General features: G+C 66.4%; 53 protein-coding genes, 1 tRNA gene and 2 riboswitches (1 of these 56 cut by a window edge). Of the genes, 35 read left to right on the forward strand and 19 right to left on the reverse strand.

From position 1 onward, the window contains the following. On the forward strand, positions 1 to 297 hold a 297-nt coding region (locus AB4Y79_RS09655), incomplete at its 5' end, for an L-serine ammonia-lyase, iron-sulfur-dependent, subunit alpha (protein ID WP_441860788.1). Between the two features lie 43 nt (positions 298 to 340). Here AB4Y79_RS09655 and AB4Y79_RS09660 read toward each other — a convergent pair. Then, on the reverse strand, positions 341 to 883 hold the full coding sequence (locus AB4Y79_RS09660; RefSeq protein WP_441860791.1) for a TspO/MBR family protein: 543 nt from the start codon (positions 881 to 883) through the stop codon (positions 341 to 343). Positions 884 to 1,003: 120 nt separating this feature from the next. Between AB4Y79_RS09660 and AB4Y79_RS09665 the strand changes: the two genes are divergently transcribed. From AB4Y79_RS09665 to AB4Y79_RS09675, 3 genes are all read left to right on the forward strand, one after another. Next, positions 1,004 to 2,137: a lipid II:glycine glycyltransferase FemX gene (locus tag AB4Y79_RS09665; protein WP_441860794.1), complete on the forward strand. Its 1,134-nt coding sequence runs from the start codon at positions 1,004 to 1,006 to the stop codon at positions 2,135 to 2,137. Positions 2,138 to 2,267: 130 nt separating this feature from the next. Further along, positions 2,268 to 3,584, forward strand: coding sequence for a peptidoglycan bridge formation glycyltransferase FemA/FemB family protein (locus tag AB4Y79_RS09670; protein ID WP_441860797.1), 1,317 nt, complete (start codon positions 2,268 to 2,270; stop codon positions 3,582 to 3,584). Positions 3,585 to 3,618: 34 nt separating this feature from the next. Then, entirely contained in the window at positions 3,619 to 5,106 is a 1,488-nt protein-coding gene (locus AB4Y79_RS09675) for a threonine/serine ThrE exporter family protein (protein WP_441860800.1), read from the forward strand. An 8-nt stretch (positions 5,107 to 5,114) separates the two neighbouring features. Here the strand turns inward: AB4Y79_RS09675 and AB4Y79_RS09680 are convergent, their stop codons facing one another. Together AB4Y79_RS09680 and AB4Y79_RS09685 are read right to left on the reverse strand one after the other, a co-directional pair. Beyond that, positions 5,115 to 5,954 (reverse strand): siderophore-interacting protein, encoded by an 840-nt coding sequence (locus tag AB4Y79_RS09680; RefSeq protein ID WP_441860803.1) that lies wholly within the window; start codon positions 5,952 to 5,954, stop codon positions 5,115 to 5,117. Positions 5,955 to 5,968: 14 nt separating this feature from the next. Continuing rightward, positions 5,969 to 6,739 (reverse strand): uracil-DNA glycosylase, encoded by a 771-nt coding sequence (locus tag AB4Y79_RS09685; protein WP_441860806.1) that lies wholly within the window; start codon positions 6,737 to 6,739, stop codon positions 5,969 to 5,971. Between the two features lie 129 nt (positions 6,740 to 6,868). On the opposite strand from AB4Y79_RS09685, the gene AB4Y79_RS09690 reads away from it, so the two are divergent. The 5 genes from AB4Y79_RS09690 to groL all read left to right on the forward strand — a co-directional run bounded on the left by AB4Y79_RS09690 (position 6,869) and on the right by groL (position 11,436). Continuing rightward, positions 6,869 to 7,198, forward strand: a complete 330-nt coding sequence (locus AB4Y79_RS09690; protein WP_441860808.1) for a DUF3263 domain-containing protein — start codon at positions 6,869 to 6,871, stop codon at positions 7,196 to 7,198. Positions 7,199 to 7,249: 51 nt separating this feature from the next. Next, positions 7,250 to 7,882 carry a LytR C-terminal domain-containing protein gene (locus AB4Y79_RS09695; protein ID WP_441860811.1) on the forward strand — a complete coding sequence of 211 codons (633 nt, stop codon included), beginning with the start codon at positions 7,250 to 7,252 and terminating at the stop codon, positions 7,880 to 7,882. 161 nt (positions 7,883 to 8,043) lie between these two features. After that, positions 8,044 to 8,250: a cold-shock protein gene (locus AB4Y79_RS09700; RefSeq protein ID WP_441860814.1), complete on the forward strand. Its 207-nt coding sequence runs from the start codon at positions 8,044 to 8,046 to the stop codon at positions 8,248 to 8,250. Then, positions 8,247 to 9,512 carry an ABC transporter substrate-binding protein gene (locus AB4Y79_RS09705; RefSeq protein ID WP_441860817.1) on the forward strand — a complete coding sequence of 422 codons (1,266 nt, stop codon included), beginning with the start codon at positions 8,247 to 8,249 and terminating at the stop codon, positions 9,510 to 9,512. Before AB4Y79_RS09700 ends, AB4Y79_RS09705 begins: the two co-directional genes overlap by 4 nt. Positions 9,513 to 9,801: 289 nt before the next feature. After that, positions 9,802 to 11,436 (forward strand): chaperonin GroEL, encoded by a 1,635-nt coding sequence (gene groL / locus AB4Y79_RS09710; protein WP_308932021.1) that lies wholly within the window; start codon positions 9,802 to 9,804, stop codon positions 11,434 to 11,436. An 81-nt stretch (positions 11,437 to 11,517) separates the two neighbouring features. Here the strand turns inward: groL and AB4Y79_RS09715 are convergent, their stop codons facing one another. Then, positions 11,518 to 12,828 carry an ABC transporter substrate-binding protein gene (locus AB4Y79_RS09715; RefSeq protein ID WP_441860820.1) on the reverse strand — a complete coding sequence of 437 codons (1,311 nt, stop codon included), beginning with the start codon at positions 12,826 to 12,828 and terminating at the stop codon, positions 11,518 to 11,520. A gap of 270 nt (positions 12,829 to 13,098) precedes the next feature. Between AB4Y79_RS09715 and AB4Y79_RS09720 the strand changes: the two genes are divergently transcribed. After that, positions 13,099 to 14,211 (forward strand): RNase H family protein, encoded by a 1,113-nt coding sequence (locus tag AB4Y79_RS09720; protein ID WP_441860823.1) that lies wholly within the window; start codon positions 13,099 to 13,101, stop codon positions 14,209 to 14,211. A gap of 4 nt (positions 14,212 to 14,215) precedes the next feature. Here AB4Y79_RS09720 and AB4Y79_RS09725 read toward each other — a convergent pair whose 3' ends face one another. The 7 genes from AB4Y79_RS09725 to AB4Y79_RS09755 all read right to left on the reverse strand — a co-directional run bounded on the left by AB4Y79_RS09725 (position 14,216) and on the right by AB4Y79_RS09755 (position 21,859). After that, positions 14,216 to 14,503, reverse strand: coding sequence for a WXG100 family type VII secretion target (locus tag AB4Y79_RS09725; RefSeq protein WP_308932018.1), 288 nt, complete (start codon positions 14,501 to 14,503; stop codon positions 14,216 to 14,218). 101 nt (positions 14,504 to 14,604) lie between these two features. Further along, positions 14,605 to 16,119, reverse strand: a complete 1,515-nt coding sequence (locus AB4Y79_RS09730; RefSeq protein ID WP_441860826.1) for a sensor histidine kinase — start codon at positions 16,117 to 16,119, stop codon at positions 14,605 to 14,607. Between the two features lie 2 nt (positions 16,120 to 16,121). Continuing rightward, entirely contained in the window at positions 16,122 to 16,832 is a 711-nt protein-coding gene (locus tag AB4Y79_RS09735) for a response regulator transcription factor (protein ID WP_441860829.1), read from the reverse strand. 73 nt (positions 16,833 to 16,905) lie between these two features. After that, a complete protein-coding gene (locus AB4Y79_RS09740; protein ID WP_441860832.1) occupies positions 16,906 to 17,406 on the reverse strand; it encodes a DUF427 domain-containing protein in 501 nt (166 codons plus the stop codon). Positions 17,407 to 17,477: 71 nt separating this feature from the next. Further along, positions 17,478 to 19,124 (reverse strand): DNA repair helicase XPB, encoded by a 1,647-nt coding sequence (locus AB4Y79_RS09745; RefSeq protein ID WP_441860834.1) that lies wholly within the window; start codon positions 19,122 to 19,124, stop codon positions 17,478 to 17,480. Positions 19,125 to 19,137: 13 nt separating this feature from the next. Further along, complete coding sequence (locus tag AB4Y79_RS09750) at positions 19,138 to 21,615, reverse strand: helicase-associated domain-containing protein (protein WP_441860837.1); 2,478 nt, start codon at positions 21,613 to 21,615, stop codon at positions 19,138 to 19,140. A 10-nt stretch (positions 21,616 to 21,625) separates the two neighbouring features. Next, positions 21,626 to 21,859 (reverse strand): hypothetical protein, encoded by a 234-nt coding sequence (locus tag AB4Y79_RS09755; RefSeq protein WP_308932013.1) that lies wholly within the window; start codon positions 21,857 to 21,859, stop codon positions 21,626 to 21,628. A gap of 218 nt (positions 21,860 to 22,077) precedes the next feature. On the opposite strand from AB4Y79_RS09755, the gene AB4Y79_RS09760 reads away from it, so the two are divergent. After that, on the forward strand, positions 22,078 to 22,461 hold the full coding sequence (locus AB4Y79_RS09760) for a cold-shock protein (protein WP_308932012.1): 384 nt from the start codon (positions 22,078 to 22,080) through the stop codon (positions 22,459 to 22,461). 6 nt (positions 22,462 to 22,467) lie between these two features. Beyond that, a complete protein-coding gene (locus AB4Y79_RS09765) occupies positions 22,468 to 22,971 on the forward strand; it encodes a DUF3027 domain-containing protein (RefSeq protein WP_441860842.1) in 504 nt (167 codons plus the stop codon). Between the two features lie 74 nt (positions 22,972 to 23,045). Here the strand turns inward: AB4Y79_RS09765 and serC are convergent, their stop codons facing one another. Further along, positions 23,046 to 24,176: a phosphoserine transaminase gene (gene serC / locus AB4Y79_RS09770; RefSeq protein WP_441860844.1), complete on the reverse strand. Its 1,131-nt coding sequence runs from the start codon at positions 24,174 to 24,176 to the stop codon at positions 23,046 to 23,048. Positions 24,177 to 24,447: 271 nt separating this feature from the next. Here serC and AB4Y79_RS09775 point away from each other — a divergent pair, with 271 nt between their 5' ends. From AB4Y79_RS09775 to AB4Y79_RS09815, 9 genes are all read left to right on the forward strand, one after another. Then, the gene (locus tag AB4Y79_RS09775; RefSeq protein ID WP_441860847.1) at positions 24,448 to 25,149 is read left to right on the forward strand and encodes a metal-dependent transcriptional regulator; all 702 of its coding nucleotides are present in this window, start codon (positions 24,448 to 24,450) and stop codon (positions 25,147 to 25,149) included. A 118-nt stretch (positions 25,150 to 25,267) separates the two neighbouring features. Continuing rightward, positions 25,268 to 25,498, forward strand: a riboswitch (cyclic di-AMP (ydaO/yuaA leader). Between the two features lie 12 nt (positions 25,499 to 25,510). After that, positions 25,511 to 26,332, forward strand: a complete 822-nt coding sequence (locus tag AB4Y79_RS09780) for a M23 family metallopeptidase (RefSeq protein WP_308932225.1) — start codon at positions 25,511 to 25,513, stop codon at positions 26,330 to 26,332. A gap of 128 nt (positions 26,333 to 26,460) precedes the next feature. Further along, a riboswitch (cyclic di-AMP (ydaO/yuaA leader) is annotated at positions 26,461 to 26,643 on the forward strand. A gap of 70 nt (positions 26,644 to 26,713) precedes the next feature. Continuing rightward, a complete protein-coding gene (locus AB4Y79_RS09785) occupies positions 26,714 to 27,391 on the forward strand; it encodes a C40 family peptidase (RefSeq protein ID WP_441861175.1) in 678 nt (225 codons plus the stop codon). Between the two features lie 161 nt (positions 27,392 to 27,552). After that, positions 27,553 to 28,320, forward strand: coding sequence for an NlpC/P60 family protein (locus tag AB4Y79_RS09790; protein WP_441860849.1), 768 nt, complete (start codon positions 27,553 to 27,555; stop codon positions 28,318 to 28,320). 265 nt (positions 28,321 to 28,585) lie between these two features. After that, positions 28,586 to 29,086 carry an HNH endonuclease gene (locus AB4Y79_RS09795; RefSeq protein ID WP_018762155.1) on the forward strand — a complete coding sequence of 167 codons (501 nt, stop codon included), beginning with the start codon at positions 28,586 to 28,588 and terminating at the stop codon, positions 29,084 to 29,086. Between the two features lie 43 nt (positions 29,087 to 29,129). Beyond that, complete coding sequence (locus tag AB4Y79_RS09800; protein ID WP_441860851.1) at positions 29,130 to 30,137, forward strand: NTP transferase domain-containing protein; 1,008 nt, start codon at positions 29,130 to 29,132, stop codon at positions 30,135 to 30,137. Further along, on the forward strand, positions 30,134 to 31,591 hold the full coding sequence (locus AB4Y79_RS09805) for a molybdopterin molybdotransferase MoeA (protein ID WP_441860853.1): 1,458 nt from the start codon (positions 30,134 to 30,136) through the stop codon (positions 31,589 to 31,591). Before AB4Y79_RS09800 ends, AB4Y79_RS09805 begins: the two co-directional genes overlap by 4 nt. Positions 31,592 to 31,641: 50 nt before the next feature. Continuing rightward, positions 31,642 to 32,520 (forward strand): formate dehydrogenase accessory sulfurtransferase FdhD, encoded by an 879-nt coding sequence (gene fdhD, locus AB4Y79_RS09810; RefSeq protein WP_441860855.1) that lies wholly within the window; start codon positions 31,642 to 31,644, stop codon positions 32,518 to 32,520. Positions 32,521 to 32,625: 105 nt separating this feature from the next. Then, positions 32,626 to 35,655 carry an alpha-mannosidase gene (locus tag AB4Y79_RS09815; protein ID WP_441860857.1) on the forward strand — a complete coding sequence of 1,010 codons (3,030 nt, stop codon included), beginning with the start codon at positions 32,626 to 32,628 and terminating at the stop codon, positions 35,653 to 35,655. 212 nt (positions 35,656 to 35,867) lie between these two features. On the opposite strand, the gene AB4Y79_RS09820 is transcribed toward AB4Y79_RS09815, so the two are convergent. After that, entirely contained in the window at positions 35,868 to 36,602 is a 735-nt protein-coding gene (locus AB4Y79_RS09820) for a hypothetical protein (protein ID WP_441861177.1), read from the reverse strand. Then, positions 36,599 to 37,330 (reverse strand): hypothetical protein, encoded by a 732-nt coding sequence (locus AB4Y79_RS09825; protein WP_441860859.1) that lies wholly within the window; start codon positions 37,328 to 37,330, stop codon positions 36,599 to 36,601. Before AB4Y79_RS09825 ends, AB4Y79_RS09820 begins: the two co-directional genes overlap by 4 nt. Before the next feature lie 252 nt (positions 37,331 to 37,582). On the opposite strand from AB4Y79_RS09825, the gene AB4Y79_RS09830 reads away from it, so the two are divergent. Together AB4Y79_RS09830 and AB4Y79_RS09835 are read left to right on the forward strand one after the other, a co-directional pair. Then, positions 37,583 to 39,250, forward strand: a complete 1,668-nt coding sequence (locus AB4Y79_RS09830) for an ABC-F family ATP-binding cassette domain-containing protein (RefSeq protein WP_441860862.1) — start codon at positions 37,583 to 37,585, stop codon at positions 39,248 to 39,250. Continuing rightward, complete coding sequence (locus AB4Y79_RS09835; RefSeq protein WP_441860863.1) at positions 39,247 to 41,160, forward strand: ABC transporter ATP-binding protein; 1,914 nt, start codon at positions 39,247 to 39,249, stop codon at positions 41,158 to 41,160. The genes AB4Y79_RS09830 and AB4Y79_RS09835 overlap by 4 nt, the downstream gene beginning before the upstream one ends. On the opposite strand, the gene AB4Y79_RS09840 is transcribed toward AB4Y79_RS09835, so the two are convergent. The 3 genes from AB4Y79_RS09840 to AB4Y79_RS09850 all read right to left on the reverse strand — a co-directional run bounded on the left by AB4Y79_RS09840 (position 41,157) and on the right by AB4Y79_RS09850 (position 42,132). Then, positions 41,157 to 41,576 (reverse strand): NUDIX hydrolase, encoded by a 420-nt coding sequence (locus tag AB4Y79_RS09840; protein WP_441860864.1) that lies wholly within the window; start codon positions 41,574 to 41,576, stop codon positions 41,157 to 41,159. The two genes, AB4Y79_RS09835 and AB4Y79_RS09840, sit on opposite strands and share 4 nt — an antisense overlap. Then, positions 41,573 to 42,058 (reverse strand): DUF6314 family protein, encoded by a 486-nt coding sequence (locus AB4Y79_RS09845; RefSeq protein WP_441860866.1) that lies wholly within the window; start codon positions 42,056 to 42,058, stop codon positions 41,573 to 41,575. The genes AB4Y79_RS09840 and AB4Y79_RS09845 overlap by 4 nt, the downstream gene beginning before the upstream one ends. Position 42,059: 1 nt before the next feature. Continuing rightward, positions 42,060 to 42,132 (reverse strand) — tRNA-Arg (locus AB4Y79_RS09850). Between the two features lie 82 nt (positions 42,133 to 42,214). Between AB4Y79_RS09850 and AB4Y79_RS09855 the strand changes: the two genes are divergently transcribed. Beyond that, positions 42,215 to 42,985, forward strand: a complete 771-nt coding sequence (locus AB4Y79_RS09855; RefSeq protein WP_441860868.1) for a DUF998 domain-containing protein — start codon at positions 42,215 to 42,217, stop codon at positions 42,983 to 42,985. Here the strand turns inward: AB4Y79_RS09855 and AB4Y79_RS09860 are convergent. Beyond that, complete coding sequence (locus AB4Y79_RS09860; RefSeq protein ID WP_441860870.1) at positions 42,982 to 43,608, reverse strand: hypothetical protein; 627 nt, start codon at positions 43,606 to 43,608, stop codon at positions 42,982 to 42,984. The genes AB4Y79_RS09855 and AB4Y79_RS09860 overlap by 4 nt on opposite strands. Before the next feature lie 32 nt (positions 43,609 to 43,640). On the opposite strand from AB4Y79_RS09860, the gene AB4Y79_RS09865 reads away from it, so the two are divergent. Both AB4Y79_RS09865 and pcrA read left to right on the forward strand, forming a co-directional pair. Then, the gene (locus AB4Y79_RS09865) at positions 43,641 to 44,471 is read left to right on the forward strand and encodes an inositol monophosphatase family protein (protein ID WP_441860872.1); all 831 of its coding nucleotides are present in this window, start codon (positions 43,641 to 43,643) and stop codon (positions 44,469 to 44,471) included. 84 nt (positions 44,472 to 44,555) lie between these two features. Continuing rightward, positions 44,556 to 47,042 carry a DNA helicase PcrA gene (pcrA, locus tag AB4Y79_RS09870; protein WP_441861179.1) on the forward strand — a complete coding sequence of 829 codons (2,487 nt, stop codon included), beginning with the start codon at positions 44,556 to 44,558 and terminating at the stop codon, positions 47,040 to 47,042. A gap of 46 nt (positions 47,043 to 47,088) precedes the next feature. Here pcrA and AB4Y79_RS09875 read toward each other — a convergent pair whose 3' ends face one another. Continuing rightward, the gene (locus AB4Y79_RS09875) at positions 47,089 to 47,670 is read right to left on the reverse strand and encodes a TetR/AcrR family transcriptional regulator (RefSeq protein WP_441860874.1); all 582 of its coding nucleotides are present in this window, start codon (positions 47,668 to 47,670) and stop codon (positions 47,089 to 47,091) included. A 121-nt stretch (positions 47,671 to 47,791) separates the two neighbouring features. Here AB4Y79_RS09875 and AB4Y79_RS09880 point away from each other — a divergent pair, with 121 nt between their 5' ends. The 9 genes from AB4Y79_RS09880 to AB4Y79_RS09920 all read left to right on the forward strand — a co-directional run. After that, positions 47,792 to 48,469 carry an NADPH-dependent F420 reductase gene (locus AB4Y79_RS09880; protein ID WP_441860876.1) on the forward strand — a complete coding sequence of 226 codons (678 nt, stop codon included), beginning with the start codon at positions 47,792 to 47,794 and terminating at the stop codon, positions 48,467 to 48,469. 92 nt (positions 48,470 to 48,561) lie between these two features. Next, positions 48,562 to 49,239, forward strand: coding sequence for a hypothetical protein (locus AB4Y79_RS09885; RefSeq protein ID WP_441861181.1), 678 nt, complete (start codon positions 48,562 to 48,564; stop codon positions 49,237 to 49,239). 223 nt (positions 49,240 to 49,462) lie between these two features. Next, the gene (sucC, locus tag AB4Y79_RS09890) at positions 49,463 to 50,632 is read left to right on the forward strand and encodes an ADP-forming succinate--CoA ligase subunit beta (RefSeq protein WP_308931990.1); all 1,170 of its coding nucleotides are present in this window, start codon (positions 49,463 to 49,465) and stop codon (positions 50,630 to 50,632) included. Between the two features lie 10 nt (positions 50,633 to 50,642). Beyond that, the gene (gene sucD / locus AB4Y79_RS09895) at positions 50,643 to 51,545 is read left to right on the forward strand and encodes a succinate--CoA ligase subunit alpha (protein WP_018762176.1); all 903 of its coding nucleotides are present in this window, start codon (positions 50,643 to 50,645) and stop codon (positions 51,543 to 51,545) included. Positions 51,546 to 51,722: 177 nt separating this feature from the next. Then, positions 51,723 to 52,454 carry a FadR/GntR family transcriptional regulator gene (locus AB4Y79_RS09900; protein WP_441860878.1) on the forward strand — a complete coding sequence of 244 codons (732 nt, stop codon included), beginning with the start codon at positions 51,723 to 51,725 and terminating at the stop codon, positions 52,452 to 52,454. Positions 52,455 to 52,694: 240 nt separating this feature from the next. Then, complete coding sequence (locus AB4Y79_RS09905) at positions 52,695 to 54,044, forward strand: MFS transporter (RefSeq protein ID WP_441860880.1); 1,350 nt, start codon at positions 52,695 to 52,697, stop codon at positions 54,042 to 54,044. A 9-nt stretch (positions 54,045 to 54,053) separates the two neighbouring features. Next, complete coding sequence (locus AB4Y79_RS09910; RefSeq protein ID WP_441860882.1) at positions 54,054 to 54,830, forward strand: SDR family NAD(P)-dependent oxidoreductase; 777 nt, start codon at positions 54,054 to 54,056, stop codon at positions 54,828 to 54,830. Positions 54,831 to 54,943: 113 nt separating this feature from the next. Then, the gene (locus tag AB4Y79_RS09915) at positions 54,944 to 55,633 is read left to right on the forward strand and encodes a GntR family transcriptional regulator (protein WP_441860884.1); all 690 of its coding nucleotides are present in this window, start codon (positions 54,944 to 54,946) and stop codon (positions 55,631 to 55,633) included. 132 nt (positions 55,634 to 55,765) lie between these two features. Next, positions 55,766 to 56,284, forward strand: partial view of a sugar phosphate isomerase/epimerase family protein gene (locus AB4Y79_RS09920; RefSeq protein WP_441860886.1) — the 5' portion only. 480 nt of this gene lie beyond the right edge of the window; only the first 519 of its 999 coding nucleotides appear in the window; its start codon is at positions 55,766 to 55,768; the stop codon falls past the right edge of the window.

Genomic DNA, 56,284 nt, shown 5'->3' on the forward strand with positions numbered 1-56,284 from the left:
GTGATGGGCGGGACCCCGGCGCAGGTGGAAAACGCCGCGGAAATCGCGATGGAACACAACCTGGGCCTGACGTGCGACCCGATCGGCGGGCTGGTCCAGGTCCCCTGCATCGAACGGAACGCGATCGCCGCCGCGAAAGCGATCAACGCAGCGAAAATGGCGCTCTGGGGCGACGGCACCCACCGCGTTTCCCTCGACGAAGTCATCATCACCATGCGCGAAACCGGCAAAGACATGTCCTCCAAATACAAAGAAACCGCCATGGGCGGCCTCGCCGTCAACGTCGTCGAATGCTGACCAACAGCGTCTCTTCCCGGGAGCGGGAACCGGCGCAAGCTCCCTAGTTGTGGACGGCAGCCCACCAGTTCAACGAAGCGGCAAACACCAGCCAGGAGATGTACGGCAGCAGGAGTAACCCGGCCGTTCGGCTGATGGGACCAAAATAGAGGACTGTCACCGTGACGGCGGCAATCAGGGCGAGGATGATGGCCATCCCGAGCCACAGTGCAGCGGTTCCCAAGGCAGGGTAGAGGGCAAAAAACGCCGGGGTCCAGGCAAGGTTGAGAAGCAGTTGGATCCCGTAGGCGGTGAGGGCGGCCCGGGTCCGTTCTGCCCGTTTGCGCCACACCAGCCAACCGGCAACAGCCATCGCCGCGTAAAGGATTCCCCAGACCGGGCCAAACACGCCATTGGGCGGGGACCACGGAGCCTTATCCGCCGTGGCGTACCACCCATTGACGTTGCTGGCCGAGGCGAGCCCGCCCAGCGCCGCCACCAGCAAGGACGCCACCAGGAACGCGGCAAGCCCGGCGATTTGAACCCCGGGACCGTAAGGCCGGCGGCTCTGCGCGGAAGTGGTGCCCTGTTCCCGGTCCGGCCTCATCCTCCAACCCTTGCCGAACCCGACCGGCCCCGTCAAGGCGCCGCTCCGTGGACAGTGGGCGCCATGCCGGGCATCGCCGGGAGAAGGCTGGAGTGGCTGAGGCTTTAGACTTGATGCTGCATGTCCGCACGCATCCAGACCCACCGAAACCGCGCACAAACCCGATTGGACACGGCCCCCTTGCGAGAATTCACCGCACGTTTTGCCACAGCCGAGGAAATTGAGAACTGGGACAAGCACGTCACGGCCAACCCCAACGGCGGCAACATGCTGCAGTCCGCCGCATACGCATCGGTCAAGAACGGAACCGGCTGGAAAGTCCGCTTCCTTGTCCTGGAAGCCCCGGGAAACTCCAGCTACAACCTGGTCCTTGAAAAGTCCTTTCCCGTCCTGGGACGGCTCTGGTACCTCATCAAGGGGCCCGACCTTGCCGCCGCCCCGGACCTGAAGGCTGCCCTCGAAGCCTGCGCGGCCTTTGTCCGCAGCCAGAGACTGAACGTCTTCACCATCAAGGTGGAACCGGACATCATCGACACCGCCGAGGCGCAGCAGGACCTCCAGGCAGCGGGCCTTCTGAAGGCCCCCAACATCCAGTCCAACGACTCCACGGCGCTGCTGGATATCTCCGGCAGCAGCGAGGAAGTGTTCAAGGCCATCTCCTCGCGCGCCCGCAACGCCATCCGGCGCGCCGAACGCGAGGGCTGCCAGGTGGTACGGCAGGAACAGGGCCCGGAAACCTACCGCGCCCTCTACGACCTCATGGCCGACACCGTCAACGCCAAAGGCTCCATGCCCCTGCGCAGCTACGACTACTACGCCCGGTTCTGGGACGAATTCTGCAACCGTGGCCAGGGAAACTTCTTCTTCGTCTACGAGGACGGAAAACCCAGCGTCGGAGCCTTCGTGATCAACTATGGTGCCAAGGCAACCTACAAGGACGGCGGCTCCTCCCAAAACCGCAAGCAGTACGGGGACTCACACCTGGTGCAGTGGGAAGCCATCCGCCGCATGCAGGAACTCGGCTGCACGGAATACGACTTCTGCGGCACCCCGCCGGCTGCCCGGATCAAGGACAAAACCCACAACCTCTACGGGATGGGCATGTTCAAGACCAGCTTCACCAAGACCGTCACCGACTTTGTGGGCTGCCACGACTACGTCCTGTCCCCGCTGCGCCACAAGATCTGGGTCAGCGGCGGCGAAAAGGTGCTTCGCCGGATTGAAACCGCCCGGACCGGGCAGCAGTTCTACTGACCGGCATCCCCGGGGGATGCAGCCCCTCGCAGCCCACGGCCGGACCATATGCCCCGTGCCGCCCGCCCCGAACACCGTCCGCCCAGCGCGTGCCCACCAGGCCGCGAAGAGTCCAGAAGAAGGTCACCCCTTGAATCCTGTTTCCGCCGCTACCGGACTTGAATACGCAATCCTCAGCGACGCCGAATTTGAGGCCTTCGCCGTCAAGCACCCGCAGAACAGCTTCCTGCAGTCCATCGACTTTGCCCGTTTCCAGCGCGCCCGCGGCCAGCAGGTGGAACTTTTCGGAGTCCGGCGCAGCGGCGAACTCGTCGCCGCCGGAAAACTCAACTACTCCACCACCAGGCTTGGCTACACCATCTGCGAATGCGCCAAGGGCCCCCTCATGGACTACGAGGACCGCAACCTGGTGAGCGGCGTCGTCGAACTTCTCCGCAAACAGGCCGCGAGCCGCAAAGCCGCTGAACTGCGGATCTCGCCGAACATCAGGTACATCGCCCGGGACGCCGACGGCGCCGAGCACCCCGACATCGAGGACAACCGGCCGCTCGTGGCGGACCTGGAACGCCTCGGGTTCCGGCACCAGGGCCTGGACATGAACTTCGTCAACGTGAACTGGATGTTCATCAAGAGCCTGGTGGGAATCCAGGACGCCGAAGAACTCATCATGGGCACCGGCTACCGGACCCGGAAGGCCATCCGCAAGGCCGAAAAGAACGGCGTCTTCCTGGAACAGGCGACGCTGGAAACCCTCGACGACTTCTACGGGGCGTTGAGCCGGGCCGGTGACGAAAAGGGATTCACCTACCGTGAGCGCGCCTACTACGAGCACCTGCTCCGGACCACCTCGGCCGAGTTCACCAAGCTCATGATGGCCAAGATCGACCTCCCGGCCTACCGGAAATCCATCACCGAACGCCTGGCCGCGGAGTCGGCCGCCGCCGCGGAGCTCAGGCGTGAAGTGGAGGAGACCGGAAGCAAGAAGAAGGCCAACCGGCTCAAGGTGGTCCAGGACCTCGTGGACAGCTACGAGCGGAGCCTCAAGGACATCGAGAGGTTCCCGGATTCCGTAGGGACCGCCACCGTGGCCGCCATCCACTTCGTCTGCTACGGCGATGAGGTGGTGTGCGTCATCGGTGGCACCGTCCAGGATTACATCTACTTCAACGGCGCAACCTCACTGTACTGGGGCATGATGCTGCACGCCCTGGAGAAGGAGTACCCGCGGTACAACTTCTACGGCACGTTCGGCATCTCCGGGCAGGATGATGAAGGCCACGGCGGCTACGAATTCAAGAAGGGGTTCGGCGGTGAAGTGGTCCAGCTGGTTGGCGACTTCACCATGCCGGTGCGGCCTGCCGTCTTCCACGCCAACCGGCTGGCGAGATCGGCGGCCGCCGCAGCCCGCACATTGCTTGGCAAGCTGCCGTTGAAGCGCGCAGCCTGACCGTCCATACACCGCGCACAGGGAGGTACCGGGCATGACTGACCGGCACGAACGGCCCGGGTCCAGGCCGAAGACTGACGGCCTGCCCAAGACTGAGCCGCTGACTCCTGCCCAGCTGCGGCAGGACGCAGCCGCCAGGAGGATGCTGCGCCGCCTGGTGCAGGGCGAGAACCCGCCCACCGCCCCGTTGAGCATCGTGGACCGGCTGGCCGGCAGCCCTTACGCCAACCCCACCATCCAGGTGGGCGGTGTTGATACGTCCGCGCGCAAGACCCTGGACTTTGCCCTCCATCTGGCAGAGACCATGTTCCGCTACGGAGCAGGCGCCCTGGAGGTGGAAACCAGCATCATCGCCGTAACCGCCGCCTTGGGCCTGAAGAACATCGAGGTGGACATCACCAACCAGTCCGTGGGCATCAACTACGCTCCCAAGGACCAGACGCCTATCGCCCTGCTCCGCGTGGTGCGCTCGTGGACCAACAACTACGCGGGCCTGGCCAAAGTGCACCAGCTGGTCACGGACATCGTGGCCGGGGGCGTGGGCCGCGACGAAGCGATCCGCCGGCTCAACGAGGCAATCACCAGCCCCAAGCCATATCCCCGCTGGATGGTCACGGTGGCGTTCGGCATCTTCGCCGCCGTGTTTGTCGGTGTGCTGGGCGGCGGTCCCGTGTCCTCGGCAGTTGCGTTCGTGGCCAATATCGGGGTCAGCCTGCTGGCCCGGCAGCTGGGGCGCTGGCGGGTTCCGGACTTCTTCACCACCGCCAGCTGCTCCTTCGTGGTCACCATGCTGGCGCTGCTGCTCTGGCAGTTCGGTCTCACCGCGTCGCCGTCCATCGTGGTGGTGGGCGGCATCCTGCTCCTGCTGCCCACCGGTCGGCTGGTCTCCTCCGTACAGGACGCCATCAACGGCTTCCCGGTCACTGCCGCGGGCCGGTTCCTGTCCACCCTGCTGACCTTCGGTGCGATTGTGGCCGGCATTGCCGTGGCCTTCGTGGTGGGGGAGTTGACCGGGTTGCAGCGGATCGACGTCACGCAGACCTTCCCGCCCGCCTACGATCTGTGGGTCCTCATCCTGTTCGTGGCCGCCGCGGTGATGGCCATCGGCATCACCGAGCAAACCACCTGGCAGCTCCTGCTGCCAACCGCAGGGGTGGGTGTGGCAGGCTACCTGGTGCTGTTGGGCGGCGGACTGCTGGGAATCGGCGACCGTTTCGCGCCCGCACTGGCGGCTGTTGTCATCGGCCTGCTGGCCCGGGTGGTGGCTTTGCGGATGGGCGCGCCGCAGCTTGTGGTCGCAGTGCCGGCGGCGCTGATCCTGCTGCCCGGCCTCACCATTTTCAGGTCCATGTATGTGCTCACCGTGGAGGAATCGGAAATCCTGAATGGGGCAGGCGGCATGCTCAGCGCCGGCGCCATTGTGCTGGGAACCGCCGGCGGAATCGTCCTGGGCGACGTACTGGCCCGGCCGTTGACCCGCAGCCTGGCCAGCAACGAGCGGCGCCGCGCCAGGCGACGTTAGCGGCCCAACTAGATTTGGCCCACCGGGAGTTTCTTCTCGGCCTGGAACACGTCCTCCACCCGGCCCTGGGCCCAGTACCCGGACAACGACACCTGCCGGCGCTCCAGGCCGCGCTGTTTGAACAAGACCTCCCGCAGGGACTTCATGTAGCCCCGTTCGCCGTGTGCAAAGACGTCCACGGTGCCGCCGGGCCATTCCGCGCCGGCCACGGCATCGACCAGCAACGTACTGGAGCCTGCGGGGACGTCGCCGCGGACCAACCAGCGGACATCCAGCCCGGCCGGAGCGTTCAGGGGCTGGACGTCGGCCTCTGACTCGACTTCCAGGAAGGCCAGCCCCACCGCGCCGGCAGGAAGCGCTTCGATGCACGCGGCGATGGCGGGCAGGGCCGCTTCATCGCCGGCAAAGAGGTACCAGTCCGCATCCGGGTTGGGGTTGTACGCTCCGCCGGGGCCAGTGAACGTGAGCACCTCACCTGGCTGCGCGTTGGCCGCCCACGGACCAGCCAGGCCTTCGTCGCCATGGACCACGAAGTCGATGGCCAGCTCCCGGGCTTCCTGATCCACCCAGCGCAGGGTATAGGTACGCGTGAACGGCCACTGCTCCCGCGGCATGGTTTCCCGGACTTCCCACAAATCCAAGGGCGACGGGTACTCAACCCCCGGCTGGGGGAAGACGATCTTCACGTACCGGTCCACGAAACCATTGTTGACGAAGTCGTCGAAGCCGTCTCCACCCGCCACGATCCGGACCATGTGCGGGCTCAGTTGCTCCTTGCGCAGCACGGTCAGGTTGACCTGTGGGCGGCTCTTCTTGGTTGCGCTGGTGGCGGCAGGGACAGTGCTCATAAGGCAAGCCTAAGCTAGGCCGACGGCGGGAGGTCCCAGGTTACGTCCCGCGCACCTTGTTCCCGGAGCAGTTGGTTCACGCGGCTGAACGGCTTGGAGCCAAAGAAGCCGCGGGAGGCGGACAGCGGGCTGGGATGGGGACTGCACACGGCCGGTGCGCCGGCCAGGAGCGGCCGGACGTTCTCCGCCTCCTTGCCCCACAGCACGGCCACCAGGGGCAGCCTGGAGCCGTCCGCGGTGCGGCGGCCGGCCACTGCGGTGACTGCCGCCGTCGTAATGTCTTCCCAGCCCTTGCCCCGGTGGGAGCCTGCGGACCCTGCCCTGACCGTGAGTACCCGGTTCAGGAGCAGGACGCCCTGTTCTGTCCAGGCTGACAGGTCGCCGTGGACGCGCGGCGGAATGCCGAGGTCCGATTCGAGTTCCCGGTAGATGTTCACCAGGCTGCGGGGGAGCGGCCGCGTGCGCGCGTCCACGGAAAAGGAGAGCCCGACGGCGTGCCCCGGGGTGGGGTACGGGTCCTGCCCCACGATGAGGACTTTCACATCGGCGAGCGGCTGGCGGAACGCGCGCAGGACGTTCGACGGCGGCGGCAGGATTTGGTGCCCGGCCGCTTCTTCGCCGGCCAGGAAAGCCAGCACCGACCGCAGCCTGCCGTCCACGCCCTGCAGCGCCGACGCCCAGTCCGGAGCCATGAGTTCCGCCAAGGGCAGCTGGGCCAGGTCGCTGAAGCGGGTGGTGTCCGCCGGGTCCTGCGGCAGGTCGAACAACGCCTCCGATTCAAACATCGTTCCATTCTTGCAGGAGGCGACTTCCGGCCGGGCAGGCGTGTCGACGGCCGGCTCGAATGACACTCCTGTTATTCGGCCGGTAGCATGGGGGTAAGACATTTACCGTAACCAGCGAAGGAGTGTGCCGTGGCGGAACCGGCCCGGGAACACCTGCCCGAGCAGGACCAACGGAAGCCCCTGCTGGTGGATTTCACGCTCCGTGATTCCCCGCTCACCGAGCGGGAACAGCAGATGCTGGCACTGGAACGGCAGTGGTGGAAGTACGCCGGGGCGAAGGAACAGGCCATCCGGGAGCTGTTCGACCTCTCGGCAACCCACTACTACCAGCTCCTCAACGCATTGATCGATCGCGAGGATGCCCTGGCCCACGATCCCATGCTGGTCAAGAGATTGCGTAGACTACGTACGACGCGCCACCGTGCACGCACCGCCCGCCGCCTGGGATCCGACGCTTAACACGACCCGGGCCGGGACCCTGGCAGCAATCAACAAGGATGTCCTTCCACCATGACCAAATACGCCCGCGATGAATTCGACAAGGTCCCCGAGGCCGCGTCGCGACAAGGTGTCCACCGGACGGCCTCGGCGCCGTCCCGGGTGCGGCTGTGGCCCATCCTCGCCGTGGGCGTGGCGGCACTGGCCATCGGCCTGGTGTCCTTCCTGATCCTTCCCAAGCTCGGCTTCAACGCCACGGCCACCGAGGCATCTGCCAGCGTGGAATCCACCGCATTGGCCGGGACCGGATCCACCAGTTCCGCCACGCAGGAAGCCGCGCCTTCCGCCAGCCCGGAACCGTCGGCCACCGCCGAAACGTCCCGCAGCAGCAATCCCGAGCCCGCAGCTTCCCCCAGCCAGCAGGCCGTCGTCGACCGCACGCAGGCAGTGGCCGTCTACAACGCGGCGGGTACCGCGGGACTGGCCAGCCGGGTGGGCGGGATAGTCCAGGCTGACGGCTGGCGGCTCGGACCGGTAGGCAACTGGTCAGGCGCATCGCAGAAATCGTCCGTGATCTATTACGCCGGTCCCCAGCAGTTGGCCAGCGCCCAGGAGCTCGCGGCACTGCTGAACATCCCCACCGTCGCCAGCAGCACCGAGTTCCAGGTGCCGCTCGTGGTGGTACTGGGCCCGGGATACCGGTAACCGGGCGGACTCAGTTACGCCTGCATAACGTTCGCCGCTCCGGGCCTGCCGCTGCCTTCGACGCGTGGCGGCCGTTGGCTAGAGTGAGTCCAGGCCACGGCCCGCCGGGCAGCACGCACAGCACCGGCCCATCCGGCCGCAACGGAAAAGAGTTGGTCACCATGGCACTGGGAACCGTCAAATGGTTCAACGCTGAAAAAGGCTACGGTTTCATCACTGTTGACGGCTCCAGTGATGACATCTTTGTCCATTGGTCTGCGATCCAGGGCGAAGGCTACCGGGCACTTGAGGAAGGCCAGCGGGTGCAGCTGGAGATCGGCGAAGGCGAAAAGGGCCCGCAGGCAGAAAACGTCCGGCCTGCGCAGTGACGCCGATCAACCGTCCTGCCGTCCGCGCCGCCCTGGCCGTCTCCCTGGCAGCCGTACTCGGCACCACAGCATGTTCCGGGACGGGCGGAAACGCCCGGCTGGAATCCGCCGAGGCATCCGGCGACGGCATCCTCCGGGTGGGTCTCATACTGGACAACACCGGTGACAGTGCTTTCCTCAATGCGCCCCAGCTCGCCGCCGCCAAGCTGGCCGTCCAGGACATCAACGCTGCAGGCGGCCACAAGGGCCGGCCCGTCGAACTGCTGCCTGTACATCCGGATCAGGAAACAGCCGGGCAGGCAAATGCCCTGTTAACCGCCAAGGCGGACGTGGTCATCGGACCCACCGACTCCAGCCACGCGGCGGCCGCCGTCGACATTCTCTCCCACGCACGGACGCCACTGATCTCACCGGCCAACACTGCCGCCGGCCTGACCGGAATGGCCAGCGGCGGCTACTACTTCCGCACCGCGGCCGCCGACGTCGCCCAGGGGCCGGTCCTGGCCAAACTTGCCAAGGACGCCGGCGCCGCCAGCATCAGCGTGCTGTACCAGGAAAGTTCCTACGGCAAGGACCTGCAGGCCGCCGTCACGGAAGCGGCCAAACAGTCCGGACTCACCGTCCTTCCCGGGGCCGGCTTCAGAACGGGGGGCGCCGGCACTGCCGCAAGCTCCGTCGCCAAAGCCAAGCCGGACGCCGTCGTCCTGATAGCCCGCGAGGGCGTCCAGAGCGCGTTGGCCGAGCTGAACAAGGCCGGCCTCAGCGGTTCGCGCATCATCATGAGCGACGGCGCCTTCGCCCGCTACGGGTCCGGGCTGGGTTCCAAGGCCCTGGACGGCGCCCGCGCCGTCGTCCCCGGGCAGTTGCCGTCCGCCGCTTTCCAGGCAAAACTCCTGGCGGTGGACCCTTCCCTGAAGGATGTCTCCTACGCTGCCGAAACCTATGACGCCGTCACACTGGCGGCGCTGGCAGCGGCCCGCGCCCAGGATGACGCCGGCCGCTCGATCGCCGCCAACCTGATCCCGGTATCCGGCGGGACGGCGGCACCCGGCTCCGGATCGGCCGCCGCGCCGTGCCTGACCTACAAGGCGTGCCTGGGCGGCCTGGCTGCCGGCCCCGACATCAATTACGACGGCGAGTCGGGCCCCATTGCCTTCGACGCCAACGGGGACATCACCACGGCTGACTTCTCCGTGTTCACCTACGGAGCTGACAACAACCCCACTCCCAGCGGGCGGGAGACCGCCGGACATTCGGGCTGATCGCCCTGGGCGAAGCCACCCCCGCCAGCTGCCCGTCCGGCGACTTTTCGCTTGCACTCTCACCGGGGGAGTGCTAATTATTGAGTTAGCACTCTGACGTACCGACTGCTAAGCAACGCCCGGTTCCGGCCGGCGGCGCAGAGCATCGGTCGAGGAGCGAAAGAAACACCTCACTTCAGTGAGATCCCCAGCCGGAGGCATACAGAGGCCGCTGTCGAAGGATCGTCCGTCGCGGGCACTGCAGCGAAGGTTCATTCTTAACGACTGTCCCGAAAGGACTACTGCCGTTATGGCCAAGATCATTGCATTTGATGAAGAGGCACGCCGCGGCCTTGAGCGTGGCCTGAACACCCTCGCCGACGCCGTTAAGGTCACCCTCGGCCCGCGTGGACGCAACGTCGTCCTCGAAAAGAAGTGGGGCGCCCCCACGATCACCAACGATGGTGTTTCCATCGCCAAGGAGATCGAGCTGGACGATCCCTACGAGAAGATCGGCGCCGAGCTGGTCAAGGAAGTTGCCAAGAAGACTGACGACGTCGCCGGCGACGGTACCACCACCGCAACCGTGCTGGCCCAGGCGCTGGTCAAGGAAGGCCTGCGCAACGTTGCCGCCGGCGCCGACCCGCTGTCCCTCAAGCGCGGCATCGAGAAGGCCGTCGAGGCCGTCACCCGCGAACTCCTGGCTTCCGCCAAGGAAATCGAAACCAAGGAAGAGATTGCGGCCACGGCCTCCATCTCCGCCGGTGACGACGAAATTGGTGCCCTCATCGCCGAAGCCCTGGACAAGGTTGGCAAGGAAGGCGTCATCACGGTCGAGGAGTCCAACACCTTCGGCCTGGAGCTTGAGCTCACCGAAGGCATGCGCTTCGACAAGGGCTACATCTCCGCCTACTTCGTCACGGACGCCGAGCGCCAGGAAACGGTCCTTGAAGACCCGTACATCCTGATCGTCAACTCGAAGATCTCCAACGTCAAGGAACTGGTTGCTGTCCTCGAAAAGGTCATGCAGTCCAACAAGCCGCTGCTGATCATCGCCGAAGACATCGAGGGCGAGGCCCTGGCCACCCTGATCGTCAACAAGATCCGCGGCACCTTCAAGTCCGTTGCCGTCAAGGCTCCGGGCTTCGGTGACCGCCGCAAGGCACAGTTGGCAGACATCGCCGTCCTCACAGGCGGCCAGGTCATCTCCGAGGAAGTCGGCCTCAAGCTCGAGACCGCAGGCCTCGAACTGCTGGGCCAGGCCCGCAAGGTTGTTGTCACCAAGGACGAGACCACCATCGTCGAAGGTGCCGGCGACGCCGACCAGATCGCCGGCCGCGTATCCCAGATCCGCGCCGAGATCGAGAACTCGGACTCCGACTACGACCGCGAGAAGCTGCAGGAACGCCTGGCCAAGCTGGCCGGCGGCGTTGCAGTCATCAAGGCCGGTGCCGCCACCGAGGTTGAGCTCAAGGAACGCAAGCACCGCATCGAGGACGCCGTCCGCAACGCCAAGGCTGCGGTTGAAGAAGGCATCGTCGCCGGTGGCGGCGTAGCCCTGATCCAGGCCGGTGCCAAAGCATTCGCCAACCTGCAGCTGTCCGGCGACGAAGCAACGGGCGCCAACATCGTCCGCGTTGCCATCGACGCTCCGCTGAAGCAGATCGCCTTCAACGCCGGCCTCGAGCCCGGCGTGGTTGTCGACAAGGTCCGCGGCCTGCCCGCAGGCCACGGCCTGAACGCAGCCACCGGCGAGTACGTCGACCTGCTGGCTGCCGGCGTCAACGACCCGGTCAAGGTGACCCGCTCTGCCCTGCAGAACGCGGCCTCCATCGCCGGCCTGTTCCTCACCACCGAAGCAGTTGTGGCAGACAAGCCCGAGAAGTCTTCTGCCCCTGCCGGTGGAGACGACATGGGCGGCATGGGTGGCATGGGCGGCTTCTAAGCCCCTCTGCCGGGACCTGTCCCGCTGACGTGAAATGCGGCCCCTTCCTTCGCGAGGGGGCCGCATTTTTTTGTCCGGGGGTTACTTCCTGGCGGAAGCCAGCATCCCTTCGACTTCCTTCTTGAAGGCGTCGGCGGCAGCCTGCGGTGTCAGGCGGTCGTACAGCACCTCGTCCGTGTAGCGCTTGATGACGTTCTGGACGCTTCCCGCACCCACCGGTGGAACCGGCGGCGCGCCCTTGATGTCCGGCGCTATGTCCTTGAGGAAGCCCACCACCGTGGTGTCCGCAGGCTTCAGCGCGGGAGTGATGGCGGAGACGATCCCGGCGTTGGTGGGCACGCCCCGGTCCGTCATCAGGATGCCGCCCGCCTCCGGGCTGTTGGTGAGGTAGTCGATGAATTCGGCGGCCTGTTGCGGGTGCTTGGAGCGGGACGAAGCGGACCAGAACATCGTGGGCTTGTAGTACATGCCGTTACCGGCTGATGCGCCGCTGATGCTGGGGGCCCGCAGCATCTTGATGTTGCTGCCCGTGGTGGACTCCAGCGAACCGAGCTGGTTGGTCCACCACCAGGCCATGGCCACCCGGTTGGTACCGAACAGGCTTTCCTCCAACCCTGCCCCCGCGTCCTCGGTGGCAACTGTGGCAGGCGGGCTGGCCTTTGAATCGCGTTGGTCTTTAAGCCGTTCCCAGAAGGAAGCGGCGGTCGCGGTCCCGAACCCGAGCGCGCCGTCACCCGTGTACAGGTCTTCTCCGTGCTGGCGCAGCCAGATAATCAGGTCCGCTTCGTTGCTGCCGTAGGCGGCGCCGTAACTCTTCCCGTCGCCCGCGGCGCTGATCTTCGCCGCGGTGTCGGCGAAATCCTTCCAGGTCCACGTCTTGTCGTCCGGAACCGGTACGCCTGCTGCCTCGAACACCTTGGTGTTGGCCATGATGACGTAGGCATTCTGGCCGGTGCTGAGACCGTATTGGGCACCGTCGTACTGGCCGGAGGCCAGGGCCTCCTTGTCCAGCTTCGAGGTGTCGATGCCGCTTTGTTTGGACAGGTCCATGAGGGCGCCGCGGCCGCCATACTCGGCGATGTACTTCTGGTCCATCTGGATGACGTCCGGCGCATCATTGGCAGCTGTCTTCGTTGCCAGTTTGTCCCAATAGCTGGCCCATTCGCCCGGCTCGGCCTTGATTTTGATATTCGGGTGCGACGCTTCAAAGGCGGCAATGACCTTCTGGGTCTGTGCGTTCAGGTACTCGTTGCCCCACCACGCGAACCGCAGGGTCACCGGGCCGTTGTCTCCCGAGCCGCCGGGGGTGCCGCAGCCCGTGGCCAGCAGGGAGAAGGCCAACGCAGCAGCACCGAGCTGGAAACTGCGCCGGCTTAAGACTGGACTCGTCATTGATGTTCCTTCCGAATTGGGAACCGCTGGGTCGCTCCCACTTCATTGCGGGAACCTGAACCAGTGGGAAAGCGTTTTCTCACGTTGATTCTGCGATAGTTTCGCGACTGGAAGGCGGGAGTCAAGAGTTTCGGTAAACGTTTTCCGAGATGCTGTTCCTAACCCGGGGACCACCTCGTCCGCTGTGGGGCGCAACGAACGGTGGACAGCTGCACGTGCCGTGCCGCGGGGGCGGCAGCCATTGTCGTTGGCTTCTGGCAGGATGGACCGGTGACGATTACTGCAGCGGCTGACGGTTCGGCCTTGGGAAACCCGGGTCCGGCGGGCTGGGCCTGGTACGTGGATGACAATTGTTGGCGGGCTGGCGGCTGGCCTCACGGGACCAATAACCAGGGGGAGCTGATGGCTGTCCTGGACCTCCTGCGGGCCACCGCGCATCTTCCGGAGGAAGACTTGCGCATCCTCTGCGACAGCCAATACGTCATCAATTCAATTACCAAATGGATGCCCGGATGGAAGCGAAAGGGATGGCGCAAAGCCGATGGGAAGCCCGTCCTGAACGTTGAACTGCTGAAGGAACTGGACCGCGAACTGGCAGGCCGGACGTATACCTTCGAATGGGTCAAGGGCCATGCCGGCCACAGCCTGAACGAGGCCGCCGATGAACGCGCCCGGGCCGCGGCAACGGCCTACCAGCAAGGCGTGGCCGCACGGTCGGGGCCAGGGTTCCCGGGGGCCCACCACCCGGGCGCGTCCGGGCGGAGCTTTGAGGCGCAGCAGCAGTCCGGCGCCGGCCTCCAGGCCGCCACCCTCGACATCCCCGCCCCGGACCGTTCATCTGCAGCCGCCGGCCGTTCAGCTGCAGATTCCGCCCGTTCGGAGACGCGCCCGGCAGCGGCCGGTCCAAGAGTCCCGGCAGCGGGAGCCGGCAAGCCGAAGGTGATGCCCGAACCGGTATCGGCCTATGACGAACTTGACCTGTTCAGTGAACTGGATACCGAAGCCCAGGAGGTTGCCGAGGCAGCGCAGCAGGCCGGGGCGGTCGCGCCCGAAGCCCTGGTGGAGCAACTCGAACGCGAACTGCTGGGCCCCCTGGTACGCGGCGACATTGGCCGGACCGCCGTCCTCCTCCACCCGGACTTCATGGAAATCGGCAGCTCGGGACGGATGTGGACCCGGGACGCCATGATGATGGCCCTCGAAGAGGATCCCGGTGAGCGGACCGACATCGAGGTTCTGGGCGCTGAACGCATCGGCGCCAACGCCGTCCTGCTGACATACCGGAACTTCGCCCGTTCCGGTACCACGCTGCGAAGCTCGTTATGGGTCCTTGACGGCGAACGGTGGCGGCTGCGGTTCCATCAAGGAACCCCCGAAGCCTGACCTGTCAGCTGAACCGCTGCGCGTTGCCCTGTTCTGCCTGCGCATACGTGGCCGCTGCGGAGGCCAGGGCCGTGTTGATGGAGGCCAGCGACGCCTCCACCCGGCCCTGGGTGATGGTCCATTCGGTGACGAGCGCCTGGAAGTTGGTGGCTGCGGAGCCGCGCCACGAACCCTGCAGCTCATCGAGGCCGCGCTTCATGGCCTGCACGTCGGAACTGATCCTGTCCACGGTGGCCTGCACGTTGGCGGATTTCAGCTGCAGTAGCTCGGTGTCGACGGAAATGATGCTCATGGCTATGCCTTTCGGTACGGCGGAGACGCCTCCGGCCCGGCGGTTCCGGGCTGCTGACACGAGCCTAGGAAGCCGCTCACGGTAGAGCCATGGCCTGAGGCCTATATGTGGATAACCGATCCGCCGCTGCCCGCGGCACGCTGGCCGGCACCGTCGTCCGCCGCTTCCTCTCCATCCGCCGTGTCAGTTGCGGGGCCTTCGTCGCGGTGCGGCAGGCTGACCACCAGCGTGGCCCCGCCGCCGTCGGTCTTCTCCACCCGCACCGAACCGCCGTGCGAACCAACGATGGCCGCCACGATGGCCAGGCCCAGGCCGCTGCCGCCCGTCTCCCGGGTCCGGGAGGTATCGGCACGGTAGAAGCGTTCGAAGACCTTGCCTGCGTCCTCTTCCGAAATGCCCGGGCCGTGGTCCCGTACCTCGATGATGGAGCGCGCCTCACCGTCCGTGCTGCGGACTCCCACCGCCAGTTCGATGGGGCTGCCCTCCGGGGTGTACCGCAACGCATTGCCCACGAGGTTGCCCACCACCTGGCGCAGCTTGGCCTCGTCGCCGAGAACCGGGGCAGGCCTGGCCGGGCCGCCGTCGAGGCCTGCCAGCGAGATGCTCCTGGAACGGTCGCTGGCTTGGGTGTCCACCATGGCGTCGTGGGCGATCAGCTGCAGGTCCACGGGCTTTTGCTGCAGCGGACGCTGCTCGTCCAGCCGGGCCAGCAGGAGCAGGTCCTCAACCATGGAACCCATGCGTTTGGCTTCGCTTTCGATCCGGCCCATGGCGGTGGCCACGTCCTCGTCCGTGGACAGGGCGCCGTGGCGGTAAAGCTCGGAGAAGCCGCGGATGGTCACCAGGGGTGTGCGCAGTTCGTGGGAGGCATCGGCGGCGAAGCGACGCATCCTGGCCTCCGACGCGGTCCGGGCCGCAAAGGCCGTCTCAATGTGTGCCAGCATGGCATTGAGCGAGCTGCTCAGCCGGCCCAGCTCGGTGGCCGGGTTCTCCACCTCAACACGCCGGGAGAGGTCCCCGGCGGCGATGGCGGCTGCCGTCTTCTCCACCCTGGCAAGCGGCCGGAAGGATCGGGACACTGTCCAGCTCGCGATGAGGGAGGCCAGCAGCAGCGTTAACAGGCCCACCCCGGTGACCACCAGGGTGGCGTGCTTGAGGACGTCGTCGACGCTCGCCAGGGGAAGGCCGATAACCACCACGGCAGTCGTTTGGCCGTTTTGGACGGTCACCGCCACCACCCGCCAGCTTTCGCCGTCCGTGCCGCGGACCTGGAACGGGGCAAGGTCCCGGGCCTGGGCCTGGTCCACGGTGATGGCACTGATGTCCGGGTGGTCGTCGGGGTCGCCGCCGAACGTGTACGGCTGCTCGCCCGGGGCGAACAGCATCAGCGAATAGTCGGTGGGAATGGGACTGGGCGCCTGCAACTGGGTGAACGAGCGCTGTTTCCGGGCAGAGTCGACGGCGGCGTTCAGTTTGTCGTCCACCTGCCCCTGGAGGTAGCTGTGCAGCAAGGTGAGGGTGACAGCTCCGGTCACCGTCAGGGCCACAATCAGCAGGGCCATGATCATGGCCACCAGCTGCGACCTGAGTGAGGCCGACTTCCACCGCTTCAGCAAGGTCAGCGCTTTTCAGCCGTCCGCAGCACGTAACCCACCCCGCGCTTGGTCTGGATCAGTGCCGGGGCTTCGGGATCGATGTCCACCTTCCGCCGGAGGTAGGAAATGTAGGACTCCACGATGGACGCATCGCCGTTGAAGTTGTACTCCCACACGTGGTCCAGGATCTGGGACTTGGACAGGACCCGGTTGGGATTGAGCATGAGGTAGCGCAGCAGCTTGAACTCGGTGGGGGACAGTTCAATGACGGTGCCGCCGCGCCGCACCTCGTGGGCGTCGTCGTCGAGCTCGAGGTCGTCAACACGGATGATCGCGTCGTCATCCAGCAGGGGCTGGGTCCGCCGCAGCACCGCCCGGATCCGGGCCACTACCTCGTCCAGGCTGAACGGCTTGGTGACGTAGTCGTCGCCGCCGACGGTCAGGCCGGTGACTTTGTCTTCGGTGTCGTCCTTCGCTGTCAGGAAAAGGACCGGGAAGTGCTTTCCGGCAGCGCGCAGGCGGCGGGTAACGGTGAACCCGTCCATATCAGGGAGCATGACATCCAATACGGCCAGGTCAGGCGCCTGGGTTTCCGCCGCAGCCAGGGCATCGCGTCCGTTGGCGGCGGAGACAACTTCAAAGCCTGCGAACCGGAGGGACGTGGAGAGAAGCTCGCGGATGTTGGGCTCATCATCGACGACGAGCAGCCTGGCTTCTGGACCGTTCTTGTTCATGCTCCCATCATGCTCCCAGTGTCTGGGAGTTGTCTGGATATTCGTTGTGAGCATGGTGGTGGTGAGCTCGCGTTCACCAGCCCATAGTTCCCGGTTCGCCTTTGAAGGGCCCGACTATCCGCTTGGTAATCCAGCCGCCGTAGAAGCGGCCGGGCTGGGGAAGCACGCGTTCGCCGTCCACTTCGCAGTAATCCATCCTGCCGGCGTAGACAGCTACCCAGCCGGCGAGCGCCTCGAACCCGGAGGACGGCTCAGGGTAGGACCATGCGGCCCCGTCGGCTTCCTGCCCGCCACCGCGGACGGTCAGGTATTCGGCCGAGCCTTTGAACTCACAAAAACTGCTGCCCGCGGCGGGCTCCAGAGCCCCCGGCACAAACGCCGCCCGCGGCAGGTAGTAGACCGGCGGGTGGCTGGTCTCCAGGACGCGAAGCGAATCCGTGGCGTCAACGATCAGCTCACCGCCCAGGACGATCCGTATCCGTTCGGTACTGGGTTCGAGCCGGGGCGGGCGGGGGTAGTCCCAGACCGATTCCTGGCCAGGGCCAGGTGTGACGGGAATGATGCGCGTGCTCATGCATCCAGTGTGCCCCCGATCCGGGCCCTGCGGCACCGACTGCCAACGGTACGGCGGCGAGACCACCGGGACTAACCGGCAGCCTCAACGTCCTTGGCGTCCATGATCCGGTAGGCGTACCCCTGCTCGGCCAGGAACCGCTGGCGCTTGGCCGCGAACTCCTGGTCCAGGGTGTCCCGGGCCACCAGCGAGTAGAACCGGGCCGCCCGGCCGTCCTTTTTGGGCCGCAGCAGACGCCCCAGCCGCTGCGCCTCCTCTTGCCGGGACCCGAAGGACCCCGAGACCTGGATGGCCACCGAGGCTTCGGGCAGGTCGATGGAGAAGTTGGCCACCTTGGATACCACCAGGGTTTGCAGCTCACCGGCGCGGAACGCATCAAAGAGCTTCTGGCGCACCTTGACGGAGGTGTCGCCCTTGATCACCGGTGCCTGAAGGCGCTCGCCGAGTTCGTCCAGCTGGTCGATGTACTGGCCGATCACCAGCAGCTGCTCACCGGCGTGGCGTGCCACCAGCTGCTCCACCACCTGCGTCTTTGACTCGGAGGTTGCGCACAGCCGGTACTTGTCGGCGTCATCGGCCATTGCATACGCAACCCGTTCGTCCTGCGGCAGGTCAACGCGCACCTCGACGCAGTCCGCCGGTGCGATGTAACCCTGGGCCTCAATGTCCTTCCACGGCGCGTCATAGCGTTTGGGCCCGATCAGGCTGAATACCTCGCCCTCGCGCCCGTCTTCACGGACCAGGGTGGCCGTCAGCCCAAGGCGGCGGCGCGCCTGGAGGTCTGCAGTCATCCTGAAGATCGGTGCCGGCAGGAGGTGGACCTCGTCGTAGATGATGAGCCCCCAGTCGTGGCCGTCCACCAGTTCCAGGTGCGGGTAGATGCCGCCGCGTTTGGTGGTGAGCACCTGGTAGGTGGCAATGGTTACGGGACGGACTTCCTTCATGGCGCCCGAGTACTCGCCCACCTCCTCTTCCGTGAGGGAGGTGCGCCTGATGAGTTCGTCCTTCCATTGCCTGGCGGCAACGGTGTTGGTGACCAGGATGAGCGTGGTGGTGGAGCCCGTGGCCATGGCCGCGGCCCCCACCAGCGTCTTGCCGGCACCGCAGGGCAGCACCACCACCCCGCTGCCACCTGCCCAGAAGTTTTCGCTGGCCAGGCGCTGGTAGGGGCGCAGCTGCCAGCCATCCTCGTTGAGCGATATCAGGTGCGGGGTGCCGTCCACGTAGCCGGCCAGGTCCTCCGCCGGCCAGCCGATCTTCAGCAGGAGCTGCTTGAGCTGGCCGCGCTGGGACGCGTGCACCACCACGGTTTCGCCGTCGATCCGCGGACCCAGCAGCGGGGCGATCTTCTTGGCCCTGATGACTTCCTCAAGCACGGGGTAGTCGTCCGTCCGCATCACCAGCCCGTGGCGCGGGTCCTTTTCCAGCCGCAGCCGGCCGTACCGGGACATGGTTTCCTCGACGTCGATCAGCAGCGAATGCGGAACCGGAAAACGCGAGTATTTCAGCAGGGCGTCCAGTACCTTTTCCGCGTCCAGCCCGGCGGCGCGTGCGTTCCACAGGCCCAGCGGGGTCAGCCGGTAGCTGTGCATGTGCTCTGGAGCCCGTTCCAGCTCGGCGAAGGGCGCGATGGCATGGCGCGCTTCGGTGGCCAGCTCGTGGTCCACCTCGAGGAGGATGGTTTTGTCGCTTTGGACGATCAGGGGTCCGTCGGTCACGCTGGGCAATCCTTTACTGCCGCAGTTCCTCGGCGGCTTCGATATCGATGATGCGGTGGACGGACAGGACCCGTTCGGTTTCCTTGGCGGGATCGAACACGCGGACCCGGCCCCCGCTGACAGATAGCGGAACAACCACTTCCATGCTGGCATTCCCCAGGCTGTCCACCACGTTCATGTGGATCCGCTGCTTCAGCCGGATGGCCCGCTGCAGCGCTTCCAGTCCCAGCTGCGTGGCGGCTTCGCTGCCCGCGGCCGGCCCCGGGGAGTGTCCGACGCCGTCACGCGCCTGCCGCAGGAGGTGCAGCTGGGCATCCACTTCCTCAGCCGCGGGCGCCAGCCGTGGGGCGGTGTAGACGGGGCGGAGGCTCTCCTGCGGAGAGCCGGCGCGACGAAGGTGGGCGGCGGGTTCGGCGCCGTCCACCGATGGCGAGAGGCCCAGGCTGCGGAGTGCGGCGGCAACGTCGCGCTGCGGGGCGGACGACGCCACGACCGTGGGGGCAAGCCTGACCAGCCCAAGCTGGGCCGCCTTCGGCCCGGCCAGGAGTTCGGCGAGCATCGCCTCATCGTCGCTTTGGATGAAGCTTGCGGCCTGCCCCACCCGCAGCCTGCCGTGCCGGGAGGCGGTGTCCTCCACCAGGTATTCCAGCGGTTGCGGCACTGCAGTTGCCGAGTGCTCACGCAGGAAGCGCAGCAGGGCGGGGGCGTCGTAGCCGTCGTCGAGCGCCCGCTTGATGGACTCCGCGGAGAACCGGTAGATGGTGGCCGGCCCTTGCCCTTCGGCGTCGGCCATGACCAGCAGCTTTTCCGTGAGCGCGGGGGCCAGGTAGCCCGGCGCGACGGCGGTAAGGTCCGCCTGCAGCAGCACGTGGTTCAAGGCTGCCGGCAAGTGCTCGCCCAGGATGGCAAGGGCGGCGTCGGGGTTCTCTTCGGCGAACGCGCTTCCCAGCTGGCTCAACGCGCCCGAGCCCACCAGGCCCAGCAGCTCGGCCTCAGCCAGGACGCCGCGGATCAGGGAACTGAACCGCCTGGCCATCCGCGGCTGCGACCACTCCGCCCGCTGGAGTACCGCGGCGGCATCGAGCACCGGAGCAGCGCCGTCCGGAGCGGATGCTTCGCAGGTGAGTTCATGCAGGATTTCCAGGATGCGTTTACGGACCACGGGGGCATCTGGCCGCTGCGCCCCCGCCGACAGCGCTGCGATGGTGATGCCGGATGCGGACCGGGTGGCCGGCGTGCCGGGCGATGTACTGACTGGCTGCCCCACCATCGACGGGACGCGCTCGCTGGCAAGCCAGGCGTTGACCAGCCACAGCCATTGTTCCTGCCTCGGCAGGATGAGCCACTCGAGCTGGGGCGGCTGCACCCAGGACGACGAGTCGACGTCGAGGCGGATCAGGCCGGCCAGGCCGCACAGCTCCAGCAGTCGTCCCACCGCGCCTTGGTCGATCCGCAGCTGTTCGGAAAGGCGGCGCATTTCGCGCACCCCCACCCCGCCGCTGCGCAGGGTGGCCAGCGGCTGTTCCCGGACGGCGTGCAGCAGTTCGGAGACAAGCCTGAGGGTTTCCGAAATAGCGCTCAGCGCGGCGTTCCGTCGTAACGCCGCGGTGGTACGGCCGAGCTCCGGGACCGGCGGTGCAAGGGTGAAGTCATCGATGATGGCGCCGCCGCGAAGCGCCAGCCCCACGCTGTGCGGCAACTCGACGTGCGCGGCGTCGAGCGGGACAAGCAGCCCGCGGGCAAGGAGCCAGTCCACCGGGCCGACGTCGGCCGGTTCCGTCAGGACCGATGCCTTCCGTTGCGCCTGGGGGACGGCACCCATGGCCCAGTTCCGGAACCTGGCGAGCAGCGCCGTCGTCCGTTCCGGGGCCGCGGCGAGAATGTCCTGCAGCGCGTCCGGGGATGATGTCCAGTGTTGGAGCGCCAGCGCCGCTTCCATGGGGGTGGTGGCACCGTGGATGGCGAAGCCACTGCGGTGCAGTTCGGCGACCAGCGGCACTGCCCGTTGGGCGAAAGCCGGTTGGAGCCGCACCAGTTCCGTGTAGCTGCGGCCCAGTCCGGCCGGGTAGATTCCCACCACGTCCTTGAGTGCGCCCGCCGGGAGGTAGAAGGATTGCCCGGAAGCTGCGGGCGGGGTGCCGTGCGGCGCTGCGGCCGGGTGCACCAGGGCAAGTTCCTGCAGGGTGCCAAGGATCTGTTGGACGGTGGCCAGGGACGAACCCCGGATCAGTTTTTGCAGGCCCTCCGCGGACGCGCTGTGGCCGGTGTCCGTGTTGGTGCACAGGTGCAGGGTTTCAAGCACCTGCATCTGGGGCCGGTTGAGCCGTTCAAGGGCGCGCTGGACGCTGACGCGCGAGCTTGCCCGGGCCGCAAGTGCCGCGAAGTCCGGAACGGAGGGGGAGATCAAGTCCGGCCGCGCGGCGAAGAGTGCCCGCAACGAGTCGTCGCTGCGTGCCTCCAGGTCCTTGCCGAGCGCTCGAATGAGGGACATCAGTCCAACGTTACCGCGGCTCCCGCCTTCCCGCCCGCCGCCGGGCGGCCACACCATCCAGGACCAGCAGGAGCATCAGGATGAAGGCCACCGGGAGGCCATACAGCGCGGAGTACGTGACCCAGGTGGGAGCGACGGACCCCGAGAAGGCAAGCGCCATGACCGTTCCCACAGCTACCAGGGAAAGCAGGGCAATAACAGCTGCGAGCACCATCAGGGGCCGCCGGAAACGCAAGGGTGTCATGGACGCAACGCTACAGCGGCCTCCGGCGTGCCGCTAAAGCGCTTGCGCCCGGGGCGGAACAGTACCGCCGGAAGCATGATTAGGGCATGCGGCAGGATAACCTTGAAGCATACAGACCAACACGGTTTGCTGGTGCTATGCCTTGAACCCGCACAACAATGCGGACGCGGTGGCATCCGGCCGTGTCTCATGACAGCAGAACGAAGAAGGTTGATTACGTGCCTACCGGCAAGGTCAAGTGGTATGACAAGGACAAAGGCTTTGGGTTCCTCGCGGGCGAGGACGGCCAGGAGGTCTTCCTGCCCAAGTCGTCGTTGCCCGAGGGTGTAACGGAGCTCAAAGCCGGCACCCGCGTGGAGTTTGGCGTGGCGGACGGCCGTAAGGGCGCGCAGGCCCTGGGCCTGCGGGTGCTTGATAAGACCCCGTCCATTGCCAAGGCAAAGCGTCCCAGCGCCAAGGACCTCGCGCCGTTGGTGCAGGACCTGGTGAGCGTCCTGGACAACCTGTCCGGGACCCTGTCCAAAGGCAAGTACCCGGACGGCAACAAGGGCAAGGCAATTGCGGCCGCCCTGCGCAAGGTTGCCGACGAGCTGGACGTTTAAGCGCCGATGAACCCCCAAGCTGAACAACCGGGCGTGGCCCCGCAGGAGCAGGCCGCCAAGGCTGCGCCAAAGCGCAAGGCCGGGGTGCCGGTGTGGCGGACGGGCAAGCCTGACGCGTTCCTGGCTGCCGCCGTTGATACCGCCCGGGCCGCAGTTGAGGGCATCACCACGGCCGCCACCATCGGGCCGCACCTGGGTGCCAAGAGCGAGGGCGACCGGCTGGTCACGCACTTGTTCGAGTCCAGGCTGCCTGGCTACGGTGGCTGGCAATGGTACGCGGTGCTGACCCGCAACTCCCGCTCCAAGGTGGTTACCGTCGATGAGTTGGGCCTGCTGCCGTCCGAGGAATCGATCCTCGCCCCGGAATGGGTGCCGTGGGCCGAACGTGTTCGCCCAGAGGATGAGCAGCAGCAGGAGCCTGAACAAGGGCGGCAGGATGAGCCGTCCGCAGTGGAGCAGGGCCCAGCGGATGAAGAGCCTGCCGACGACGACGCGGAGCCTGGGGACTAGGCAAGGACTTACAGCCAACAAGCAAAAGGCGCCGTCCGGTTAACCCCGGGCGGCGCCTTTCGTTTGTTCTTGGACTACTTGCGCAGCTCGCCCACCACGTAGTCGATGCTGGACAGCAGCGCCGAAACGTCGCTGGGCTCGATGGCCACGAAGGTGGCGATGCGCAGCTGGTTGCGGCCCAGCTTCCGGTAGGGCTCGGTGTCCACGATGCCGTTGGCACGCAGGACCTTGGCCACGGTGGCAGCGTCAACGGACTCGTCGAAGTCGATCGTGGCGATGACGTTGGAGCGTTCCTCCGGGTTGGTGACAAACGGGGTGGCGAACTCCGAAGCGTCAGCCCAGCTGTAGATGCGGCCGGCGGAATCGGCGGTCCGCTTTGATGCGAAGTCCAGGCCGCCGTTGGCGTTCAGCCACTGGACCTGTGCGTCCAGGGTCACCAGCGTGGACAGGGACGGGGTGTTGTACGTCTGGTTCAGCCGCGAGTTGTCGATGGCCGTCTGGAGATCCAGGAAATCGGGGATCCAGCGGCCGCTTGCCTTAATGCTGGCGGCGCGCTCGAGGGCGGCGGGGGAGAACAGGCCAAGCCAGAGGCCGCCGTCGGACGCGAAGTTCTTCTGCGGGGCAAAGTAGTAGACGTCGCTCTCGGCAACGTCCACGTCCAGGCCGCCGGCAGCGGAGGTGGCGTCCACCAGGACCAAGGCGTCCTGGTCCGCGCCCTGCACCCGCTTCACCGGGGCGGCGACGCCCGTGGAGGTCTCATTCTGTGGCCACGCATAGACGTCCACGCCGGCTTCAGCCTGCGCTGCGGGACGGGTGCCCGGCTCGGACTTGATGATCGAGGAAGCTTCCAGGAACGGTGCCTTGTTGGTGGCGGAGGCAAACTTCGAGCCGAACTCGCCGAAGGAGAGGTGCTGGGCCTTCTTCGCCACGAGGCCGAAGCTGGCGACGTCCCAGAAAGCGGTGGAGCCGCCGACGCCGAGGACTACCTCGTAGCCCTCGGGGGCACGGAAGAACTGGCTCAGTCCTTCGCGGACGGAGCCCACCAGGTTCTTGACGGGGGCTTGCCGGTGGGACGTGCCGAGAATGGTCTTGGACGCAGCGGACAGGGCATCTATCTGTTCCGGCCGGACCTTTGAGGGGCCGGCCCCGAACCGCCCGTCCTGGGGCAGGAGGTTGGCGGGAATCGTGATGCTGGTGTCGCTCACAGGTGCTCCATTCGGCGGGGACGAAAGCTGTGGTCCGGGTGGTGGGCGGCCGGGAGCCGGCCATGGCTGCAGTGCAAACCTCCCCCAATTCTGCCTGAAGCGCACGGGGTGGCGGGAGCGGGCTGCGTCAATGTCCAGCCAATGAGACGCCGCACGCGTCCGCGCCTATTCGGACTAAATCAAAATAGGCTAAACTTTCCCCGGACTACGTCGCGGGAAGAGGCGATACGGTGGGACAACGCAAGGTACTGCGCTCGAGGAGCTGAGCTGGATGACGGATCTGATCGACACTACGGAGATGTACCTCAGGACCATCCTGGAGCTTGAGGAAGAAAACATCGTTGCCCTCCGGGCCCGTATCGCCGAACGCCTGCGCCACTCGGGACCCACCGTTTCCCAGACGATCGGCCGGATGGAGCGCGATGGCCTGGTTGTCGTCTCCGGTGACAGGCACCTGGAACTGACCGACACTGGCCGCAAGCGTGCCACCGAGGTCATGCGGAAGCACCGGCTGGCCGAACGCCTGTTGGCCGACGTCATCGGGCTGGACTGGGCCTACGTCCACGATGAAGCCTGCCGCTGGGAACACGTGATGAGCGAACGGGTGGAGCGGCGGATCTACGAGATGCTGGACCATCCCACTGAGTCGCCCTACGGCAACCCCATCCCCGGCCTGGCCGCCTTGGGCGGGCAGCCCGGGCCCGGCTTCGGTGACGGCGCCATCAGCCTGGTGGAAGCAATGAAGGCCTACGGGCCTGCGTCGGGAGTGACCATCAGCCGCCTGGCGGAACCGATCCAGGTTGAACCGGAACTGCTGACCCAACTCGACGAAGGCGGCATCCGGCCCGGCGCGGCAGTGTCACTGGAACGCGTGGGTGACTACATTTCGGTGCGGGTGGCAGGAATCGAGGGGGCGCTGGAGCTTCCGCCCGAGGTTGCCGCGCACGTCTTTGTCGCCGTGAACCAGGCCTGACGCCCGCTTCTTGTACCCCACGCAGGGGTTTCCACACAAAGATAACGGAATTGTTACCCAGGGTCTTAAGCCCCTATAGTGGAAGCCAGCGTTGATACTTAAGCGTTACCTGATCCGGAGCCGAGCTCTGCCAGCGGACCAGGTGTACGAGTCGTTACTGGCAGAGGCGGGGGAACCACAACCGGCAGCGGGGGACTGCCTTGGGGTGAAGTCCGTCAGCAGCAAGCCTCTCCAGTGAAGGATTCTTCCGGGAATACCCCTGCGCAGAAGTTTGCCCATGGCGGACCGGGTCTTTGATCTCTCTGACCCGAATCCGACAGCTAACTTCGCAGGCGATTCCAGAGAGGAACCCTTCTTGACCATGCAGACCTCCCGGGGCCGCCGTCGCGCGGCCGGCCCCCCTGAGGCACCCCGGGTTGTCGAAGTCGCCGCTGCGGAGCGCCCCCGTGACCCGCAGCGGGATGCGCGCCGCCGCAGGGGTCCATTCCGGCAAATCACCGACTTTGCTGCGGCCAGCGGCATCGGCCAGAAGGCTGGCATCGCCCTCGCCGCCACCGGCCTTGTGCTGACCGTGACCATGCCGGCCACAAGCCCGGTCATGGCGACGGACGCAGCCGGCACAGTACCCCAGGCTGCCTCCTCCGTCAGCCCCCAGCCCCAGATTTCCGCCGATGTAGGCGCCCAGATCGACTTCAGCCGCTCGGCCGTCGTGACGCAGGCAGACCCGGACGGAAAGCTGAAGCAGCTGCTGAGCGCCCAGTCGGCCGGGTCGGTGAGCCGGGCCGCCTCCGCCGGAACCCTGGCTGCCCCGCTGGCATCCCTCGTTACCGCTTCACCCTTTGGCTACCGGGTCAGCCCCATTACCGGAGGCACCGGAGACTTCCACCGCGGGCAGGACTTCGTGGCACAATGCGGGACGCCCGTCCTGGCAGCCGCGACAGGAACCGTGACCTTCGCCGGCTGGCACCAGTTCGGCGGGGGAAACCGGGTGGTCATCGACCACGGCAACGGCCTGGAGACCACGTACAACCACCTCTCGTCCTTCAACGTCAAAGTGGGCCAGACGGTCTCCCGCGGCGAAGTCGTGGCGCTGAGCGGGACCACCGGTGCTTCCACCGGCTGTCACCTGCACTTCGAGGTGCAGGTCAACGGCGAAGTGGTCGATCCCATGGGCTGGTTGTAACCGAATGATTGCGCACTCTCAGATCCCAGTGACTCGCCGTGACCTGAATGTGACATTGAAGCAAAACTGCTGTACCGTCTAACTCGCGTCAACTTTTCCGAAGTTGACGCTCTTGAGTGGATTGCCTAACTCTGCCACCGCTCAAGGTCCGTTCGCATTTCATCGTCTGGCAGGGGCGGGGGAACCAATTTTGGCCTTCTGCATTGTGGAAGGCCTTGGGGTTAAGTCAACGAGCTTCCCAGGAAGCAAAGTGGCCGGGTGACTCCCATCCGAATCCGACAGCTCACCTCGCAGGCATTGGGAGAGGCTACCTTCGTGTCTTCACGCCATAATTCCGCGCGCCACCGTGCGCAAACGGTTCGGGTCAACCCCTTGGACGCTGTGTCCAAGGCCGTGAGCGCTAATGCCGGGACCGTGGGCCGCCAGGCTGCCGTCGTGGCAGCGGCTTCGGGCCTCATCCTGAGCATGGGCCTGCCGGCCACCGCAGCGGACACCACCGCTGGTGTCTCCGCCTCCACGGAGTCCGGCTCGGCGCAGACCGCCCTTGCTGTCACCGCAGCCCCCACCGCCACCGTTTCCTTCGAGCGTCCCGTGGTCAAGACCACCGCTGCTCCGAAGGTGGAAACGGTGCGTACCCAGTCCACTGCGTCAGCGGACCGAACCGCCAATGCTGCCGGCCAGGAGGCGTCCACGGCCGGGCAGGCAGTGGAGACCGTTTCTTCCGCTGCCACCTCGGGCCTCGCCGCGATCGCCTACACCGGCATCGGCCACCCCTACGTCTGGGGCGGCACCACCCCCAACGGCTGGGACTGCTCCGGGTTCGTCCAGTGGGTTTACGCCCAGGCCGGGATCAGCATCCCCCGCACGAATGCGTGGAGCATCATGACACCCACGTCCACCCCCCAGGCGGGTGACCTTGTTGTCCAGAACGGCGGCGCGCACGTCGGCATCTACGTCGGCAACGGCATGATGATCAGCGCGCTCAACCCGTCGCAGGGAACCATGCTCCACTCGCCTGCAGCAACCGGTACTTCCACGTACTACCACCTGAACAAGTAGTTCTTGGGCTCCCAGCTCCAAGGGCTATTTCTTTGCCCAAAGCTTTTTCGCTAGAAACCACATCCCCGTTCGGGACGCGCCGGCGTACCCCCAAGATGCCGGCGCATCCAACCCCCTCGGACAGGCCACCGCGGTCCAGAGGAAAACGAAAGAGAGAACTGATGACGACTCGTGCTACCGCACGGCACCGCGCCGAGGTCACCAAAACCAACTCGATCGCAATTATTGCCAAGGCTGTCAGCGACAACGCCGGCGGCGTGGGCCGCCAGGCCGCAGTGATCGCTGCAGCTTCCGGCCTCGTCCTGACCAGCGGCATTGCCGCGAATGCTGCCGACACCAACGTCAAGCGCGACTCAGCTCCGGCATCCGCGATGGAAGTTGAATCCGCCGTCGACGCTCCGATTTCGGCGGCTTCCACCATTGCCATCAGCTTCGAGAAGCCCGCCGTTACCACCACTCCGGCTCCGGCTCCCGAGCCCGAGGTTGCGGTGCAGGAAGCCGCGCCGGCCCCTGTTGCCCAGACCGTCGCCGCTCCGAAGGTCACGGCCAAGGTTGCAACTGCGGCTGCCACGGCTGCTCCCGCCGGCCAGGTTTCCGCCAGTGGAAAGGGTGCTGCCATCCTCTCCGCTGCCTACGCGCAGCTCGGCGTGCACCAGGACTGCACCATGCTGGTGACCAACGCACTGGCTGCGGTCGGCATCCACTTCCACGACTGGCCCGCCGGCTACCTGTCCTTGGGCGACACCGTGCCTGCTTCCCAGGCCCAGCCCGGGGACCTGATCTACTACGCCGACGGCGGCGGAGGAATGGCGCACATCGCTGTCTACGCCGGAAACGGCATGGCGGTCCATGGCGGCTTCAACGGCAATGACACCGTTGTGTTCAGCGCCAACGTTGGCTCCGGACCGGTTTTCATCCGCGTCAGGTAAGCACCGCAGCCCGCCGCCCACCCGCGGCGCCGGAGTATTCCCCAGGAAAGACCCCTGCCACTGCGGCGGGGGTCTTTCCCGTTAAGGCCAGCCATTGCGCTGCATCGCAACTCTCGCCATGGCCGGCGCACAGGCCTCCTCGTGTGCCGATTACCTGATATTGCATTTCTCTGTTTACTCTTGTGATGTCGATCCATAGCCCGGACATGCCGAGGGCAGCCGGCCCTCGTGCCCCTGACGGGTGCGGCCGTGAAGAGGTACGTGCATGCGCACTCTCGTTCTGAATGCTGGATATGAACCGCTGGCGGTTATCACCTTCCGTCGGGCGCTGGTGCTCGTGCTGACTGGCAAGGCGAGCGTGGTGGCCGAGGGGGATGATCCTGTGGTGGGCCCCACTGACGTCCTGGGCCGCCCGTCCGTGATCCTCCTGAACCGGTACATCCGCCCCCGGTATAACCATTCAACGGCCGTCAGCCGCCGGGGCGTGCTCCGGCGTGACGGTCACAAGTGCGCGTATTGCGGAAAGGCGGCGCACACAATCGACCATGTCCACCCAAAATCGCGGGGCGGGGCCGATTCCTGGGAGAACCTGGTGGCTGCCTGTCTGCGGTGCAACAACGTCAAGGGCGACCATACCCCCGGTGAGATGGGCTGGACCCTGCGGTTCGTGCCCGAGCCGCCGCACGGAACCATCTGGCAGATCAAGGAATTGGAGAAGCCAACTCCCGCTTGGGACCCCTTCCTGCTTCCGGAGCGCGCTGCCTGACCATCGTGCGCCCGGGGCGGTTGCTGTTCGTTAGGCTGGGGGAGTGCAAGCGGCCCCTTTGATCTTTGACGCCCTGATCCTGGCGGGAGGGCGGTCATCACGTTTGGGTGGTGTACCCAAGCAATCGCTGGTACTCGGCGGAAGAACCCTTCTGGAGCGGACCCTCGACGCGGCCGCCGGTGCCCGCCACACCGTGGTGGTCGGTGACGTTGCCTCGCTCCAGGGTCACCCGTCCTCCGCATCGACCGCCAGTGCCACACCCTCCCACTCCCTGCCCGCCGGCGTCCTGACCTGCCGGGAGGAGCCCGCGTTCGCCGGTCCCGCGGCCGGGATCTCAGCCGGCCTGGCTGCCCTTGCCGTACATGGGGGAGGCGCCCCCTTTACCTTGGTGCTGGCCTGCGACATGCCGCTGGCATCCGGGGCGGTGGCGGTGCTGCGGGACGCTGTGGTTGCCGCTGCCGATGCCCGGGGCGCCATGGCGTGCTCGGCTGACGGCAGGGAACAGCCGCTGGCCGCCATTTATAACACGAGTGAGTTAAAAAAATCGTGCGAGGAATTGGCTGGGCGGAATGCTTTGGTGAACGGCTCCGTGAGGGCCCTCCTTGCTAATCTGGACGTGCAGCTTGTCACAGTCCCCGCCGGGTCCACTGCCGATGTGGATACTTGGGGTGACGCTGCCGCGCTGGGGATCGCCGCCGGGAGCCAGCGTGAAGACCAAGACCAAAGCGTGCGGAGCCAACGTGGGAGGCAAGTCGTGAAAAGCCAGGACGAAACGCTGGAGGAATGGTGCAGGGCCCTGCTCCAGGCGTACAAGCTTGAGGATGTCCAGGTAGACGTGAACGCGGTGCTGGCCCTCGCCGGCGTCGCCGCCCACGCCGTTGTCCGGCCGGCTGCTCCTCTTACCACCTTCATCGCAGGCTTTGCCGCGGGCCTGGCCGCCGCACCCGGCAGGGAGATGGACAGCGCCTCCATGGACGCGGCAATGGCCGTGGCACGTTCGCTGGCCGCCGACTACGACAATGAAGCTGCCGCCGGGACCCCCGGCGAATGACGGCAGAACCCCGCGACTGGCCGGAGGTTCCACCCGCTGACGGGCAGGAAGTGCCACAGGGGACAACCGGGCAGGAATCAGCTGGGCCGGGGGCAACGGTGCCGGACGCGGCTGAAACCGGCCACGGGCATCACCTGGCACACACCTGGGAAGAAGCCAGGCAGGCCGCGTTCGATGCAGCCACCCCGATTCCGCCAGGGCCTGTGCCCTTGCGCATGGCCCTCGGCCGAAGGCTCGACCAGGACATCCTTGCGCTCCAGGACATGCCTCACTACGCCTCCTCAGCCATGGACGGTTGGGCGGTCAACGGCAGCGGCCCTTGGATTCCCGTGGACCCTGGGATCCGCCTGGCCCCGCACCAGGCTAGCGTCATCGTCACGGGAGGCCTGATCCCGGCGGGGGGCAAGGCGGTCCTGAGGACCGAGAACGCCGTCCTGGCCAAGGATGATGAAGGACTCCCGCTGCTGATGACCGGTGGAAAAGCACGCCCCGGCGAGCCCCGCGCCGGCGAGCACATCAGGAAAGCGGGCGAGGAGGCCCTGGCAGGGGACGTCCTGGTCAAGGCCGGCGCGGACCTCAACCCTGCACACCTGGCACTGGCCGCAGTGGCCGGCTACGACGAACTCCAGGTCCAGGGAAAGCCCGTGGTGCGCCTGGTCCTGACAGGCTCCGAGGTGGTGGAAAGAGGCACCCCGGATCCCGGCCAGGTGCGCGACACCTTCGGCCCGCAGTTGCAGGACGTCGTAGCCATGCTGGGCGGCATACCGGGCGGTCAGCAGCGGATCGGGGACTCCTACGAAGAGTGGCTTGCGGCGCTCGAAGATGTGGTGCCGGAGGTACCGGACGCGCCGGACCTGCCGGCGGACGTCGTCATCACCACCGGAGGGACCGGGCGCTCCGGAACCGACCACTTCCGGCGGGCGGTGGCTGAACTGGGCGGCCGGCTGGTCATCGACGGCGTGGCCATGCGTCCGGGACACCCCGCCGTCCTCGCCGAACTGCCGGACGGCCGCTTCGTCCTGGGCCTCCCGGGCAACCCGCTAGCCGCCATGATGGCACTCTCCACTGTGGGCGCCCCGCTCCTTGCCGCGCTGGGCCACGCCGCCATGCCCGCCGTGCAGGAGGTGCCGTGCGGCACCATGATCGAGCCGGATCCCGGTCGCACCCGGCTGATGCCGTTCCGGTTGCTGTATGGCATGGCATCGCCCGCCCAGCACACAGGCCCCGGCATGATGCGGGGGCTGGCTGCCGCCGACGGGGTGCTGGTGGTACCTCCGCACGGCGTGCAGCTGGGGGAGTCGGTACCGGCTTTCGCGCTGCCGTGGGGCCCGCCTATCCCGGCGCCTGGTGACGCGGCGGCTAAAGCCAAGCCCCGGAGCACCGGACGGACCGGACAGGCCAAGGGCAAACCTGCACCCAGCGGCCCCGTGGACTGGAGTGCGCTCCTGGGCTGAGTCGGGCCCCGATAGTGCCATGATGGAGTCATGACGAGGCAGGCTGGAATATGGGACGCGTAACGCAGCGCCGAAAGGTGCACAAGTACGTTCTGGACGGTTCGCCGAGCGCCCTGGAGTACCCGGTCCGCCACCGCGAAGACGTCCTTGCGGTGGAGGAGCCGCTGGAAATCCGGCTCGGCAGGCTGTCCTTCTCGGTGACCATGCGGACACCCGGGGACGATTTCGACCTGGTGGCCGGATTCCTGGTGTCCGAAGGCGTCATCTGGTCCGCGGAACAACTGGTGTCCCTGCGCTTCTGTGCCGGCGAGGACGAGGACGGCGTCCAGACGTTTAACGTTGTGGAGGCCCAGCTGCGGCCGGATGTCAAGGTCCCGGACACCGGGCGGAACGTCTACACGTCCAGCTCCTGCGGCATCTGCGGAACAGACTCCATTGATGCGGTCCAAAAGTCCTCGCACTTCAGCCCGCAGGCGGATCCGCTGACAGTAGATGCGGCAGTCCTGGCATCCCTGCCCGGACTGCTGCGGAAATCGCAGCGCCTCTTCGACGATACCGGCGGAGTGCATGCGGCGGGCCTTTTCAGGATTGGGGACGACGGCGAGCCGCGGCTCCTGTGCTTGCGCGAGGACGTGGGCAGGCATAACGCGGTGGACAAGGTGGTGGGGTGGGCGTTGCGCGAAGGCCTCCTGCCGCTGAGCGGCACCGTCCTGCAGGTGTCCGGCAGGGCGTCCTTTGAGCTGGTGCAGAAGGCATCCCTCGCGGGTATTCCCATCCTGGCGGCCGTCAGCGCCCCGTCCAGCCTTGCCGTGGAGCTGGCCGAGGCCAACGGGCTGACCGTGGCCGGCTTCAGCCGGGGCACGAGCTTCAACGTCTACTCCGGCGATTCCCGGATCCTGCGGCCGGAAGCTGCCGTCCCACGTGCCTAGGGGGACAACTCCCTGCTTGAGGGGTTGGTTGCAAGGAAGCCAGCAGGTAGATTTGTCCATCGAATGGACACTATGATCCGGATTCAAACTTAAAGAGGGCCCATATTGCATGACGACCGCAGGATCACGGAAGTCCGCCTGGCAAGGTTTGTGCGCGAGCGCATCACCCCAGCCGTCTACAGCAGGACAGTCCCGCTCGCCTTGAGCAGCTGGGAGGTCCCCGGTGAACCGGTCCCCGCCCTGGAAGCGATGCGGCAGCAGTTCCAGCGGCAGGAACACGGCGCGCCGTGGGGCAGGCCGTGGGGGACCACGTGGCTGCGGCTGCAAGGAGAGGTACCGGAATCGTGGGGCGGCGGCCCTGACACCGCGCTGGAAGTGGTGGTGGACCTCGGGTTCACCACGGAGGCGCCCGGATTCCAGTGCGAGGGAATCGCCTGGCGTTCAGACGGATCCATCATCAAAGCGATCTCACCCCGCAACCAATACATCCCGCTGAAGCTCCTGGGCAGCGGCCTGGCAGTGGATTTCTACGTGGAGGCGGCCGCGAACCCCGACATGGCGCAGGGCTGGACGTTTGCGGCCACCCCGCTGGGCGACAAGGCAACCGCCGGAGGAGCGCCGCAGTACCGGCTCGGAACCATTGCCATCGCTGAACTGAACCAGTGCGTGTGGGACCTCCAGCAGGACATCTGGACCCTGGCCGGCCTGATGGAGCAGCTGCCCTTGGAGTTGCCCCGCCGCCACGAGATCCTCCGGGCGCTGGAACGCATGATGGACGTGATGGACCCGGACGACGTCGCCGGGACGGCGTCGGCAGGGCGTGAGGCGCTCGCCGACGTCCTGCGCAGGCCGGCGTACGCCTCTGCGCACCAGCTGGTGGCCACCGGCCATGCGCACATCGACTCGGCCTGGCTCTGGCCCGTCCGCGAAACCATCCGCAAGTGCGCCAGGACGTTCTCCAACGTGGTGGCCCTGATGGACGAAAACCCGGACTTTGTCTTCTCCTGTTCCTCGGCGCAGCAGCTGGCCTGGATCAAGGAATACTACCCGGAACTCTTCGGGCGGATCCGCGAGAAGGTGCGCGCCGGCCAGTTCGTTCCGGTCGGCGGCATGTGGGTGGAATCCGATACCAACATGCCAGGCGGGGAAGCCATGGCCAGGCAGTTCGTGGAAGGCAAAGGCTTCTTCCTCTCGGAGTTCGGCGTCGAGTGCAGGGAGGCCTGGCTGCCGGACTCGTTCGGGTACAGCGCCGCGCTTCCCCAGATCGTCAAAGCCGCAGGCAGCCGCTGGTTCCTCACGCAGAAGATCTCCTGGAACCAGACAAACAGGATGCCCCACCACACCTTCAATTGGGAGGGCATCGACGGTACGCGGCTTTTCACCCATTTTCCCCCGGTGGACACGTACAACTCGGACCTCAGCGGCCGCGACCTGGCCCACGCCGAGCGCAACTACCGGGACCATGGACGCGGCACCGTGTCACTGGTGCCGTTTGGCTTTGGCGACGGCGGTGGCGGTCCCACGCGGGAGATGCTGGCGGCCGCTGCCCGCACCCGGGACCTGGAAGGATCCCCCAAGGTGCGCGTCGGGTCCGCGGAGAGCTTCTTCCGGCAGGCCGAGGACGACTACCAGGCGTTGCCCGTCTGGGTGGGCGAAATGTACCTGGAGCTGCACCGCGGCACCTACACCAGCCAGGCGCGGACCAAGAAAGGCAACCGCCGCAGCGAGCACCTGCTGCGCGAGGCGGAGCTGTGGTGCGCCACTGCTTCCGTCCGTACCGGCGGCGATTACGAGTACCCCGCCGTGGAACTCCAGCGGCTCTGGCAATTGGTGCTGCTGCAGCAGTTCCACGACATCCTGCCGGGCAGCTCCATCGCCTGGGTGCACCAGGACGCCGAGCGGAACTACCAGGCCATCGAAACCGCCCTTGAAGCGATCATTAACCAGGCGGCATCAGCCATGCTGGGCCAGGGCGAACGGCAGTTCCTGCTCAATGCTGCCCCGCATTCGCGGCAGGGCGTTCCGGCGCTGGCCGCCGCCGGGCCCGTCGCCGCGCCGGAAGCCGTGCAGGCCACCGAGGACGGCGACTGCTGCATCCTGGACAACGGCATCATCCGTGCCGTGGTGGACGCGGACGGACTTCTGGTCTCCCTGCGTGACCATGCCACCGGCCGCGAAGCAATCGCCCCCGGCCAGCGCGGCAACCTGCTGGAGCTGCACCGGGACACGCCCAACGAGTGGGATGCCTGGGACATCGACGAGTTCTACCGGCGCAACGTGACTCCACTGCTCCACGCGGAATCGGTCCGCCTGGCCAGCGAAGGGGGAAACGCCGTCGTGGTCGTGGACCGGCTGGCAGGTACCTCGCCACTCACGCAACGCATCACGCTCGCGCCCGGAAGTCCCTCACTGGAAATCACCACCACTGTGGACTGGCAGGAACGCGAAAAGCTGCTCAAACTGGGCTTCGCCTTGGATGTGAGGGCCGACCGGTCGGCGGCGGAAACCCAGTTTGGCCATGTCTTCCGCCCCACCCACACCAACACCTCCTGGGAGGCGGCGAAGTTCGAAATCTGCGCCCACCGATGGATCCACGTGGGCGAACCCGGCTATGGCGTGGCTGTTTCCAACTCCTCCACGTACGGCCACGATGTGGGCAGGAGCGTCAGGGAATCCGACGGCGGAACCACCACGACGGTGCGTTTGTCCCTGTTGCGGGCACCAAAGTTCCCCGACCCCGACGCCGACCGCGGCCGCCACGAAATGACCGTGGCCATCCGCCCGGGCGCGGGCATCGCCGACGCCATCGAGGAAGGGTACCGGACCAACCTGGCGCCCCGGCTGGTACGCGGCGCGGCACCGGTGGAGCCGCTGTTCACCGTCAGCAATCCGGCAGTGGTGGTCGAGGCGGTCAAGTTTGCGCAGGACGGTTCCGGTGACGTGGTGGTGCGGCTTTACGAGTCCCTGGGACAACGCTCCGCCGGGCGGATCGCCGCCAACTTCCCCGTCCGGGGAGTCGTGGCCACAGACCTCCTGGAGCGGGCGGCCGAGGCGCCTGGAGTTGTGCCGGGCGACAGCGGGGCGGGGCTCAGTCTCCGGCCCTTCCAGCTGGTCACCTTGCGCTTCGCCCGTTAATACCGTTTGCAAGGGTGGGCAAATGGCCCTTAAACAGGCTGAGTGGGGGCGGTCCCCAACGATCCGCCACCACTCATCCCCCCAATGTGTGCAAAGGCATCCGGGACGGCCGGCGATTCAGAATTTATCCCCGTTCAAAAACGCTTGGCCTGCCCACCTTCACACATTCATGATTGTGTCACACACTAATGATTTTGTGAAAGTGGAAAAGGTTACGTTTCGGTAGATGTCTTTCGGGCCCTCGTCTGGCCGTTGACCACCCTGGCTGCCCAGATCAGGGCAAGCCCGAAGACGTAGCAGAGTATTGCCGAATAATTGATGATGAATTCCACGGCATTCAGTGCCGGCGGGATCAAGGGAAAGAGCAGTGTCAGGGCAACGGCTGCCCCGCCCAAGGCCAGCAACGCGGCGGCTATCCGCACCAGGACGGGCAGGCGTTCCTGCACCGCGCGCACCATGGGCGGGACAAGGGCCAGCGCAACGAACGCCGGGTACGCCCGGCCGGCGGCGCCGTAGTACTCGACGAGCGCGTTGTTGCGTTCATCCTTGGCGGAGACGGCCATCAAGCCGGCGGAGGAACCTGCAGTGTCCATCAGCAGGAACAGCGCAACCATCACGGCCGAGATGGTGAGCAGGACCACGATCCCGGTCTTCCCAGTGATCAGCCGGTAGGCACCGTCCGCGCCGAAGCCCCTGGAGACGCGGACGCCCAGGAAGAAGATGGCGCCGAAGACGACGAAGCGAAGCAGCAGGTTGGCCAGGTTGATCCCACCCATGGCCTGGTCGATGACCAGGTAGGGACCCTGGATGCTCAGCAGGATGGCCAGCGTCATCAACGCGAAGATGCCGAACAGGGAGCGGTTTTCGCCGCGGAGGGCGCTGGGAATGCGCGCTGCCGCGACCAGGCCGCAAATGGCCAGCGTGCTCCACTGGAGGGTCTCGATCATCCCAGGTTCTCCCATATTTTTTCCGTTTGCGCCTGGTCCTGTTCATGCCGGCGCAGCACTTTGCCCAGAGCCTGCAGCCTGTCTCCTGCGAGCACGGTGAGTTCTCCGTCGGAGAGGCTGTCCAGGGCGGCCTGCCGGGCCCCCGCCGGCCAGCCGGCCTCCTCCTCGGTGACGAGTCCCGTTGCCACCAGGCCGCCCACAGGGCCCACCCCTGCGGCCACGGCGGTGGCCATCGCGAGTTCGGGTGAGAGCCGGTTGGCGGTCAGCTGGGCTGAATAGTTTTGCGGCGCCACCCCGGTGCTGGCCGATACCCGCTGCCGGACCTCGCCGTCGTCGACCGCATCAACCCAGTTCTTTACCGAGGTGGCGTGCGGGGCCGGGCCCAGGATGGGGGCGGAAGCTCCCTGGCCCGGGTCCATTGCCGACCGGGCCAAAAGGGCCCGCAGGAGGTCGGCCGTGGAAATCTGGCTTACCAGTTCACACTTGGTGGGCGGGTGGGGCGGACCGGCCAGGACGCGGTAGTCGTCGAAGCCGGCCAGCGAAGCGACCGGATTGGCGTGGTAGGCGCGGCTGATGCTGACCACCGTGTGGACTGCCACCTTTCCCCGGACCAGCTGCTGGGCGAGGGTGGTGCGCTTGATCCCGGAAACCCGGCAGACGTCCGCAGTGCTGGCATCGGGGGCGATGCTTTGCAGCCAGCGTTGAAACGCCTTGGCGGGAATGGTCATGAAAAGCCCTCTGCCGAACGGGTGGTGGTGTGGATAACTTTACCGTGCCGGCCGGTGCGCAGCCGTGCCGCGGATTTTGCCCGCGCCCCACATTCATCTATAGTTGATGGTCGAGCCCGTTGGTCCGTACACCCCCCAAGTCCGGACCGGCGGGTTCTTTTATGTCCTGCAGCCCCAGCGGCGCCGCGGCCCCGTAACAGCTCCTGCGCCGGCGCAAATCCGCTGCCCGGGCAGCGGCGAAAGGACGAATCAATGACTGCAACCCTCGTTGCCAAAGACGTCTCCGGCGGCCACGGCCACCGTGTGCTCTTCTCCGGCCTTTCGCTGACGGTAGCCCCCGGCGACGTCGTTGGGGTGGTGGGAGCGAACGGCGCCGGAAAGTCCACCCTGTTGCGCCTCCTCGCCGGCGTGGACCAACCCCAGGGCGGTTCCGTGAGCCTTGCGCCGGCGGACGCCTTCGTTGGCTGGCTGCCGCAGGAGCACGAACGCATCTCCGGCGAAACCGTGGCCGGTTACATTGCCCGCCGGACCGGCTGCGCGGAAGCCACCCTGCAGATGGAAACCACCGCGGAAGCCCTGGGTTCCGGCGCACCCGGCGCGGATGATGCCTACTCCCGGGCGTTCGACCGCTGGATGGCTTCCGGCGCCGCGGACCTCGATGACCGCATCCCGGCTGTGCTGGCTGACCTCGGCCTGGACGCTGGCCCGGATGCGCTGATGACCGGCCTGTCCGGCGGCCAGGCCGCCCGGGTAGCCCTGGCAGCCTTGCTGCTCAGCCGGTTCGACGTGGTGCTGCTCGATGAGCCCACGAACGACCTGGACCTCGCCGGCTTGGCCACGCTGGAGAACTTTGTCCGGGGGCTGCGTGGGGGTGTGGTGCTGGTCAGCCACGACCGCGAGTTCCTGGCCCGCTGTGTGACGCGGGTGGTTGAGCTGGACCTGGCCCAGAACAGCGTGGCGGTTTACGACGGCGGCTATGACGCCTTCCTCGAGGAACGCGCCGTGGCGCGCCGGCACGCCCGCGAGAAGTACGAGGAGTTTGCGGCCACCAAAGCAGACTTGGTGTCCAGGGCGCGGACCCAGCGGGAGTGGAGCTCCCAGGGCGTCCGGAACGCCATGAAGAAGAACCCGGACAACGACAAGATCCGGCGCGCGGCCAGCACAGAGTCCTCCGAGAAGCAGGCGCAGAAGGTCCGGCAAATGGAATCCCGCATCGCCAGGCTCGACGCGGTGGAGGAGCCCCGCAAGGAATGGCAGCTCCAGTTCAGCATCGGCCAGGCACCCCGCTCCAGTGCCGTCGTCGCCACCCTGCGCGACGTGGTCGCCCGCCAAGGTGACTTCACCCTGGGGCCGGTAAACCTCCAGCTCAACGGCGGGGAACGCATCGGGATTACCGGGCCCAACGGCGCCGGAAAATCGACCCTGCTGCGCCTGTTGCTGGGCACCCAGGAACCGGACGACGGCGAGGCCTCCATGGGTGCCTCCGTCGCCGTCGGTGAAATCGACCAGGCCCGCGGGCTGCTTGACGGCGCCCGGCCGCTGGGCGACGCCGTCGAGGCGGTGCTGGCTGACTGGACCGGTGCCGACGTCCGCACGCTGCTGGCCAAGTTCGGGCTCAAGGCGGACCATACCTCCCGGACCGTGGATTCCCTGTCTCCGGGGGAGCGGACCCGGGCTGCCCTGGCCCTGCTGCAGGCCCGTGGGGTAAACCTGCTGGTGCTGGACGAACCCACCAACCACCTCGACCTGCCCGCCATTGAGCAGCTGGAAGAGGCCCTGGAAAGCTACGACGGCGCGCTGTTGCTGGTCACCCACGACCGCCGGCTGCTGGAAAACGTTCGACTCGACTCACGGTGGCACCTGGAAGACGGAACGGTCCAGGAACTCCACCACACTGCAAGCCAGGAGAAGCAACCATGAGCATGGACCGCGTGGCGTGGAGCTCGCTCTACAACATCAGCACCGCCAAGAGCGGCTCGAAGCCGTTCTCCAAGGAAACCCTTAAGCGGGTGCTGGCCTTTGCCGTCCCGCACAAGGGCAAGCTCATCGCCTTCGTGCTCTCCTCCATCGCTGCTGCCTTTTTGGCCGTGGCCACGCCGGTGCTCGCCGGCCAGGTGGTTGACGCGATCATCGCCAAGGCCAGTGCAGACACGGTGATCTGGCTGGCGGTGCTGATCGCGATCGTGGCTGTGGGGGAGGCCGGGGTGGGGCTGGTGACCCGCTGGCTGTCCTCCACCATCGGCGAAGGCGTCATCGTGGACCTGCGCACCCGGGTGTTCGACCACGTGCAGCGCATGCCCATTGCGTTCTTCACCCGGACCCGCACGGGGGCACTGGTCAGCCGCCTCAACAACGATGTCATCGGAGCGCAGTCCGCTTTCGCCGGAACCCTGTCCGGTGTGGTGAGCAACTCGGTGGCGCTGGCCCTGACACTGGCCGTGATGCTCCATACCTCCTGGCTGGTGACCGTGCTGGCCATGGTGCTGCTGCCGATCTTCCTTATCCCGGCCAGGCGAATGGGCTCCAAGCTGGCAGACCTGCGCCGCGAGGCCGCCGCGCACAACGCCGCCATGGGTACGCAGATGACCGAGCGGTTCTCCGCCCCGGGCGCCACCCTGGTGAAGCTGTTCGGCCGCCCGGATGAGGAATCCCGCGAGTTCGCCGCCCGCGCCGGACGGGTCCGTGACATCGGCATCCGAATGGCCATGCTGCAGTTCACGTTCGTCACGGCACTGACGCTGGTGTCAGCGCTGGCGCTGGCGCTCGTGTACGGCCTGGGCGGCTGGCTTGCCCTCGCCGGCCAGCTTGCTCCTGGCGACGTGGTGGTCCTGGCGCTGCTGCTGACCCGGCTCTACGCCCCGCTCACGGCGCTCTCCAACGCCCGGGTGGAAGTCATGAGCGCCCTGGTCAGCTTTGAACGCGTCTTCGAAATCCTGGACCTGGAACCCTTGATCCAGCAGAAGCCGGACGCCGTGCCGGTGCCTGCCGGGCCGGTGTCGGTCGAGTTCGACAACGTCCGCTTCGCCTACCCCTCGGCGGACAAGGTCTCATTGGCGTCGCTGGAGGAAGTCTCCACGCTGGACCCCCGCGGCGGCGAGGAAGTGCTGCACGGCATCAGCTTCCGCGTCGACCCGGGCCAGACGGTGGCGCTGGTGGGCTCCTCAGGGGCCGGCAAATCAACGATCGCCCAGCTGCTGTCACGGCTGTACGACGTCGACTCCGGCGCGGTGCGGTTGGGCGGCGCCACGCCGGGGACCGGGCTGGACGTGCGCGACGCGACCTTCGATTCGCTGCGCGACACCCTGGGCATGGTGACCCAGGACGGGCACCTGTTCCACGAATCCATCGCCTCCAACCTGCGGCTGGCCCGCCCGGACGCCACGGAGGAGGACATGTGGGACGTGCTCCGGCAGGCACGGCTGGAGAGCATGGTCAGGTCCCTGCCGGACGGACTGGACACCGTGGTGGGGGAGCGCGGCTACCGGCTCTCCGGCGGTGAGCGCCAGCGGCTGACCATCGCGCGGTTGCTGATCGCCCAGCCGCGGGTGGTCATCCTGGACGAGGCCACGGCCGCGCTGGACTCAACGAACGAAGCCGCCGTCCAGGCGGCCCTGGGCGCCGCGCTCGAGGGCCGGACCGCCGTCGTGATTGCCCACCGTCTCTCCACCGTGCGTGCCGCCGACGCCATCCTGGTGGTGGAAGACGGGCGGATCGTTGAACGGGGAACCCATACCGAACTGCTGGCCGCGGGCGGCCGCTACTCGGAGCTTTACCGGACGCAGTTCGCCGAAGCCACCGCGGTGGCGCAGGAAGCCGTCCCCGAGTTCTAGCGGGGTGGCCGCGCGGCCAGCACGGGCAGGATGTGGTCCGTGAGCAGCGGTGCGAGGTCGCCGGGCAGGGGTGCGCCGTCCATCCCGGCATAGTCCAGCCAGCGGATCTCGGCGATCTCGGCGGCCGGGTTGGCCTGCCAGGTGCCCGGCGCGAGGAAGACGGTGGCCTCGATGTCGGTGGCGGCCTCGTTGGCGGCATCGGCCACCCAGACCCCCATCAGTTCCAGCTCCTGCGGGCGGAGGATGATGCCCACCTCTTCCGCCAGCTCGCGGGCGGCGGCCTGGACGGCGGTTTCGCCCGGCTCCGGTTTGCCCCCGGGGTGCATGAACATGGCCGTGCCGCGTTTCCGGACTGTCAGGAGCCGCCCGGCGTCGTCGAACACGCAGACGGCAGAGACCACAATGCGATCCTTCACGGTGCCTCCCGGACCAGGTGTGAGACCAGCAGCAAATCCTTGCGGGGGCCGGTCACGTCCCAGCTGTAGCTGAAGGTGTCAGGGCCCAGGCAGGTGTACGAGACGCGGTAGGTATCGGGGTCGCACCAGTGGGCGTCCAGGCTGGCGTCCGGGGTGAAGCTCATCCGGTGGAACGGCCGGCCGTCGGGGAAGAACACGTCCAGGGCGTCCAGCCGCGTGGACGCTTTCAGCACGTACTCCCGTGAAGCGGGGCCGGTAAAAGCAGGCCAGCGCATGGTGCCTTCCTCACGAAGGGCAAGGCCGTCGTCGTCCGTGGGGGTGAAGACCACGACGCCGGTAAAGCTTCCGCGGGTGCCGTCCGACCTGTCCAGCAGGTCACGCTCCACCCGCCAGCGTCCCGGCTGCTCCGTGGCGGTGGGACTGCCCGCCGGGCTGCCCAGGAGGTAGGCGCGAAGGCGGGACTGCGGGGAACGATGGTTCAAGTGCCCTCGATTGGAATCGAACCAACGACACCGGCTTTAGGAGAGCCGTGCTCTATCCACTGAGCTACGAGGGCGGGCATTCGGCAACCGGCGGGGCCGGTCCGTCCGAACACGGTTACAAGCATACAAGGTACCGGGCCGTACTACGCTCAAAGCATGAGTCCAGCCCCGACTGCCGCTCCCGCTGCCGCCTACCTGCCGGACACCGCGTCCACCCGGCACTACATCGGCGCCTGGTCTGTGCTGAGCGTGCTGCAGTACTTCCTCGCGGAGGCAGTGGTGGCGATTGCGTGGGCCGGTCCGCGTCCGTACGACCTCCGGACCGGTTACATCAGCGACCTTGGTGCCCTGCATTGCGGGGTCCATGCCGGGCGCCAGGTGTGCTCGCCGCTGAACTGGCTGATGAACGTTTCGTTCGTGCTCCAGGGCCTTGGGCTGCTGCTGGGTGCAGTGCTCCTGACCTCGGGGCTGCTGTGCGTCGCCGCACGGCATGGTGCCAGGATTGACCGGGGCCACCGGAAGCCGTGGCTGGCGGCGACAGCGGTCCGCTTTCTTACCGGAGCTGCCGGCGTTGGAACCATGGTGGTGGGCCTGGTCCCCGAAGACGTGGGCTCCCCTTGGCACTACGCCGGCGCCATCACGTACTTCATCTCCGGCGGGGCCGCCCTGCTGGTGCTGGGCATCCTCTGGCTGCGGCAGAGCGGGATGGCGTGGTTCATCCTGGTGTGCGGCGGCGTATCGCTGACGGCGCTGGCCACCGGCTTGCTGACCCGAATGAACGTCCAAGAGCCTGGCACGCTGGAACGGCTCATGGGCTATCCGGTGACGGTGGGGATGGCCGCCGCGGGGCTGGTCATCGCACAACGGGTGCACCGGCGCCGGAAGGAACGGCGGGCAGCGGCGCGCGCCCGGGCAACAGCTGCCTAACGCTCTTTCCGTTCCCGTTTGTTGACGAATACTGCTGCGGCACCGGCCAGCAGGCTCAGCACCAGAAGTACCCACCCTGCAACGGTGAGGCCGGATGCCAAGGCAACCTGGCCGGCGTCTGGACCTGCCGTGCCCATCATGGCGTCAATGGCCACGTTGCCGCAGAGGCGGACCACCACGAAGAGCATGGGCAGCGCCCACAGCGCCCAGCGCAGCGCTTTCCGTGCAACGTTGGTGCCGATGAGCAGCAGCCACGTAAAGCCGAAGATCAGCGGGAAGAGCGTCCCGGCGGTCTTGTGGACGTAGCTCAGCTGGCCCAGGGCGTCACTGTCCATCTGCCCCTGCAGCCGTCCGATGTAGCCGGCGTCGAAGCCGCCCACCAGCGAATCCGGCATGGCCATGCCTTTGGTGAGCTGCGTGAGCTGGTCCAGGGTCAGCAGGTGCAGGTACCAGAACAGGAACAGGCTGGCCACCACACCGGCGATGACAATGAGGTTGCTGTTGCCCTGCGCCTTTTCCGGCGTGCGCGCCGTGGTGGGGTTGACCACCGGCGGCAGGTGGTGCTGCGGCACAGCCGCGTTGGCGCCGTGCTTCTTGATGCGCTGGGCAGGGGTTTTGGCCATGGCACCATTATCCAGCCCCATAAACTGAAGCCATGACCACTGGCCGACACAGCGCAGCTGTTCTTGACCCATCCCTGGACGACTACGAACTGGCGGCGGCGCTGGTCCGCGAAGCCGGACAGCTGGCGCTCCTTATGCGCATGGCCGGCCTGGAGTCGGAACAAAAGACGTCCGTCTCCGACGTCGTGACCGCGGCCGACCACGTCGCCGAAGCCTACGTGCTGGAACAGCTGCAGCGCTGCCGGCCGGAGGACGGCATCCTGGGCGAGGAAGGCGCCTCCGTCCAGGGAACCAGCGGCCGTACTTGGGTGATCGACCCCGTGGACGGCACCTACAACTTCTTCCACGGCTCCACCTACTGGTGCTCGGCCATTGCCCTCAAGGATTCCGCCGATGTGCTGCTCGGTGCCGTTTTCCAGCCGGAGGAGGACAAACTCTGGCTCGGCGGGCGGGACCGGCCCGCCACCCGTAACGGCGAACCGCTCACGGTCTTCTCCGACGACGGCGGCAGGCGGACCAACACCCCCGTAGCTGAACTTGGCGCCGCCACCTACATCCACCCCACGTGGCTGATGGATCCCATGTGTGCCATGCCGTGGCACGCGGCAGCGACGTCCGCGGCGTCCCTTCGCATGCTGGGCTCGGGTTCCTGCGACCTGGGCCGCGTGGCGGACGGCCAGCTGGGGTGCTGGTTCCAGCACAGCTGCCCTGAATGGGACTGGTTGCCGGGCAAGGCGATTGTCCGTGCGGCAGGGGGCGCCGTGGACACCGTCAGGGTCAACGGCCTGGAGTGGTTCCTCGCAGGAGGGACGACGGCGGTGCGCCAGTTGCGCGCGGCCCTTCAGTCAGGCTCGGTGGCCTAGGCATTACCGGGGGTCCACAGCCCGAAATCCACAGCCTGGAAGGCGTTGTCGGTCCCACCGCCTAGACTTGTAGGCACCATGGATATGTTGTTTGACCCATACTCTGACGGACCGTTCAAGGCCGCTCCTTCCACCACCGCCCGCACCAAGTCGCCCTCAGAAGGCGCAGTTGCGGTCCCCGGGGGCGGGGGAGGCGTGCGCGCAGGGCGGCCACCTGAAGGGCATTCCCGGGGTCACCGCCCGGATGCTGCCGCGTTGCTGGAGGGGTTGAACCCGCAGCAGGAAGAAGCGGTCAAGCATGCCGGCCCGGCGCTGCTGATCGTCGCCGGTGCAGGATCCGGCAAGACCCGTGTGCTTAGTAACCGGATCGCGTACCTGATTGCCACCGGCCGTGCCCACCACGGCGAGATCCTGGCCATCACCTTCACCAACAAGGCGGCCGCGGAAATGCGGGAGCGGATCGAAGCGCTGGTGGGCGGCCGTGCAAAGATCATGTGGATCTCCACGTTCCACTCGTCCTGCGTCCGCATCCTGCGGCAGGAGGCGGCCAACGTCGGGTTGAAATCAAACTTTTCCATTTACGACTCTGCCGACTCCCTGCGGCTGGTCACCCAGGTCTCCAAAGCCCTGGACCTCGATCCCAAGAAGTTTGCGCCCAAGGCCATCCAGCACAAGATCTCCGCCCTGAAGAACGAACTGATCGACGCAGACTCCTTTGCTTCGGCGGCCAACTACAACGATCCGTTCGAACATGCCGTCGCGGACGTCTACAAGGGCTATACGCAGCGCCTGCGCCAGGCCAACGCCATGGACTTTGACGACCTCATCGCCGAGACCGTCTTCATGTTCCGGGCCTTCCCCGCTTTGGCCGAGTCTTACCGCCGGAGGTTCCGCCATGTCCTGGTGGACGAATACCAGGACACCAACCACGCCCAGTACGCGCTGGTGCGCGAAATTGTGGGCGAAGGCCCGGGCGCTTCGGAACTGACCGTGGTGGGCGATTCCGATCAATCCATCTATGCCTTCCGCGGCGCTGACATCCGCAACATCGTGGAATTCGAAAAGGACTACCCGGAAGCCCGGACCATCAAGCTGGAGCAGAACTACCGATCCACGCAAAATATCCTGAGCGCTGCCAACTCGGTGATCTCGCGCAACCCCAACCGGCCGGAAAAGCGGCTCTGGACGGCCGAAGGCGAAGGCCACAAAATCATCGGGTACGTGGGCGAGAACGAGCACGACGAAGCACAGTTTATTGCCAAGGAGATCGATCGGCTGCAGGACGAGGACAACCTGCGCCCGGGCGACGTCGCCATCTTCTACCGCACCAACGCCCAGTCCCGTTCCATTGAGGACGTCCTGGTGCGTGTGGGCCTGCCCTACAAGGTGGTGGGCGGCACGCGCTTCTACGAACGCAAGGAAATCAAGGACGCCCTTGCCTACCTGCGCGTCCTGGTGAACCCGGACGACGACGTCAACCTCCGACGGGTGCTGAACGAGCCCAAACGCGGCATCGGTGACCGTGCCGAGGGCGCGGTGGCGGCTTTGGCCGAGCGGGAGCGGACGTCCTTCATGGCTGCCGCCCGGCGGGCTGACCAGGCACCCGGCATGGCCACCCGGTCAGTCAACGCCGTCCTGGGCTTTGTGAAGATGCTGGACGACCTCGCCGAGGTGGCGGCGGGGTCCGGCGCCGCCGCAGCACTCGAGGCTGTCTTGGAGCAGACCGGATACCTGGCCTCACTGCGTTCCAGCACTGATCCCCAGGACGAATCCCGGGTGGAAAACCTGGCCGAACTTGTTGCCGTGGTCCGCGAATACGAGCAGGAGAATCCTGAGGGCAGCCTGGCCGCGTTCCTGGAGCAGGTGTCCCTGGTGGCCGATGCCGACCAGATCCCGGACGCCCCCGGCGCGGACATCGACGCCGCGGTGGCCGAGGCCAAGCGGCTCGGCGTGGTCACGTTGATGACCCTGCACACGGCCAAGGGCCTGGAATTCCCGGTGGTGTTCCTTACGGGCATGGAACACGGACTGTTCCCGCACCAGCGATCCGCCACCGACCCCAAAGAACTGGCAGAGGAACGCCGGCTGGCCTATGTGGGACTCACCCGCGCCCGCAAGCGCCTGTACGTGACCCGCTCCGAGGTCCGCAGCATGTGGGGGCAGAGCCAATACAACCCCGCCAGCCAGTTCCTGGAGGAGATTCCCGCCGAGCTCCTGGAATGGAAACGCGAAGGAACCAGCCGGCAGTCGTGGGCAGGCGGCGGCTCCATCGGGTCCGGCCGCTACAGTGGGTCATTCTGGGGCGCCGGCACGTCCCGGGGTGCGGCGGCAGATTCTTCTGCCGGCTTCAACGCCGACGTTCCGGCCTTCCTGGCCAAGACCCGGGTACAGCCGCAGAAAGAAATCGTCGCCGTCAACGTGGGCGACAAAGTCAACCACACAAGCTTCGGAAATGGCACGGTCCTGGCGCTCGAAGGAGCCGGGGACAAGACAGTTGCCAAGGTCAAGTTCGACGTCGGCGAGAAGCGCCTGCTGCTGCGCTACGCGCCGTTGACCAAGCTCGACGCCTAAGGCGCGGACGCGCCGCCCCCGGCCGTGAACTCGGGCGGGTCCGGCCTCAGCTGCGTGCCGGACAGGACCCGGCCACCAGGCGGCGAGCCAGATCCACCGCACGCGACCCATAGGTGGCACCATCCAGGACCGCGGCCGTGGCGTATGCGCCGTTGAGGACAATGAGGAGTTCCTCGGCCAGCCGATCCGGATCCTCAGCCCCTGCATCGGCCGCCAGGGTGAGGAACCAGTCGCGGACCTGTTCCTTGTGTGTGACGGCGGCCAGGTGGGCCGGGTGCGATCCCTCGGGGAACTCGGTGTTGGTGTTCAGCATGGGGCACCCCCGGTAGCTGCTCCCGGCGCAGTCGGTGGCCAGTACTTCGAACACGGCCATGAGCTTGTCCTGCGGAGCCGCTTCCCCGCCCGCGGCAGCACGCATGCGCTCGAACCAGGCGTCCGCCCTGCCCTGGACATAGGCGGTGGCCAAGGCGTCCTTAGTGGGAAACTGGCGGTATACGGTCGCGTTGCCGACCCCGCACTCCTTCACCACGGTGTCCATTCCCACGGCCCGTATGCCATGCCCGTAAAACAAGCGCGTGGCCACCTCAAGAACGTTGCGCCGGTTTTCCTCAGCCGTCCTGCGCGCCACAACTCTCCTCCACATTGCTCCGATATCGACTAAGCCAGTTTGACAGACGGAACGATCCGTCACAAACTTGGGAACGATCCGTCACATCGGGTTTGCGGACACGCATCACCAGGAGATCAGCATGAAGACAGCAGTACTTGGAACTGGAGTGGTGGGCCGAACCATCGCCGCCCGCCTCGCGGAGATCGGCCATTCCGTCACCGTCGGGACCCGTGATCCCGAGGCCGCCTTGTCCCGGACCTCGGCCGGCGCCATGGGCAACCCGGCGTTCGCAACCTGGGCCGCAGAGAACCCGGCCATCACGGTGGCGCGGTTCTCCGACGCGGCCGAGGGCGCCGGGCTGATCGTCAACGCAACCAACGGCGGTGCATCCCTCGACGTGCTGGAGGAGGTCGGAGCGGCGAACCTCGAAGGCGCAGTGGTCCTGGATATTGCGAACCCGCTCGACTTCAGCAATGGCATGCCCCCAACCCTCTTCGTAAAGGACACCGATTCACTGGCTGAGCAAATCCAGCGTGCCTTCCCCGCCGCCCGCGTGGTCAAGGCACTCAACACCATGAACGCAGACCTGATGGCCCATCCGGGACTGCTGTCCGATCCCGGATCCGTGTTCGTTTCAGGCAACGATGCCGAGGCCAAGGCCATGGTCACCGGGATCCTGAAGGACTTCGGCCACCAGGACATCATCGATCTTGGCGACATCACCACGGCACGCGGCACCGAAATGCTGCTGCCTGTCTGGCTCCGCTTGTGGGGCGCCCTCGGAACCCCGGCCTTCAACTTCAAGATCGTCCGCTGACCCGATCGGGCCAGGCCCTGCCACAGTAAGGTTGGGCGATCCCACCCTTCCTGCGGGGCATAATGGAGGCCATGCGACGGACTATATGGGGGATGCTCGCCGCCCTTTTCCTGGTGGCCGGCACCGGATGCTCGGTGACAACCAGTGACCCTTCCTATGTTCCGCCGCCGCCCCGGCCGCCCATGGAACAGTTGGAGAACGCGCCGCTGGCGGACGCGAAGCAGTTCTCCAGCGGCGGGGACGTCCTTTCCTTCATTACCGCCGACCGGACCGTCGCCTGCTCGCTGACGTCCGCCAGGGGCGAGCACCTGAACCTGCCCTACGAGCAAAACAGTTACAGCAATGCGGCCAACAACAAGCTGCCCATCGTCCCCGTGGCCTACTGCGAGCTCGCCACCTATCCTGCGCCCAAACCCGGCGACATCAAGGACGACTGCGCAGGAACCAACCTGGGCTACCTCGGCGGCGCAGCCCTCCTTGCGCCGGACAGCGTACGGTACGGCGAGTGCCGTTCCGGCGTCACATCCATGGAGGCCGCCTATGGGCCCAAGGGAAACAAAGCAGGTCCGCTGGCCCAACTGCCCGTGCTTGCCGACGGGCAGAACCTGGAGCGCAACGGACTGCGCTGCTCGGCCTATAACGCTGGGGTGGCGTGCGGAAACGTCTCCGCCGGCGTCGGTTTCTTTGTTTCCGCGGAACGTTACGAGCTGATTCCCGGACCGGACAAAAGCACCGTTTCCCCCGGGGCAGACACCTCAAAAACCCCGTAAATCCGCGGTTTTTCTACGCCCCATAGAATAGTGTGCTTACTCACATAAGAGGTAGTCTGGGACGGCCCGGCCGCTCCAAAGGACTAGAGTTCCCCATGGAGCATTACGCCGCGTGGCTCGTTTCCAGACAGGCCGCCGGTGCGTGCAATCCGCAGCCCGGTCATCGTCTTTCGATGGTGTCCGACTGTACAGAAACTACTTCGACGTAGAAGGACACTAAACCGTGGACCTGTTTGAATACCAGGCGCGCGATATGTTCGAGGCGCACGGTGTACCCGTGCTTGCCGGCATCGTGGCGTACACCCCAGAAGAAGCAAAGGCAGCTGCCGAGAAGATCGGCGGCGTGACTGTTGTCAAGGCACAGGTCAAGGCAGGTGGCCGCGGCAAGGCCGGCGGCGTCAAGGTCGCAAAGTCTGCCGACGAAGCGCTTGAGCACGCCACCAACATCCTGGGCATGGACATCAAGGGCCACACCGTTAACAAGGTGATGATCGCCCAGGGTGCTGACATCGCCGAGGAATACTACTTCTCCGTCCTGCTGGACCGGGCCAACCGCAACTACCTGGCCATGTGCTCGGTTGAAGGCGGCATGGAAATCGAACAGCTCGCCGTCGAACGCCCCGAAGCGCTGGCCAAGATCGCCATCGACCCCGCTGTGGGCATCGACCAGGCCAAGGCCGACGAAATCGTCGCAGCCGCAGGCTTCGCCGAGGAACTGCGCGGCAAGGTCGCCGCCGTGATCCTCAAGCTCTGGGACGTCTTCAAGAAGGAAGACGCCACCCTGGTGGAGGTCAACCCGCTCGTCAAGACCGGTGCCGGCGACATCGTCGCCCTTGACGGCAAGGTCTCGCTCGACGAGAACGCAGACTTCCGGCACGCCAAGCACGCGCAGCTCGAGGACAAGGATGCTGCAGACCCCCTTGAGGCCAAGGCAAAGGCGCAGGACCTCAACTACGTCAAGCTCGACGGCGAAGTAGGCATCATCGGCAACGGTGCAGGCCTGGTCATGTCCACCCTCGACGTCGTGGCCTACGCCGGCGAAAACCACGGCAACGTCAAGCCCGCCAACTTCCTGGATATCGGCGGCGGAGCCTCGGCTGAGGTCATGGCCGCAGGCCTGGACGTCATCCTGGGTGACGAGCAGGTCAAGTCCGTGTTCGTCAACGTCTTCGGCGGCATCACCGCGTGCGACGCCGTCGCCAAGGGCATCGTTGGTGCGCTGGCCGAGCTGGGCCACTCCGCCAACAAGCCGCTGGTCGTCCGTCTTGACGGCAACAACGTCGAGGAAGGCCGCCGCATCCTCACCGAGGCCAACCACCCGCTGGTAACCCTGGCCGCCACCATGGACGAGGGCGCCGACAAGGCCGCCGAGCTCGCCAACGCAGCTAAGTAAGGGACGCACCATGTCTATCTACCTCAACAAGGACTCCAAGGTCATCGTCCAGGGCATCACCGGCGGCGAAGGCACCAAGCACACCGCCCTGATGCTCAAGGCCGGCACCAACATTGTTGGCGGCGTCAACGCCCGCAAGGCCGGCACCACGGTCCTGCACGGTGACAAGGAAATCAACGTCTACGGCACCGTCAAGGAAGCCATGGCCGAAACCGGCGCTGACGTCTCCATCGTCTTCGTGCCGCCGGCATTCACCAAGAACGCCGTCGTCGAAGCCATCGAGGCCGGCATCGGCCTGGTCGTGGTCATCACCGAAGGTGTTCCCGTCCAGGACTCCGCCGAATTCTGGGCCCTGGCACAGTCGAAGGTGGACGCCGACGGCAACCAGGTCACCCGCATCATCGGCCCGAACTGCCCCGGCATCATCACCCCCGGCGAAGCACTGGTGGGCATCACGCCCGCCAACATCACCGGCAAGGGCCCGATCGGCCTGGTGTCCAAGTCCGGCACCCTGACCTACCAGATGATGTACGAACTGCGCGACCTTGGCTTCTCCACCGCCATCGGCATCGGCGGCGACCCCATCATCGGCACCACGCACATCGACGCCCTGGCCGCGTTCGAGGCTGACCCCGAGACCAAGGCCATCGTCATGATCGGCGAAATCGGCGGTGACGCCGAAGAGCGCGCAGCCGACTTCATCAAGGCCAACGTCACCAAGCCCGTTGTCGGCTACGTCGCCGGTTTCACTGCTCCCGAAGGCAAGACCATGGGCCACGCAGGCGCCATCGTCTCCGGTTCCGCCGGTACCGCCCAGGCCAAGAAGGAAGCACTCGAGGCTGCCGGCGTGAAGGTCGGCAAGACGCCGTCCGAAACCGCCAAGCTGCTCCGCGAGGTCTTCGCAGCCCTCTAGGGACTACTGCACTCAACGCGGGGTCACTCCCGGCCCGGCACCATCCGATGGGGCCAGGCCTGGGAGTGGCCCTGCGTTCGGCGTTTAAGCGCCCTGTGTAACCGTCGTCGCTGTCTGCCGTGCGTCGAGTAGGGTTGAAGGGCAAGAGGGGCCACGGTGCCCAGGCAGGGGAGCAGGATGGCAGAGGCGCGGCGGACGCTGGTTGACGTCGTCGTGGACAAGGTCCTTGAGCATATTCTCAGCGGAGAGATCAAGGCCGACGACGCCCTGCCGCCGGAAGCGGACATCGCCAAGGAATCCGGGGTCAGCCGGCTGACGGCCCGGGAGGCCATGAAAGTGCTGAAAGCCCAGAACGTGGTGTACGTAAAACGCGGCCTGGGCACGTTCGTCAATCCGCCGGAACGCTGGACCGGGATGGACGCCATCATGCAGGCTGCCTCCAGGGGAGTGGCCTCCGACCAGGTGGCCCTTCGACTGCTTGAGGTCCGCCGGATGGTGGAGACAGGGGCTGCCGAACTCGCTGCATCCCGCCATCGCCCGGCGGACCTTGCTGCCCTGCAGGACAGTGTGGAGCAGATGGAAGCCGCACACCAGGCCGGAGACGTCGATGCGCTGACCGTGGCCGACATCGCCTTCCACGACACCGTGCTGCGTGCGTCCGGAAACCCGTTCGTCCCCGCCATGCTGGGCCAACTTTCCACCTTGCTGTATGCCATGCGCCGCGAAACCTCCGCGTTCCCGGATGTGCAGCGCCACGCCATCCACCACCACAAGATGGTCCTTGCGGCCATCGCTGCAGGCGATCCTGCCACGGCGCGTTCCACGATGGACGCCCACATCACCCAGACCTTCGAGGACTACGAGCACTACCTCGCCGTGTCCAGCCGCAGCGGAGCCACCGCCGGCTAGGACGCTGCCGGATACCGCCCCGCTTCACACCTCCGGACGCCATTCATTCCGCCGCACACCCATACCCTCCTTCATGTGTGTTGACTCCCACATTGACCTGTGATTAGAATCGCAGTCAGATATCAGACATCTGATCTCAGGCCTGATCTCACACCCCCCCAAAGTGCCGCCAGCCAAAGGAGTCGTTATGCGCGCGCATTCCCTATTTGAGGGTCCCCACATCACGGCAGGAGGCCCGCGATGACCTCCCGTGCCGCCGCCCCCGCACTCAGCGAACTGGGCGAGACCACCCTCCGCAAAGTGCGCCGGAGGCTCATGCCCCTGATCGTCCTGCTGTACTTCGTCGCCTACCTTGACCGGAACAACGTGGGTTTCGCCAAGCTGGGCATGCAGGGCGACATTGGCCTCACCGAGGCTGCCTACGGCCTGGGCGCAGGCATCTTCTTCCTGGGCTACGCACTGCTGGAAATCCCCAGCAACGGCGGCATGTACCGGTACGGTGCCCGCAAATGGATCGCCCGGATCCTGATCAGCTGGGGCATCTTCGCCACCGCCATGTTCCTGGTGAACGGCGAGGCCACGTTCTACGTCATCCGCTTCCTGCTCGGAGCCGCCGAGGCCGGCTTCTTCCCGGCCATCCTCTTCTACCTGACCCTGTGGTTTCCCGCGGCGCAGCGCGTCACCGTGTTGGGCATCTTCATCCTGGCCCAGCCCATCTCCAACGCCCTGGGCGCTCCCGTGTCAGGCATGCTCCTGAACCTCGAGGGAGTGGCAGGCCTGCACGGCTGGCAGTGGTTGTACATCCTTGAGGGCATCCCGGCGATCGTGCTGGGCATCATCACGCCGTTCGTCATGACGGACCGCCCGGAACACGCCAAGTGGCTCAAGCCGGAAGAACGTGAATGGCTCTCCACCACCATGGCCGCGGAACTGGCGGACAAGCAGAAGGCGGGCAACCACAACTTCCTTGCCGGCCTGAAGGACCCCCGCACCATCGCCTACTCGGCGCTGTACTTCGGCCTGGTCTGCGGCATCTATGGCCTGGGGCTCTGGCTGCCCACCATCGTCAAGGCGCTGGGCAAGTTCGACACCACCCAAGTGGGCTTCATCGTCTTCATCCCCTACGCCATCGCAGCGGTGTTCGTCTACTTCTGGAGCAAGCGCTCGGACCGCACCGGCAACCGCGTATGGCATGCCAGCATGAGCATGGTGCTCGCCGCCGCCGGCCTCCTGGGCGCAGGCTACCTGCTGCCGGTCAACGCCGTACTCGCCATGGTGTTCCTGACACTCGCGGCCATGGGCATCTACTCCGCCATCGCGCCCTTCCTTGCCATGCCCTCCGCTGCCCTCACCGGCGCCGCGGCCGCAGCGGGCCTTGCCATGGTCAACTCCCTCGGCAACCTGGGCGGCTTCGTGGCTCCCTACATCGTGGGCATCCTCAAGGACGCCACCGGAAACAGCCAGACCGGCCTGGTGTTCCTGGCCGCCTGCCTCGCGGTGACCGCCGCCGCCACCTACCTCTACGCACGCAAGCGGCCCGAAGGCGTCTCCGCACCCGGAGCCACCGTTCCTGCCGCCGAAACCCACTAGGACAAAGCAATGACTACACAGCACACCTTCCCCGCAGAGCGCACCGCGGTCCTGACCGGGGCGGCATCAGCCCGCGGCATCGGCCGCGCCACCGCGGACCGCCTGGCCAGCGAAGGCTGGTCCATCGCCATCCTCGACATCAATGCGGAAGACGCCAAGGCTGCCGCCGCTGAAATCGGCGCCAACCGGGCGGTTAAGGCAATTGGCGTGGGTGCGGACGTCTCGGACGAGGCGTCGGTGGACCGGGCCATCACGGAGATCGAGCAGGCGCTTCCGCCCATCGTCGGACTGGTGAACCTTGCGGGGATCAGTTCACCCACCCCCTTCATGGAAACCACCGTGGCGGAATGGGACAAGGTCTTCGCCATCAACATGCGCGGCACCTTCCTCGTTTCCCAGCGCGTCCTCAAGGGCATGATCCAGCGTGAGCTCGGGAGGATCGTCAGCATCTCCTCCATCTCCGCCCAACGCGGCGGCGGCACCTACTCCAAGGTGGCCTACAGTGCCTCCAAGGCCGGAATCCTCGGCTTCACCCGCGCGCTGGCCCGCGAAATGGGTGAACACAACATCACCGTGAACGCGATCGCTCCGGGCCCGATCGACACCGACATCATGGGCGGAACGCTGAGCGACGAGCGGAAAGCCCAAATGTCCGAAGGGATCATGATGGGCCGGGTGGGAACCCGCGAAGAAGTGGCCGCGCTGATCGCGTTCCTGCTGGGCGAGGACGCCGGTTATATCACCGCCGCCACCTACGACATCAACGGCGGACTGCAGGTTTCCTGACCGCCGGTTCCTGCTGGTGCCGGAGGCCTACCGGCCGCACGGCACCAGCAGGCGTGCACGGGGACACCTCATCCGCCGCGCTCCCGCGCATTTTCGGGCTATAGGATTTCTACATGGCAACCAAGAAACAGGCCTCCGGCGGCGTGAGCAGGCAGGTCCTCGCCGACCACGTTTACGAGGCGCTTCTTGTTGCCCTGATGGACGGCCGGTTGGAAGCCGGCACCCCGGTCAGCATTGACGGTATGGCCCGGGAACTGGACGTTTCCCCCACCCCGGTGCGTGAAGCGCTCGCCCGGCTGGAAGCCACCGGAATGGTCAGGAGGATGGCGCTGCGGGGCTACCGCGTAGCCCCGCTCTTCACCCCGGACGAGCTGGCAGACCTGATGGACGCCCGCCTGGTCATCGAACCGGCGAACGCCTTCATGGCCTGCAAGCACGCGGATCCCCAACTCACCGCGCAGCTGGAGCAGGCCATCGAGGACCTGAAGGCAGCGCCGCGCGGTCCATCCTTCGCGGAATTCCGCGCCTACTGGGAAGCCGACGAACGCTTCCACCGGCTTATCGCCGAGTCGGCGGAAAACCAGTTCCTGCTGTCCGCCTACAATGCGCTGGGGGGCCAGGTGCAGCGCTTCCGGTTCTTCGGCGGACTGGGCGTGACGGATGCCGACTATGCCATCGCCGAGCACACCGAGATCCTCAAGGCCTTTGAAGCCGGCGACGCCGAGCTTGCCCGGCAGAGGATGATCGACCACATCGAAGGCGTCAAGCAGCGCTCGCAGCACGACAGCGAAGTCCGCAGCTAGCAGTACCGCCTGCGGCCCGCACGCGCCGCACCCTCCCTGGGCCTCCCCGCGAAGCCGCCCAACACATCCCTTGACAGAGACACCGTCAAGCGTAGATCCTATAGGAAATGCGATTCTAGATCTGGAGTGACAATGCCGTACACCGCCGAAAACTGGCCCATCGCCGCCGCCCTGCTGCAGTTCCCCGGAACCCGGCCGGACGGCACCGCTGTCCAGGACGCCCCCGCCGGCGACTGGCAGCAGGTCTTCGAGGAAGTGGCGGACGCCGGTTTCACCAATGCCGACCTCACCGACAGCTGGGTGCGTCCCGGTGACCTCTCAAGCGCCAGGCTGGACGAGCTGAAGGCCGCGGCCACCGCCGCAGGCCTGGGACTTCCCTCCATCTCCGCCATCCGCCGCAGCGTGATCGAGGAGGGGAAGTGGGAAGAAAACCTGGCCTACACCCACCGCACCCTCGAAGCCGCTGCGCACCTCGGCTGCGAGGTTGTATCGATCGGCCTGCACCAGGCCATCACCCCGGAGCAGCAGAAACAGCTCTGGTTCTGGACCGTCGAGGGCCACAAGGACCCAGCAGCGGACAAGGAAACCTGGAACAACGCCGTCACCCGAATCCGCGAAGTGGGCAAGCATGCCGCGGAACTGGGACTCCTG

The organism is Pseudarthrobacter sp. YAF2, assembly GCF_052113345.1.
Classification (GTDB): Bacteria; Actinomycetota; Actinomycetes; order Actinomycetales; family Micrococcaceae; genus Arthrobacter.

Excerpts from the sequence above, each read along its gene's own strand:
- AB4Y79_RS09660 (WP_441860791.1), bottom strand. The coding sequence starts at position 883 with ATGAGGCCGGACCGGGAACAGGGCACCACTTCCGCGCAGAGCCGCCGG.
- AB4Y79_RS09665 (WP_441860794.1), top strand. The coding sequence starts at position 1,004 with ATGTCCGCACGCATCCAGACCCACCGAAACCGCGCACAAACCCGATTG.
- AB4Y79_RS09675 (WP_441860800.1), top strand. The coding sequence starts at position 3,619 with ATGACTGACCGGCACGAACGGCCCGGGTCCAGGCCGAAGACTGACGGC.
- AB4Y79_RS09680 (WP_441860803.1), bottom strand. The coding sequence starts at position 5,954 with ATGAGCACTGTCCCTGCCGCCACCAGCGCAACCAAGAAGAGCCGCCCA.
- AB4Y79_RS09685 (WP_441860806.1), bottom strand. The coding sequence starts at position 6,739 with ATGTTTGAATCGGAGGCGTTGTTCGACCTGCCGCAGGACCCGGCGGAC.
- AB4Y79_RS09695 (WP_441860811.1), top strand. The coding sequence starts at position 7,250 with ATGACCAAATACGCCCGCGATGAATTCGACAAGGTCCCCGAGGCCGCG.
- AB4Y79_RS09700 (WP_441860814.1), top strand. The coding sequence starts at position 8,044 with ATGGCACTGGGAACCGTCAAATGGTTCAACGCTGAAAAAGGCTACGGT.
- groL (WP_308932021.1), top strand. The coding sequence starts at position 9,802 with ATGGCCAAGATCATTGCATTTGATGAAGAGGCACGCCGCGGCCTTGAG.
- AB4Y79_RS09715 (WP_441860820.1), bottom strand. The coding sequence starts at position 12,828 with ATGACGAGTCCAGTCTTAAGCCGGCGCAGTTTCCAGCTCGGTGCTGCT.
- AB4Y79_RS09725 (WP_308932018.1), bottom strand. The coding sequence starts at position 14,503 with ATGAGCATCATTTCCGTCGACACCGAGCTACTGCAGCTGAAATCCGCC.
- AB4Y79_RS09735 (WP_441860829.1), bottom strand. The coding sequence starts at position 16,832 with ATGAACAAGAACGGTCCAGAAGCCAGGCTGCTCGTCGTCGATGATGAG.
- AB4Y79_RS09740 (WP_441860832.1), bottom strand. The coding sequence starts at position 17,406 with ATGAGCACGCGCATCATTCCCGTCACACCTGGCCCTGGCCAGGAATCG.
- AB4Y79_RS09750 (WP_441860837.1), bottom strand. The coding sequence starts at position 21,615 with ATGTCCCTCATTCGAGCGCTCGGCAAGGACCTGGAGGCACGCAGCGAC.
- AB4Y79_RS09755 (WP_308932013.1), bottom strand. The coding sequence starts at position 21,859 with ATGACACCCTTGCGTTTCCGGCGGCCCCTGATGGTGCTCGCAGCTGTT.
- AB4Y79_RS09765 (WP_441860842.1), top strand. The coding sequence starts at position 22,468 with ATGAACCCCCAAGCTGAACAACCGGGCGTGGCCCCGCAGGAGCAGGCC.
- AB4Y79_RS09775 (WP_441860847.1), top strand. The coding sequence starts at position 24,448 with ATGACGGATCTGATCGACACTACGGAGATGTACCTCAGGACCATCCTG.
- AB4Y79_RS09780 (WP_308932225.1), top strand. The coding sequence starts at position 25,511 with ATGCAGACCTCCCGGGGCCGCCGTCGCGCGGCCGGCCCCCCTGAGGCA.
- AB4Y79_RS09790 (WP_441860849.1), top strand. The coding sequence starts at position 27,553 with ATGACGACTCGTGCTACCGCACGGCACCGCGCCGAGGTCACCAAAACC.
- AB4Y79_RS09795 (WP_018762155.1), top strand. The coding sequence starts at position 28,586 with ATGCGCACTCTCGTTCTGAATGCTGGATATGAACCGCTGGCGGTTATC.
- AB4Y79_RS09805 (WP_441860853.1), top strand. The coding sequence starts at position 30,134 with ATGACGGCAGAACCCCGCGACTGGCCGGAGGTTCCACCCGCTGACGGG.
- fdhD (WP_441860855.1), top strand. The coding sequence starts at position 31,642 with ATGGGACGCGTAACGCAGCGCCGAAAGGTGCACAAGTACGTTCTGGAC.
- AB4Y79_RS09820 (WP_441861177.1), bottom strand. The coding sequence starts at position 36,602 with ATGATCGAGACCCTCCAGTGGAGCACGCTGGCCATTTGCGGCCTGGTC.
- AB4Y79_RS09825 (WP_441860859.1), bottom strand. The coding sequence starts at position 37,330 with ATGACCATTCCCGCCAAGGCGTTTCAACGCTGGCTGCAAAGCATCGCC.
- AB4Y79_RS09830 (WP_441860862.1), top strand. The coding sequence starts at position 37,583 with ATGACTGCAACCCTCGTTGCCAAAGACGTCTCCGGCGGCCACGGCCAC.
- AB4Y79_RS09835 (WP_441860863.1), top strand. The coding sequence starts at position 39,247 with ATGAGCATGGACCGCGTGGCGTGGAGCTCGCTCTACAACATCAGCACC.
- AB4Y79_RS09855 (WP_441860868.1), top strand. The coding sequence starts at position 42,215 with ATGAGTCCAGCCCCGACTGCCGCTCCCGCTGCCGCCTACCTGCCGGAC.
- AB4Y79_RS09860 (WP_441860870.1), bottom strand. The coding sequence starts at position 43,608 with ATGGCCAAAACCCCTGCCCAGCGCATCAAGAAGCACGGCGCCAACGCG.
- AB4Y79_RS09865 (WP_441860872.1), top strand. The coding sequence starts at position 43,641 with ATGACCACTGGCCGACACAGCGCAGCTGTTCTTGACCCATCCCTGGAC.
- pcrA (WP_441861179.1), top strand. The coding sequence starts at position 44,556 with ATGTTGTTTGACCCATACTCTGACGGACCGTTCAAGGCCGCTCCTTCC.
- AB4Y79_RS09880 (WP_441860876.1), top strand. The coding sequence starts at position 47,792 with ATGAAGACAGCAGTACTTGGAACTGGAGTGGTGGGCCGAACCATCGCC.
- AB4Y79_RS09885 (WP_441861181.1), top strand. The coding sequence starts at position 48,562 with ATGCTCGCCGCCCTTTTCCTGGTGGCCGGCACCGGATGCTCGGTGACA.
- sucD (WP_018762176.1), top strand. The coding sequence starts at position 50,643 with ATGTCTATCTACCTCAACAAGGACTCCAAGGTCATCGTCCAGGGCATC.
- AB4Y79_RS09900 (WP_441860878.1), top strand. The coding sequence starts at position 51,723 with ATGGCAGAGGCGCGGCGGACGCTGGTTGACGTCGTCGTGGACAAGGTC.
- AB4Y79_RS09905 (WP_441860880.1), top strand. The coding sequence starts at position 52,695 with ATGACCTCCCGTGCCGCCGCCCCCGCACTCAGCGAACTGGGCGAGACC.
- AB4Y79_RS09910 (WP_441860882.1), top strand. The coding sequence starts at position 54,054 with ATGACTACACAGCACACCTTCCCCGCAGAGCGCACCGCGGTCCTGACC.
- AB4Y79_RS09915 (WP_441860884.1), top strand. The coding sequence starts at position 54,944 with ATGGCAACCAAGAAACAGGCCTCCGGCGGCGTGAGCAGGCAGGTCCTC.